Consider the following 55,940-nt stretch of genomic DNA (forward strand, 5'->3'; position numbering starts at 1 on the left):
CTTTCAAACAAGCGAATAGATTTGGATCAAGCTATTCGATATGCTGATAGCACCATGGCTGCTCCGCTTGACCTCAACCTCCTGAAAACCTTCGTCGCCGTCGTCGAGAGCGGCAGCCTGTCCAATGCGGCGCCCCGGGTCGGCCGCAGCCAGTCGGCGGTCAGCATGCAGATGCAGCGGCTGGAGGAGATGGTGGGCAACCAGCTTCTGGTGCGCGGACCGAGAACGGTTACCCCCAACGCCATCGGCGAGGATTTTCTCATCTATGCGCGCCGGCTGCTGAAGCTGTCGGATGAGGCCTGGGCGAGCGTCACGCGGCCGAAGGAGACGGGCAGCGTGCGTCTTGGCGTGCCGGACGATTACGCCGCCTTCCTTCTGCCACCTGTCCTATCGCGTTTTGCCGAGGATCACCCGCTGGTGACGGTGGAACTGATCTGCGAACAGTCGACCGCGCTGGTGAAAACCCTGGCGGAAGGACGGCTCGACCTGGCGATCGTCACTCGCTTGCCGGACCAGCCGCTCGACGTCATCCGGCTTGAGCGTTTCGTCTGGGTCGCCTCGCCGAACCATGTCGCTTGGCAGACCGATCCCTTGCCGGTCGCCCTGTTCGAGCCCGGCTGTGCCGCCAGGATGAATGTCCTGCAGGCGCTTGGCGAAGCTGACCGGTCTTACCGTTGCACCTATTCCAGCGCCTCCCTGCTTGGCCTGATCGCGGTCGTGCAGGCCGGGCTCGCCGTCGCCGGTCTGGCGCAGCGCAGCGTACCCCCATCGCTGCGCATCATCGGCGGCAATGAAGGGCTTCCTGTGCTGCCGGATCTCGAAATCGGCATCCTGCGCAACCCGCTGTCGAGCACGCCGGCGGTCGATCGGCTGCATGATTTCCTGCGCCGCGACCTGGCACAGCAAGCCTGAGATCGTCGTCTCCGCACGGGATTGGGTGCGACCGGCCAACTCGCCACGGTGCAGCGTTTGTTAAGGCCTCGGCCCTATAAGGCCGTCAGCCAGAGCTCTCCGGGGTCAGCCATGCTTCGAGCCGTTTCCTCAGCCAGCCTTCTTCTCATTGCCACCTCCATTGCCGCCCATGCCGGCGGCGACCCGGTGCAGGGCAAGCACGTCTTCAACCGCTGCATGGCCTGCCATGAGGCGGCCACCGACCGCGACAAGGTTGGCCCGCATCTCAAGGGTGTCGTCGGCCGCACCGCAGGCACCGCGGAAAGCTTCCTTGGCCATTATTCCGAAGCCATGAAGAGTGCGGGCGCTGCCGGTCTCGTCTGGGACGAGGCAAATCTCACCGAGTATCTCAAGGCCCCTAAGCTCAAAGTTCCCGGCAACAAAATGGCTTTTGGTGGTCTGACGAATGATGACGACATCGCCAATGTCATCGCCTATCTGAAGGCCGATCCGAAGCCCTGAGTGCGCGTCGGTGCGGTGCGGCCGCACTGATATGTTTGCCTGCAGCCGGTTCAATCCCCTGCCGAATTCAGCATTTCCGCGTCGGCCGGGGCTGACTGTCTTGCCGGCATGAAAGTTCAATGACAGCTGAACTAGTCCCGACTGACCGGCTAATCACGCCATGACCCCACCTGCATTGTCTTTCAAGGCCTTGGCGGATTCTTTTGTTTTCACACGACCCTTGTCTTCACGTCTTTCAATCCCCGGATGCCCCACATATATTCGCCGCTGTTCGCAATCAGCGACCGGAAGCCGAAGCGGGAGGCCCCTATGGCGACATTGCAGAATTTCGATGCCGAAATTGCCAAGACCAAGCAGGTCGTCCAGGACATGCGCACCAAGATCGAGCAGTCCGGCACCGTGCTCGACACGCTTGCCACCGCTGACAAGAAGATCGGCGACGCCAATTTCGACATCGAGAACGCCCGCATCGAGGACGTGCTGAAGCAGCAGAAGGTGATGGAAGGCAACATTGCCGACCTGATCATCGGCCTCGAGGACGCCACCAACGTATTCGGCGCCGAGTTCGAGAGCATGAAGAACTACACCGGCTGGGAAAACTTCGTCGGTGTCTTCTCCAGCCAGCGCAAGCAGCGTATGCGCACCGACCGCGTCCGCAACATGTCGCTGGCCGGCAATCTGCAGGAACTTCTGGCCAAGTCCGACACCATCGTCGGCATCCTGAAGGCGCAGAAGGAGGTCCTCGACCAGCGCTACAAGACCTCCGAGACCAGCCTGTCGCAGGTGATCGAGCGCCGCAAGACCACCATGTCGAACCTCGAAGCCGTGCAGAAACGCATCGAGGAACTCAACCCGATGCTGCTCGACATCGAAAACAAGATCGCCGCCTCGACCAGCCAGAAGGACCGCACCCAACTTGAGGGCGAACGCTCCAAGCTCGCCACCGAATACAACGAGAAGCAGGCCAAGGAGCAGGAACTGCTGGCCGAAAGCCAGACGCTCGAGCGCTACACCTCGATGTTCCAGACCTTCGTCGATTCGCTCAACAACCAGATCGCCGCGCAGTCGACGCTGATCAACAAGCTGACCATCGATACCGAGCAGCGCATCGTGCTCTACAAGGCGCTGGAAGATTCGCTGAAGACCGCCGCGCAGCAGGACGTCGCCCACAAGATCAACACGCTGGGCAGCCAGGTCGACAACACGGCGGAAGAAACCATGGCCGGCATCGGCGCCGCTTCGCAGAAGCACATTGGCGACCTGCTCGAAATGCACGAGAAGAACATGGTCGCCAGCGCCGATATCCAGCGCCGCAAGAAGCTCGCCGACGATGCCTTTGCCCGGCGCTTCGACGAGGTGCTGAAGAAGCACAATTCGGCCAACTACGTGCAGTCATAATTGCCGCGCGCACCGGTGCGACAATCCCAGGGCTGACAGAATGACCCCCGAAAACGACGCGGCGGCGCGGTATTTCTCGGCAATCACGGCCGCGCTCAGCGGCCTTGAAGTGTTCATGCGCGACGACCGCTCGCCGCTTTACCGGCACGGCATCGTCGCCAAGATCGTTGCCGAATACATCGCCCGGCTCGACAAGTCCTTTGGCTGCTGGCGCAACCGGCTGGGCTTCATGGACACGTTCCGCATTTCGCGCGCCGAAAGCGGTTTTCCGGTGTTCCAGAACCTGCTCGAACTGGAAAACGACCGCCGCCAGGCCGACAGCCGGCTCGCCAACATCCCGCTGGCCGGAGAGCTGCGCGAGGAGATGGCCGACTTCATCCTGCGCCACAAGGAGTTCCCCGAGGCGCTGCAGAAGTCGATGGCCGAGCGTCTCTATCTCGAGGACGTCAAGAGCGAGCAGACTTTCGGGCCGTTCACGCTGGCGCAGACGGCCAAGGTGTCGGTCAATCCGAAGACGGCGTTGCCCTACTATCTCGTCCATTGGGCGACCTTCGACGGCAGCGCCAACTTGCCGCTGGTCTACATGGTGACGGTGGAGGATTCCTCCGAGAACATGGTCCGCCAGCTCGTCGACCGGAACGGCAAGCTCAACGACAAGGTCGACATCCCGCTGCCGGTCGACGGCCTGCTCAATCCCGAGCTCGCCCACCGTTTCGACGATTTCACCGAGAAGAACTCCGCCTACACGCTTTCGCCGGCGACGATTGCCGTAAACCTAGACAAGGATTTCGAGCCGCTGCACCCCAAGCAGTTGCGCCGCGTCGTGCTTGGCCCGTTCTATTCCGCGGGCATTACCGACAACAATTCGACGGTGACCGAAGTGCTGGCCAAGGTGCGCAAGCCGGAAAACGCCTGGCTGCTGACCTGGACCATCCAGGAGGTCTATTCCAAGGGCGAGAAGCCCGGCCGCAAGGGGCTGTTTTCCAGCGAGAAGACGACGCAGGAATTCTTCATCAACACAGACGACCTGGAAGCCGCGCGCCAGGGCGTGTCGAGCTACGAAAACCATGCACTGATCCCGCACGAGGCCTACCAGGCGCTCTACGCCGCCGGCGAAGCACAGAAGATCTTTGGCGGCTACAAGGTCCACATCCTGTCCAACGGGCAGGTCATTTCAGACGTCTGACCGTAACACCACGGAGCATCCTTCATGGACACCGGCCTGACCACCATCCCGGAAGCGGCGATCGAGAAGCACCGCGCCACCGCGCAGAGCTTCATCACCCGCATCGTCGTGCTGGAAGACCCGTCGCGCGAATCCGGCACGGCGCTGGCCGGCACCAACCGCCGCTTCGTCTCCACCGTCTCGGTCGGCTCGGTGCGCCGCACGCGCGAGGTAGAGCTGTCGAAGACCGTCGGCGCCGTCCATCCCGACGACCAGCTGCTGACCATCCCGCAGCACACGCTTCTGTTTCGCGCCCGCCGTGGCACGGCGATTGCGCTCGCCATATCGGATGTCTTCGCCGAAGGCTCCGACCTCGAAAGCCTGCAGGCGAAGAACGCCCGCGCCCCGCTCGAGGGCGACGAGGCGGCGACCTTCAAGAAGCTGCTCTCCGCCTCGGCCTATATCTCGGCCTTCAGCCTGGCATCCTACCTGTTCCAGCTGATCGACAGCGACGGCGAGGCGCCCAACGACATCCCCGAACCCGACTTCCTTTTCGACACGCCGCAGGATGCGGTGAAGTCGATCCTCGCCGGCCTCGACAAGGCGATCGCGGGCTCGAAGGACGATGCCGACCTGGCGACCAGGGCCCGCGCCTTCGCCCGCGTCGCCATCGATGGGCTGCTGGCCAGAAAAGGCCGCTTCGACGGTATCGGCCCGTTCGAGAACGCCCATATCCGCATCGATGCCGACGACTTCACCCTCGACGGCTTCGACGTCGCGCCCGGCAAGCGGTCGAAGCCGCTGGTGATGACCTTCAAGAAGCCGGAAGAGGTCGTCGGCAACCACATCGCCAAGTACCAGTCGGTCAAGCTCGCCAAGATGCTGATGGCCTATGATTTCGAGCGCGAGCTGAACCCCTTCGTCGAGCTCGGCGGCTTCCTGTTCACCTTCATCGGCGACGGTGCGCCTGGTACCGGCAAGACGACTTTGATCCAGATGATCGCCGGCCTGGTCAATGGTTACTGCCAGGTCGCCGGCTATCCCTTCGCCTACGAGAATTTCGGCGTCGACCAGATCTCGTCCTATCAGGGCAAATCGGGTCAGAACTGCCGCCAGTTCATCAACAATGTGCTCAACCCGCGCGTGATCGGCTTCGGCACCATCGACGATATCGACCAGGTGGCGGCGCGCCGCTCCGACGACCGCGCCTCTGCCGGCCAACAGGAAATCACCGGCGTCCTGATGGATGCCTTCGCCGGCGCGGCCACCGTGGTGCGCGGCAACTGCTCGTTCGGAATGTTCTCCAACTATCCCGAGAATGTCGACGACGCGCTGCGCCAGCGCGCCGGCGCCCGCTGGCTGGTCGACGGCCCGCAGACCCGCGACGACTATATCGACATCTTCGTGCTGCTCGCCGGCAAGAACCACGAAATCCCTCTGGGCAAGCACGAGCTCTACGCCGCGCAGGAAATCCAGCGCGCCGTGACCGAAGCCTATGAGGAGCATGAGAAGCCGCAGGAGGACGGCCTGATGAAGGTCTACGAGCGCTACATGAAGGAGAATGGCGCGCCCAAGACCATGGCCGACATCGGCACCTACCTGCACCTGATCAAGGACGCCGAGCCGCGCTTCACCGGCCGCGCCATCAAGAACGTCACCGACGCCATCAAGATGCGCGCCATGGACATCGAGCTTCCCGACGACTGGTTCGAGAAGCCGGAAGCCTTCATGCACAAGAGCTATGACGAGAAGAAAGCCATGATCGAGGAACTGCGCGGTCCGTTCTCGATGGACATGGTCATGCAGGAGATCAACCGCTACGCCGATTCCGAGTTCCGCTATTCCGACAAGTCCGACGACGCCGCCGTGGAAAAGCTGCTGCGCGACGCGCGGCTGCGCGAGCGGGCGGCGCGCGAGATGGAGGAGATGAAGAAGAAGGGGCTTTGGAATGCGTGAGCCACACCGGCCTTTCCTTCTCCCCGCGAACGGGGAGAAGGCAAGATGAGCCACCCCGCCAAAAAACCCGACCTCTTGCGCGACAACGAGCTCATCTACGGCCGGCTGCTCACCGTCGACGAGCCGCATCTCATCCAGCGTTACAACAAGGCGCTGGCCGCCTTCGGCCTGCCTCCCACCAAGCTGAAGAGCTTCCAGATCGACCGCACCGGCTTCTCGCCCGAGATCGCCGACGAATGCGGCGACCCCGACTATCTCGACCCCAACGAGGTCAATCGCCGTTTCATCATCCTGACGCCGTCGCAGATCGACCTGCCGGTGGTGCACACGGCCTTCTCCAACACCTCGCAGCTGATGTTCGAGTTCATGTCCAAGAACCAGCGCGCCATCGACGCGCTGACGATCAAGGATGTCATCTACGGCGAGATCGAGGATTCCGTTCCCAAGGTCAACGACATCGAAGACCTGCTGTCGATCAACCAGGTTGAGTTCAAGGTGCTGTCAGCCGAGGACGTGCTGGGTAAGGCCGCTGAACTCGGCAAGCTTGTCGACCGGCTGAGGCAGGAGCCCGACGCCTGGCGCGACAACGCCATGCTGACCCGCATGGTGGAGCTGGCGAAAATCTGCGGCGACATCCGCGAGAACGCGCTGGTGCCCGACCAGGTGATCTTCCGCCACAATGCCTACTGGACCAGCCATTTCGGCGGGCTCTACGTGTTCGTCGATCCCGACATGACGACGGTGATCAGCGATCCGGCGGCCCCGGGCTTTCGCCGCTCGCGGCCGTGGCAGGTGAGCTATCTCTCGATCAACGACGCCGACAAGGTCTTCAAGTTCCTGGCCAGCACCGGCCGCATCGAACTGCCGCGCGCCTCCTGGATCGAAGCGTCCGGCTATCTCGAGCACCGCGCCGAGATGGTGGTGCGCGCGCTGATCCGCGACGCCGAGCCAAACCGCAACCTGACCGATGTCGACAAGGTCTGGCTACAGACTTGGATCCAGAGCCATGCCGACCTGATCACCAAGGACGGCAATTTCCCTTTCCTCAACGCCGCCAAGCGCGAAATCGCCCAGCTTGGCCATCTCAAGATCGAGGATGTGTTCCCGCAGCAGCGCTTCCTTGTGGTCCGCGCCAAGCCGGACCATCCCGACGCCTGGCTGACCAACCGGCTGATCTCGGATTTCGTGCCGAGCGACTTTGTCTCGCGCTACATCTTCAACAAGCAGGGCTTCTACAAGGACTATGACGGCTTCAGCGACGCCTGGAGATCGCATGTTGTGGACGTTCTGAAAACCACATATTTGAAGGACAAGGTGGCGTTTCGCACACGCCTCTACGGCCTGACTGACTAGAACGAAATGAGCTGTCATTTCGTTCTAACTTGTTGTTTTGGCGCATGATGTTATCCAAAAAGTCTGCAACTTTTTGGCATCATGCTTTGAGGGGGTGACACAGCCATGCTCGATCCGATCGTCAATTTCTTCACCCGGATTTTCCAGTGGATCGGCCGCGGCATTGGCCTTCTGATTGGCGCCATCCTGTGGCCGTTCCTATGGGCCGGCCGCTGGTACACGCAGCGTGGCTGGATCCTCAAGGCCGTGCTCGGCCTGGCCCTGTTGGTGCTGATCGGCCTCTACGCCAACTTCTTCTATGCCACCCAGTGGTGGAACAATTTCAACCCGAACTATCCGGACACCTACACGTTCGAGAAGCGCAATGTTTCCGCCGGCGAGCAGGTGGCCGCCGGCACCGGCACCGACACGGCCAAGACCTGCGGCAACTCCGGCATTGCCCAGATCGCGGCCGATCTGACCGACTTCAACGTCAACCAGAATGCCTGGATCTCGTCGATGATCCTCTACAAGCTCGGCCTGTTCGGCATCGACTGGGACAACACGCCGTGGATGGACAACAAGGCGTCGTTCCAGCGCGGCATCAACCAGGCGGTGCGGCGCACGGCGACCGAACTCGCCGACAATCTCGGCCGCGTGCGCACGACCTCGCAGATCGATGCCGATCTGCAGGATGCGCGCGGCAATCTGCAGTTCGACGAATACACCTGGTATTTCGGCGTAAGCCCGTTCGGCCCGAAGACGCCGACCCCGAGCTACTATCGCGACGCCGTGCGCAAGCTGCGCTCGTTCAATGCCCGCCTCGCCACCTGCCAGGCCACTTTCGATGCCCGCGCCGACAATCTGAAGCAATATATCGACCGCATCGCATCGGACATTGGCTCGACCTCCGCCATCCTCAAGGAGCGTGCCGAGAACCACAACAATGGCTGGTTCGATACGCGCGCCGACGACCGCTACTGGTTCGCCTATGGCCAGCTCTATGCCTATTATGGCCTGATGAAGGGCGCGCAGGCCGACTTCGAGGACGTCATCAAGGAAAAGCACCTGCAGAGCCTGTGGGACACGATGGACGCGCAATTTGACTCGGCCCTGCGCATACAGCCGTTCATCATCGCCAATGGCCGCGAGGATGGCTGGCTGCTGCCGACGCATCTGACGACGATGGGCTTCTACATACTGCGCGTGCGCTCCAACATGGTCGAAATCAGCAACGTCCTGACGCAGTAGCGTTCGGTTGTCGCGGTTCCAGCGATGGCGAATTTGCGCCGTCGCCTCTGTCGCATTCCGTGCATTGTGCGGCTGTTTTGAGACGGCGGAAACGCCGCCGCTCTGGCTTCTATACGGCGCGGCAAGCGGAGCCAGAAAGAACCGAGGACAGGTCGGCCGGCCGCACAAGAATTTTCTCTATAGGAAACATAGTTGCATGGAAGTTGACGCCACGGCAGCGACAGGGTTAGAACATGCCCGCGCGCCCGGTTTTAACCTGCATGCGATAGAGATCAACCCCGTCCCCTCCACCGTTCAATCCAGAGGAAAGCCGTCATGGCCGAAGTGAAGTCCGACATCGAGATCGCGCGCGCCGCCAAGAAAAAGCAGATCCAGGAGATCGGCCAGAAGATCGGCATCCCGACCGAACATCTGCTGCCCTATGGCCACGACAAGGCCAAGATCTCGGCCGAGTTCATCAAATCGGTGAAGGGCAACAAGGACGGCAAGCTGATCCTGGTCACCGCCATCAACCCGACGCCTGCCGGTGAAGGCAAGACCACCACCACCGTCGGCCTCGGCGATGGCCTCAACCGCATCGGCAAGAAGGCGATCGTCTGCATCCGCGAGGCCTCGCTCGGCCCGAATTTCGGCGTCAAGGGCGGTGCTGCCGGCGGCGGCTACGCACAGGTCGTGCCGATGGAGGACATGAACCTCCACTTCACCGGCGACTTCCACGCCATCACCACCGCCCACAATCTGCTTTCGGCCCTGATCGACAACCACATCTACTGGGGCAATGAGCTCGGCATCGACACACGCCGCGTGGTGTGGCGCCGCGTCATGGACATGAACGACCGGGCGCTGCGCGAAATCATCTGCTCGCTCGGCGGCGTCGCCAACGGCTTCCCGCGCGAGGCCGGCTTCGACATCACCGTCGCCTCGGAAGTCATGGCCATCCTGTGCCTTGCCACCGACCTGAAGGATCTGGAAAAGCGCCTCGGCGACATCATCGTCGCCTACCGCCGCGACAAGTCGCCGGTCTATGCCCGTGACCTCAAGGCCGACGGCGCCATGGCCGTGCTGCTGAAGGACGCCATGCAGCCCAACCTGGTGCAGACGCTGGAGAACAACCCGGCCTTCGTCCATGGCGGCCCGTTCGCCAACATCGCGCATGGCTGCAACTCGGTCGTTGCCACCACCACGGCGCTGAAGCTCGCCGACTATGTCGTCACCGAAGCCGGTTTCGGCGCCGACCTCGGTGCCGAGAAATTCTTCGACATCAAGTGCCGCAAGGCGGGCCTCAAGCCGGCGGCCGCCGTCATCGTCGCCACCGTGCGCGCCATGAAGATGAATGGCGGCGTCAAGAAGGAAGACCTCGGCAAGGAAAACGTCGAGGCGGTGAAGAAGGGCTGCGCCAATCTCGGCCGCCACATCGAAAACATCAGGCAGTTCGGCGTGCCGGCGGTGGTTGCCATCAACCACTTCTATTCCGACACCGACGCCGAAATCCAGGCGATGAAGGACTATGTCGCCTCGATGGGCGAAGAGGCTGTCCTGTGCAAGCACTGGGCCAAGGGCTCGGCCGGCATCGAGGAGCTCGCCAACAAGGTGGTGGCGCTGGCCGAATCCGGCGCCTCGCAATTCGCGCCGCTCTATCCCGACGCCATGCCGCTGTTCGAGAAGATCAACACCATCGTCCAGCGCATCTATCGCGGCTCGGAAGCGATTGCCGACAAGTCGGTGCGCGACCAGTTGCACGCCTGGGAGCAGGCCGGCTACGGCAACCTCCCGGTCTGCATGGCCAAGACCCAGTACTCCTTCTCGACCGACCCGAACCTGCGCGGCGCGCCGACCGGCCACACCGTGCCGGTGCGCGAGGTCAGGCTTTCGGCGGGCGCCGGCTTCGTCGTCATCATCTGCGGCGAGGTCATGACCATGCCCGGCCTGCCCAAGGCGCCGTCCTCGGAAAAGATCTTCCTCAACGAGATGGGCCAGATCGAAGGCCTGTTCTAGAACCCTTCAAGATCCCAAATGCCAAAGGGCGCCGCAGCGATGCGGCGCCCTTTCTGTTTGCAGAACGGCCTAAGCCGCGTTGCGCGCCAGCGCCCGCTGGTTGGAGGCGTAGATCGTGTCGCGCTCCGGCAAGGCGCCGGTCTTCAGGCATTCCGTCCATTCGGCGGTCTTCAGCACCGCGGCGAAGCGCGACTGCAGGATGATCGTGACCACGCGGTGGATCTCCTCGGCCGAGGCATAGCCGGCGCTGTTGGCATAGGGCACCGAGCCGGTCGCGTCGGACAGGAACTCGACGGCAAAGCCCATATGCACGGCATGGATAATGGTCGACAGGTCGCAATTATGCGTCATGTAGCCGACCACCGTGAGCGTATCGATGGCGTTGGCGCGCAGCCACGCCTCGAGGTCGGTGCCGGTGAAGGCCGAGGGCAGCATCTTCTCTACATAGTGGTCGCGGCCGCGCCTGGCGATTTCGGGATGCAATTCACCGCCGTGACTGCCCTTGGCGAAGATCGGCGAGGTCTCGGGCGCCATCTGCTTGACGACCACGACCTTGATGCCGGCGGCCGTCGCCGCATCCATGGCACGTACCACATTGACGACGCTGTCGCGGAACGGCGGATGCTGGATGGCCAGATTGCCGCCATCATAGTCGTTCTGGACGTCGATGACGATGAGCGCGCGGCGCGGTGTGGTGTTGGGGGGGGCAGACATGGTGTTTTCCTTCCGGCTTGAATGCGATGGGCCGAAAATAAGCCGTTCGATGAGCAGCCAAAAGTGGCCCGATTGACATCATTCGAAAGAATTGGGACAATCCAGCTTTCGAACCGGAAACGCCCATGACCGCCCCGATCATTGCCGCCCTCGCCTTCGATGGCATCAGCCCGTTTCATCTCTCCGTGCCTTGCCTGGTGTTCGGCGCCGATCGCACGAGGCTCGGACTGCCGCGCTTCGACTTCCGTGTCTGCGGGGTCGAGCAAGGCATGATCCGGACCGACGCCGGGCTGAGCATCCTTGTCCCGCATGGGCTGTCCGCGCTCGACGATGCCGACATCGTCATCATCCCGAGTTGGAAGGATCTCGAAGCCCCGCTGGCCAGGCCGCTCAACGAAGCGCTCGGCCGCGCGCACCGGCGCGGGGCGCTGATTGTCGGCCTGTGCCTCGGCACCTTTGCCATTGCCGCCGCCGGCCTGCTTTCGGGACGGAAGGCGACCACGCATTGGGCCTATTCGGACCAGCTGCGTGTCCTGCATCCCGACATTTCGGTCGATGCCGACGTGCTTTATGTCGATGATGGCGACATCGTCACCTCCGCCGGCGTCGCCGCCGGGCTGGACTGCTGCCTGCATATCGTGCGCGCCCGTTATGGCGCCGAAGCGGCACTGCGGCTCGCGCGGCACGTCGTGCTCTCACCGCACAGGCAGGGCGGGCAGGCGCAGTTCATCGAACGCCCCGTGGCAAAGAGCGCGGATGCCGACCGCTTCACCCAGGCGCTGGACGCGGTCCGGACGACACTCAGCGAGGCGCACAGCCTGGACAGCGTCGCCGAGGCCGCCGGCCTGACACGGCGCACCTTTACACGCCGCTTCCAGAAATCGATCGGCACCAGTTTTGGCGACTGGCTGACCAGCCAGCGCATCGAACTGGCGCAACGCCTGCTGGAAGCGACGGAAAAATCGATGGACATCGTCGCCTTCGAGGCCGGCTTCGGCAGTGCCACCTCGCTGCGCCAGCATTTCGCCGCGCGGCTCCGGACATCGCCGGCGCAATATCGGCGCGAATTCTCCCGGCGGGTAGATTGGGACGAACGGGTGGCGCAGGCCTGACCGCTTTGCGCCAGATCGTCAACCGCGCTTGACCGGTCGCGCCGGATTGCCGACCACCGTCTCGTTTGCAGGCACATCGCGCGTCACCACAGCGCCGGCGCCGACTATGGCGCCCTCGCCGATGCTGACGCCGCCAAGGATGATGGCGCTGCCGCCGATCCAGGCACGGGCGCCGATCTCGACCGGCCTGGCGATCTCCAGCCCCGCCTGCCGGCCCGCGGCCTCCTTGTGATGCTCGGCGCAATAGATCTGCACATTGGGGCCAAGCAGCGTTCCCTTGCCGATGCGCACGGCTGCCGTGTCGAGGATGGTGCAGCCGGCGTTGAGGAAGACGCCATCGCCGAGAAGAATGTTGAAGCCGTAGGCGCAGTGGAACGGCGCCTCGATGCGGGCGCCCTCGCCCACGCCGCCGAGCAATGCCTTGAGGCCCGGCCCGAGATTTCCGCGCTGCCTTGGCGGCAGGCAATTGTGCTCGAACACCGCGTCGCGCGCGAGGGCACGCAGCGCCTCCAGCTCGTCATCGAGGCAAGTGTACCATTCGCCGGCCGCCATCTTCGCGCGCTCGCTTCCAGCCATGGCGGGTCTCCGATTGACGTTCTTGCAAAGCATAGTTGCGGCCAGCAGAAAAGCGCCAAGCCAAGTACTGGTCAAATATTGGACCTATGGTAGCCTGCCGTCTCGAGGCCGTCCTGGCCTGGTGATCGAGGGGATCAACATGCTCTATCTTCTTGCACTTCTGATCGGCGTCATCGCCGGCCTGCGCGCCATGACCGCGCCTGCCGCGGTCGCCTGGGGCGCCTATCTCGGCTGGCTGCCGGTTGCCGGCACCTGGGCAAGCTTCATGAGCCATTGGGCCGCCGTCGGCATCTTCACGATCCTGGCCATCGTCGAGCTCGTCACCGACCAGTTGCCTTCGACGCCGAGCCGTAAAGTGCCGCAGCAGTTCGGCGCCCGCATCATCATGGGCGCCTTCACCGGCGCCGTGATCGGCGCGACCGGTGGCGCCACCATCGTCTGCCTGATCGCCGGCGCAATCGGCGCGGTCATCGGCACGTTGGGCGGCGCCGAAGGGCGCGGCCGGCTGGCGGCCGCCTTCGGCAAGGATCCGCCCGCTGCCTTCATCGAGGACGCGGTGGCGATCATTGGCGGCCTGCTGATCGTGGCGGCGGTGGCATGACGGCAAAAACTTTCGACGCCATCATCATCGGCGCCGGCCAGGCCGGCACACCGCTCGCCGGCAGGCTGAACGCAGCCGGCATGAGCGTGGCGCTGATCGAGCGCAAGCTGGTCGGCGGCACCTGCGTCAATACCGGCTGCATCCCGACCAAGACGATGGTGGCGAGCGCCTATGCCGCGCATCTGGCGCGGCGTGCCGCCGACTATGGCGTGACGCTCAGTGGCCCTGTCGGGGTCGACTATGCCAAGATCAAGGCGCGCAAGGACAAGGTTTCGGGCGCCTCCCGCACGGGGCTGGAAAGCTGGATCGCCGGCATGGACAAATGCACGCTCTATCGCGGCCATGCGCGCTTCGAATCCGCCAATACGGTGCGCGTCGGCGACGACCTCCTGACCGCCGGAAAGATCTTCCTCAACACCGGCGGCCGCGCTTCCGTGCCCGATTTGCCCGGCATCCACGACATCGACTATCTGACCAATTCCTCGATGATGGATCTCGAGGTCCTGCCGCGCCATCTGATCGTCGTCGGCGGCAGCTACATCTCGCTCGAGTTCGCGCAGATGTTCCGCCGTTTCGGCTCGGACGTCACCGTCATCGAGAAGAGTCCGCGCCTGACCGGCCGCGAGGACGAGGACGTCTCGGCCACCATCCTGTCCATCCTCGAAAATGAAGGCATCACAGTCCATGTCGGCGCCGACGACATCGGCTTCGCCAAACAGGGCGACGATATCGCCGTGACCTTCTCGGCCGGCAAGCCGCCCGCCGTCGGTTCTCATGTGTTGCTGGCGCTCGGCCGAACGCTCAACACCGACGATCTCGGCCTCGACAGAGCCGGCGTCGCCCTCGACAAGCGTGGCGCCGTTATCGTGGACGACCAGCTGCGCACCAGCGTGCCCGGCATCTGGGCGATGGGCGACTGCAACGGCAAGGGCGCTTTCACCCACACCTCCTACAATGACTACGAGATCGTCGCCGCCAATCTGCTCGACAACGACCCACGCAAGGTCAGCGACCGCATCGAGGCCTATGCGCTCTACATCGACCCGCCACTCGGCCGCTGCGGCATGACCGAGGCGGCGGTGAAGAAATCCGGACGCCGCGCGCTGGTCGGCCAGCGGCCGATGACACGTGTCGGCCGCGCCGTCGAAAAGGGCGAGACGCAAGGCTTCATGAAGATCCTGGTCGATGCCGACACCAGGGAAATCCTTGGCTGTTCGGTGCTCGGTCCCGGCGGCGACGAAGCGGTGCATTGTGTGCTCGATCTGATGTACGCCAAGGCACCGGTAGACACGCTGGCGCGCGCGACGCACATCCACCCCACGGTCTCGGAACTGCTGCCGACGATTGCCCAGGAACTGAAGCCGCTGGCGTGAAACGCTTCGAGCTGGGGACTTTCTGCATCGGTGCATTGCAGCAATGTGCATTGCGCATAGCTCGTGTCCTCGTTCAATCTCCTGATTGAACCGATTCAGTCTGGACGCCCCATGCCTCTGCCGATCCTTGCGCTTGCCATTGCGTCCTTCTGCATCGGCACCACCGAATTCGTCATCATGGGCCTGCTGCCGGAGGTCGCCGCCGACCTTCGCGTGTCGATCCCTTCGGCCGGCCTGCTTGTCACCGGCTATGCGCTGGGCGTCGTCTTCGGCGCCCCGATCGTCGCCATGGCCACCGCGCATCTGCCGCGCAAGCCGGTGCTGGTGGGGCTGGCCGCGTCGTTCGTCGTCGGCAATCTGTTCTGCGCCATCGCGCCTGACTATTGGACACTGATGGCGGCGCGTGTCTTCACCGCTTTTGGCCACGGCGCTTTCTTCGGCATCGGCTCGGTCGTTGCCGCAAGCCTGGTGCCGCGCAACAAACGCGCCAGCGCCATGGCGCTGATGTTTGCCGGCCTGACGCTTTCCAACATTCTGGGCGTTCCCGCCGGTACTGCACTTGGCGAAGCTTTCGGCTGGCGCTCCACATTCATCGCCGTGGTCGGCATCGGCTTGATCTCGGTCGCTGCCATCGCCTGGCTGGTGCCGTCGGATGTCGCCAAACCAAGCGGCGGCGGCCTGCGCGGCGAGTTGCGGGTGCTGGGCAGGCTACAGGTCTGGCTGGCGATGCTCATCGCATCGCTGGCCTCGGCCAGCCTGTTTGCCGTTTTCACCTATATAAAACCCTACCTCACTGAAGTGTCCGGCCTGTCGACGTCTGCAGTCACCTGGGTGCTCCTGTTGTTCGGCGCCGGCATGACCATCGGCAACATCATCGGCGGGCGGCTGGCGGACTGGAAGCTGATGCCGACCGTCATCGGCACGCTGTTGTTGATGGCAGTGCTGTTCGTCGGCTTCATGCAGTTCGGCGCGATTGCCAGCGTCGCCATCGGCATTGTCTTCCTCTGGGGACTGCTCATCTTCGTCGTCGTGCCGCCGCTGCAGATCCGCGTCGTCGAGGCCGCTTCCGAAGGACCGAACCTTGCCGCCACGCTGAACCAGGGCGCCTTCAATGTCGGCAATGCCGGAGGCGCCTGGATCGGCGGCGTGGCGCTTTCGGCGGGCGTCTCCTACGCCCAACTGCCGCTGGTCGGCGCGATGCTCGCCTTGCTGGCGGTCACCGTCGCGGTGCTGTCGCAAGCGCTGGACCGGCGCGCGCCTGTCCCGCTCCAGGCTGCCGCCGAATAGACGTCGATTCGCCAAGCGACGGAAATCTTGCGCCCATAGCGCGGCCGACTGGACCAATCGACAGCGATCCCTCAAATGGGCATGTCTTCTCGCTCTAACTGGAGAAAGTCATGCAGAAATCGATCGAACGCATCGCCGGCGACAGCGAGGGCGTTTCCTACGAATTCCCGGTGTTTCGCTTCGCCGGCGCCGACAAGGCGGCGCTATCGGCCTATCTGCAGGCCGCCCTCCATGCCGGCGAGTTGCCGGGGGTCGTCGCCATCGACGCGCTGATGCCGGCGCTGAACAAGGCCGCTGCCGAAGGCCGCATCAAGGGCGACATCACCATCGTGCCCTGGGCCAACCCGATCGGCCGCGCGCAATATCATTTCGGCGAGCATCAGGGCCGCTTTCATTTGGGCACCCGCACCAATTTCAACCGTGCTTTTCCGCTGCTCGCCGCGCCCGACGCCAAGCTCTTGCCCGACACCAGCTTTGGCGGCGCCGACCAGCGGCTGAAGTCCCGCCTGGTGCAGCTGTCGCTCGGCCACGACATCGTGCTCGACCTGCATTGCGACGATGAGGGCCTTGCCTATCTCTACATCCACACCAGCCTGTGGCCGGCCATGGCCGATTGCGCCGCCGCCATGGGCGTCGATGCGGTGGTGCTGTGGAGCGAGGACACCGACGGCACCTTCGAGGGCGCCTCGATCATGCCCTACCAGAACGTTCCTGCCGACGTGGCGAAGTTCGACCGCCGTGTCGCCACCACGGTCGAATATCGCGGCATCCTCGATGTCGATGGCGCCCTGGCCAAAGCCGACGCCGAAGGGCTCTACCGGCTGCTGGTGGCACGCGGCGTGGTCGTCGACGGCGCGCTGCCTGCGCCCGGCCCATTCAAGGGCGTCGTCGCGCCGTTGGAAAACATCGACATGATGCCCGCCCCCCGAGCTGGCGCTGTGCTCTATGACGTGAAGCCCGGCGACCGTGTCGTCAGGGGCGATCGGCTCGCCACCATCGTCCACGCGCCGGGCGAAACCGATGGCCGCGCGGAAGTGTTCGCGCCGCAGGACGGCATCATCCTGACCCGCCGCTCGCGTCGCATCATCCGCGCCGGCGAGGATCTGCTGAAGCTGGTCGGCGACAGGAAAAGCGCCGATGCCAGGTCGGGTACGCTCGAGGACTGACCTAGCCCGAAATCGCCAACCGCGCCTTGGCCTCCAGCCATTCCGCCATTTGCCGATACGGCACCGGACCGTGGCTGATGCGGGCAACGCCGAGTTCGGCCAGCCGCTGGCGCGGCGGCACATGCGCCAATGCGATGATGTTGACCGGCAGTCCTGTTGCCCTGCACAGCGCCTCGATGAGACCCTCGTCGCCAAGGCCCGGCGCAAAGAAACCACTCGCTCCGGCCTTTTCATAGGCATGCGCCCGCTCGATCGCCTGCTCGAGCAGCGTCTTGTCATGCGCATCGGGCTTCGCCTTGAGGAAGATGTCGGTGCGGGCGTTGAGGAAGGCCGGTATACCCGAGGCCTTGACGGCGGCCGCGGCCGCTTCGACCCGCTTCACCTGGACGGTGATGTCGTGCAGGCCGGTGCCGCCGACGATCTGGTCCTCGAAATTGAAGCCGATAGCGCCGGCCTGCAAGGCGCGCGTCACCGTCTGGGCGACGACTTCCGGCTCGACGCCGTAGCCGCCCTCGAGGTCCATGGTCACCGGCAGGTCGACCGCCTGCACGATGCGCCTGATGTTGTCGAGCGCCAGTTCCAGCGGGATTTTCTCGCCATCGGCATAGCCGAAGGCGGCCGCGACCGGCCAGCTTCCGGTGGCGATGGCCTTGGCGCCGGCCTTCTCGACGATCTTGGCCGAGCCCGGATCCCAGGCATTGTAAAGAACGATCGGGTTGCCCTTGATGTGAAGGGAATGGAACGTCCGCGCGCGCTCGGCCTGGTCGGTCATGGGTGTTTCCCGTCTTGGTATTGTCGGAAGTCCAGCCTAGCCGGGACCGCCGGCCCTGGCGATGTGCCATGAGCCCCTGAAGCGGCGGCCACCGGACAGACGTTTCAAACCTGTTGCGCATCCGGTTTTTCGCCGCTATGGATTTCGCCATGAACATGCGTTCGACCAAGACCATTTGGTGGTGGGCCTGCTGACAGCGGCCTGTTCGAACGCGCGTGCGTGAAAAGAGAGGGTGGCCGCAACGGAAAGTCCGGGCGGCCATTTGTTTTTCCAAGCCAGTCCCGGGTCCGTTGCCCCAACAAGCTGATGGAGACGGCAATGACGATGAAGGTTCTGGAAAACGGCGCTGAAAGCTTCGTGACCGCGGGTGGCATCACCATCACGCGTGAGCGCCACGACCGGCCGTATGCGGGAGCGATCGACGCCTATGTCGATGGCCTGAACTCGCGCCGGGGCGCGGTGTTTTCCTCGAATTACGAATATCCCGGCCGTTACACGCGCTGGGACACCGCCATCATCGATCCGCCGCTGGTCATTTCCGCCCGGGGCCGCGCCATGCGCATCGAGGCGCTGAACCGCCGCGGCGAGGCTCTGTTGCCGGTCATCGGCAAGACGCTGGGCGGCCTTGCCGACATCACCATCGCCGAGACGACGAAGACGCTGATCCGCCTCGACGTCGCCAAACCCGGCCGCGTCTTCACCGAGGAAGAGCGCAGCCGCGTGCCCTCGGTCTTCACCGTGCTGCGCGCCATCACCGCTTTGTTCAAAACCGACGAAGACGCCAATCTCGGCCTCTATGGCGCCTTCGGCTACGACCTCTCCTTCCAGTTCGACCCGGTCGACTACAAGCTCGAGCGCAAGCCCAGCCAGCGCGACCTCGTGCTGTTCCTGCCCGACGAGATCCTGGTCGTCGACCATTATTCCGCCAAGGCCTGGACCGACCGCTACGACTATTCGGGCGAAGGATTTTCGACGGAAGGCTTAGCCCGCGACGCAATCGCCGAGCCGTTCAAGACCGCAGACCGCATCCCGCCGCGCGGCGACCATGAGCCGGGCGAATATGCCAATCTGGTGCGGCGCGCCATGGACTCGTTCAAGCGCGGCGACCTGTTCGAGGTCGTGCCCGGCCAGATGTTCTACGAGCGCTGCGAGACGCAGCCCTCCGACATTTCGCGCAAGCTGAAATCGATCAACCCCTCGCCCTATTCCTTCTTCATCAATCTCGGCGAAAACGAATATCTGATCGGCGCTTCGCCCGAAATGTTCGTGCGCGTCAACGGCCGCCGCGTCGAAACCTGCCCGATTTCGGGCACCATCAAGCGCGGCGACGACGCGATCTCGGATAGCGAGCAGATCCTGAAACTGCTCAATTCGAAGAAGGACGAGTCCGAGCTCACTATGTGCTCGGATGTCGACCGCAACGACAAGTCGCGGGTCTGTGAGCCCGGTTCGGTGCGCGTCATCGGTCGCCGCCAGATCGAGATGTATTCGCGCCTGATCCACACCGTCGACCACATCGAAGGCCGGCTGCGCGAAGGCATGGACGCCTTCGACGCCTTCCTGTCCCATGCCTGGGCGGTCACCGTCACCGGCGCGCCGAAACTGTGGGCCATGCGCTTCATCGAGCAGAACGAAAAGAGCCCGCGCGCCTGGTATGGCGGGGCGATCGGCATGGTCAATTTCAACGGCGACATGAACACCGGCCTGACGCTGCGCACCATCCGCATCAAGGACGGCATCGCCGAGGTGCGCGCCGGCGCCACATTGCTGTTCGACAGCATCCCCGAGGAAGAAGAAGCCGAAACCGAACTGAAGGCATCCGCCATGCTCTCCGCCATCCGCGACGCCAAGACCGGCAACTCCGCCAGCACCGAGCGCACCACCGCGCGGGTCGGCGACGGTGTCAACATCCTGCTCGTTGACCACGAGGACTCTTTCGTCCACACGCTGGCCAACTACTTCCGCCAGACCGGTGCCAATGTCTCGACCGTGCGCACGCCGGTGCCGGAGGAAGTGTTCGAGCGGCTGAAGCCGGACCTGGTCGTGCTCTCGCCCGGACCGGGCACGCCGAAGGATTTCGATTGCGCCGCGACCATCAGGCGAGCGCGCGCCCGCGACCTGCCGATCTTCGGCGTCTGCCTGGGCCTGCAGGCGCTGGCCGAGGCCTATGGCGGCGAACTCAGGCAACTGCATATTCCCATGCACGGCAAGCCCTCGCGCATCCGCGTCTCCAAGCCGGGCATCATCTTCTCCGGCCTGCCCAAGGAAGTCACTGTCGGCCGCTATCACTCGATCTTCGCCGATCCGGTGCGCTTGCCCGATGATTTCATCGTCACGGCAGAGACGGAGGACGGCATTATCATGGCTTTCGAGCACCGCAAGGAGCCGATCGCGGCGGTGCAGTTCCATCCGGAATCGATCATGACGCTCGGCCACAATGCCGGCATGCGCATCATCGAGAACATCGTCGCCCATTTGCCGCGCAAGGCGAAGGAAAAGGCAGCCTGACCTAGATGGCCGAAGCCGAGAACACGATGGCGATCGCAGCCAAGGCGGCCGCGAAGCGCAGGGTCGCCAACCTTGCCTTCTGGTCGATCGTGGTCGCCTTTGTCGTGCTCGCGTTGAAGTTGGCCGCCTGGTACATTACCGGCTCCGTCGCACTTTATTCGGACGCTCTGGAATCGATCGTCAACGTCATTGCCTCGGTCGCCGCCTTGTGGGCGATCCAGGTCAGTTACAAGCCGGCCGACCAGGATCATCCATTCGGCCATCACAAGGCGGAATATTTCTCCGCGGTGCTCGAAGGCGTGCTGATCGTCGTTGCCGCGCTGTTGATCCTCAACGAGGTCTGGCGGAGTTGGCAGACGCCAGCACCACTCGAACAGCCCTGGAAAGGTCTTGCCGTCAACGGCGTCGCCACGGTGATCAATGCCTTCTGGGCCTGGATGCTGATCCGCGTCGGCCGGGCGGAGAAATCGCCGGCGCTCGTCGCCGACGGCAACCACATCATGACCGACGTCGTCACCTCGGTGGGCGTCTTCGGCGGTCTGGTCGGGGCAATCCTGACCGGCTGGCATATCCTCGATCCGGCGCTTGCCGTCATCGTCGCGCTCAACATCCTGTGGCAGGGCTGGCACGTCATCGGCTCGTCGATGAACGGCCTGATGGACCGTGCCGTCGACACGCAGGAACACATGCGCATCCGCGACGTCATCTCGGCCAATTGCAAGGGCGCGCTGGAGGTGCACGACCTGAAAACCCGCATCGCCGGTCGCGCCACCTTCATCGAGTTCCATCTGGTCGTCGACGCCGACATGTCGGTCGGCGCCAGCCACGTCATCTGCGACCGCATCGAAGACGCGCTGAAAGCCGAAATCCCCTCGGTGCGCGTCACCATCCATGTCGAGCCCGACGACGAGGCCAAGCTGCCGAAAGGCACGACGGCCGTACCGTTTGCGTGAGGCGGTTCGCCGGCGCGACCTTGGAAAAATTAGTCGAAGCCTCTCGACTTCGTCATCCACGGGCGGAGCAGGAGCGAAGCTCCGTCGCGGAGACCCGAGGATCCATGCCGCGACCTAGGATGAAGCACACGGCGGAAGACAATTCTGCACCGCAGCAGCGCTCAGGAGTCCCGGCATGGATCCTATAGTCTACGCCGCGTCGCTTCGCTCCTTGCTACGCCATAGGATGACCACGCGCTGGTATTCAAGGCGCACAGGCCGATTGCGGCATTGGCACCAGCCGATAGACCTTGTCGTCCGACTTCGTCTTGCCGTCCGCTGCCTTCGAGCAGAGATCGACGATCGCCAGGCTGCTGTTGGGATTGGCCAGCATCATCGTGCCGTTAGCGCCGCGCTTGAGGAAGATTTCCTTCTGCGCGATATCGCAGGAGAAATCGCTCATCTTCGAGCTTGCCGCGCAGCGCCACTGGTCGGCCTCGCCCTGGCAGGAATAGGTCTGCGTGACCTTGCCGGACTTCTGCCGCGTCGTGACCGAGACGGCAATGTCGGCGCCATCAGGCCAGTTGGCGATGTCACCGCCCGAAGCATAGGATGCCAGTTCCACCGGCCCGCGGAAAACCCGGATCGACTGCGTCAGCTGGTCGGGATGCGAGGCCAGATGCGCCGCGTCGTAGTCGCGGCCGTAGCAGAAGGCCTGGTCGGGCTTCAGCCGCTCCCGCAGCGGCGGGCCAAGCGCCGGATCGATCGGGTCGATGCGCGCGAACTCCGCCTTGCAGGTCGCGGCCGGCATCGGGTCGAGGCGGAAATTGTCGTCCTCCGAGCCCAGCGCCTGCCTGTCATATTCCGCCTTGCCGAGTTCCTCTTCCGATCCGGCATCGAGATAAAGGTCGGCCGAGATGTCGGTGACAATCAGACGGCCTTTGTCATCGACTTTCAGCGAGGCCATGGTGCGGTCGCAGTCCATGCCGCAACGGATCGGGCCTGATGTTCCATCCTCGGATTCATGGTTGCACCAGCCGCCGGCCCATTGCGGCGCCTTGGCGCCACGCACCGTCGTGGTGAGAAAGCCATTATAGGACGTGTCGGCGTTTGCCGTGGGCTCTTCGTTCGGCCGGCTGACCGGGTCATGACCATAGTAGAAGAAGATCCGCGCCACCTTCTGCTTCGGATGCGCCTTGAGATGGGCCGCGTCATAGACCCGGCCGAAACAGACGTCCGCCCCGCTCGGGCTGAGTTCCCTGAGCTTGAGCGCGTCGTCAGCGACGGCTGTGCCTGTCAGCAAACCAAGCAGCGCGGCACCAAATCCGGCGCCCGCGATTGTCTTCCATTCCCCTGCCCTGAACGTCATGTGACCTCTCCTCGCATCGACAGGACGTAGCGTCAACTTATGCTAGTATTGCGGCCGCAGCCACGCAAATAGCGGTGAAATCTGAGGAGGATGCCATGCGCCGACGCGACATGTTCCGCGCGGTTCTTGCCGGAACCGGGACGTTTCTTGGCCTGCGGGCCGCGCAGGCCGCGGCGACGGAAACCCCACGGCTGAAGGTTGCCTATCATCTGAGCGATGTGGACAAGGTCAACTTCGTGCTCGGCAACATCAAGAACCACTATGAGGGCACCGCCGGCAATGCCGACATCGTGCTGGTCGTGCATGGCCCGGCCCTGGCGAGCTTCAAGTCGAAGGGCATATCGGCCGCTATCTCCGGCCGCTTCGCCGGCCTGTTGCACCAAGGGCTCGAGCCGCAAGCCTGCGGCAACACCATGCGGGGCATGGATATTTCGCTCGCCGACCTGCTCGACGGCTTCCATGCCGCCGACAAGGGTGGCGTCGTGAAGCTCGCGGAACTGCAAAGCCAGGGCTATGTCTATCTGCGCCCCTGAGGCTTGAACACCGGGGTGGCAAAGGCCTACGAAGGGCGGCAGACATCCCGGAGGAACAACAGTGCCAGCCACCAATACACTCAGCATTCCCGATCTCGCCGGCAAGGCGGTGCTGGTCACCGGTGCCTCGACCGGTATCGGCGCGGCCCTCGCGCTGGCCTATGCCGCGCAGAAATCCAGGGTGGCGCTGCATTACAATTCGAGCCAGGAGGCCGCCGAGAAACTCGCCAAGACCATTCGTGACAGCGGCGGCGAGGTGTTCCTCGTCCAGGGCGACTTTTCCGTTCCCGCCGACGTCGAGCGCGTCGTCGAGGACAGCGCGCAGCATTTCGGACGCCTCGACGGGCTGGTGAACAATGCCGGCGGCATGCTCGGCCGCATACCCTATGCCGACCAGACCGAAGCGCATTACGACGCGGTTATGGACCTCAATGCGCGTTCGGTGCTGACAGCCTCGCGCAAGGCGATGCCATGGCTGAAGAAGCAGGGCGGCTTCATCGTCAACACCTCGTCAATTGCCGCACGCAATGGTGCCGGCGGCGGCGCCGGCCTCTACGGCTCGGCCAAGGCCTTCGTCTCCAATGTCACACGCGGCATGGCCAAGGAACTGATCGGCTTCGGCATCCGCGTCAACGCCGTGGCCCCCGGCACGATTCTCACCCCTTTCCATGAGCGCTATTCGACCGAGGAGCAGATCAAGGGCATGGTCGCCACCATTCCGCAGGGCCGCGCCGGCACGGCGGAAGACTGCGTCGGCGCTTACCTGTTCCTCTCGTCGGACCTGCTGAGCGGCTACATCACCGGCCAGGTGATCGAGGTGAATGGCGGCCAGTTGATGCCGTGACCGGCTATCTGCATACTGACGGTCCGCATACTCTTGTCGAAGACTTTGAAGGGGAGACAGCTGAATGTACGGACTGATCGGCAAGATGCGGGCGGCGCGCGGCCAGCGCGACTCGGTCATGGACGTGCTGCGCGCCAGCACCGGCGCCCTGCCGGGCTGCCTGAGCTATATCGTCGCCACCGACCCGGCCGACGCCGATGCGATCTGGGTGACCGAAGTGTGGACGGACCAGGCAAGCCACAAGGCCTCGCTGCAACTTCCGGAAGTTCAGGCGGCCATCGCCAAGGCGCGCCCCTTCATCGCCGGCTTCGAGTTCCAGGTGGAGACCCATCCGGTCGGCGGCTTCGGGTTGCCTGACGGCAAGACGGGCTGAGGCCTTCGGGCAGTTTTTTCAGCACGGCGGGGTTCGCATCGCCGTACTTGGCGTCTAAGACCGAAACATGGATTCCTCGGCGCAGCCTCCCGACCAGCTTGCCACCGAGCGCATAGCGCGTATGGGCAAGCCCTGGCAATGGCTGGTCCTGCTCACCATCTCGGCCCTGTTCGCCAGCGCGCTCGAACTGGCCGCTCTGCCGGCGGCGCTGCTGATCGGACCGATGCTGGCGGCGATCGTCGCCGGCACCAATGGCGCCACGGTGCGGGTGCCGCGCCTGCTGTTCGGCTCCGCCCAGGCCATTGTCGGCTGTCTCGTCGCCGCGTCGATCTCGGCCGACATCTTTCCCGTCTTCTATGCCGAGTGGCCGCTGTTCCTGGGCGTGGTGATTGCGACAGTCGCGGCCTCCAGCCTGCTTGGCTGGCTGATCAGCCGCTGGCGCATCCTGCCCGGCACCACCGCCGTCTGGGGCTCTTCGCCTGGCGCCGCCACCGCCATGGTGCTGATGGCCGGCGCTTTCGGCGCCGACCAACGCCTCGTCGCCTTCATGCAGTATCTGCGGGTCATCTTCGTTTCGATGACGGCGGCGATCGTCGCCAAGATGTGGATCGACACATCGGGCATCGAAGTCCCGCCCATCATCTGGTTTCCGCCTATCGATGCCCAAGCCTTCGCCGCCACGTCAGGTATCGCGCTGGTCGGCGGCCTTGCGGGGAAGCTGTGCCGGCTGCCCTCGCCCTTCTTTCTCGGCACCTTCATCTTCGGCACCGTCGTCCATCTCGGCCTTGGCGTCGAGATGCAGCTGCCGCCCTGGCTGCTGGCAATCAGCTACGCCATGGTCGGCTGGTCGATCGGGCTGAACTTCACCAGGCCGATCCTGCGCCATGCGACGCGTGCTCTGCCGCAGATCATCGCCTCGATCGTGGCGCTGATCGCCTTTTGCGGCGGGCTCGCCTTCCTGATCAGCCATCTCCTGGGCATCGATCCGCTGACTGCCTATCTGGCGACCAGTCCCGGCGGCATGGACAGCGTCGTCATCATCGCCGCCGCGGCGCAGAACGTCGACATCTCCTTCGTCATGGCGCTGCAATCGGCCCGGTTCCTGGTCGTGCTGCTCGTCGGCCCGAGCGTCGCCCGGCTGGTTGCCAGAAGCATCCGGGACTGACAGGCTGCAGCGCTTTCGGTGCCCACTCTTCACCCCCACCGGCCGGCAGCCGCCGCAAGCCGCTCGGGAAGGAAATCGACAAAGACCCGCACCTTTGGCGACAGATGGCGATTGGAGGGCCACAGCATCCGGAACTGGCCACGGCCGTCGATATAATCGTCCAGCACGGTCCGCAGCCTTCCGTCCAGCAACGCCTCGCGGACCAGGAAATCGGGCATGCAGGCGATGCCGAGCCCGGCGACCGTGGCACCCTTCAAGGCCTCCATATTGTTGCAGGTCAGCTTCGAGCGGGTCTGCGGTTCGGCGCTTCCGGTCGTGAATGGCCACTCCAGCAGCCTGCCGCTGTTGAGAAAGCGAAAGTTTATGCCGAAATGCCTGGTGAGATCCGCCGGTTTGTCGGGCGTGCCATGGCGCTCGAGATAGGAAGGCGCCGCGCACAAAAGCATACGAAAGGGTCCAACGGGTCTCGACACCAGTCGTGAATCGGGCAGCTCGCCGCTGCGGATCGCGACGTCGATACCTTCCTCGATGACGTCGACCACGCGGTCGTTGAAATCGATGTCGAGTTCGATCTCGGGATAGCGGGACATGAACTCCGACAGCACCGGCAAAAGCAGATGATAGGTGACAATCGGGGTCGAGACGCGCAGCCGTCCGTGCGGCGTTTCCCGCGTCCGCGACAGCATCGCCTCGGCATCGTCGATGTCGTCGAGGATGCGGCGCACCCGCTCATTGAACAGCCTGCCCTCTTCCGTCAGGCCGACGCGCCGCGTGCTGCGCTGCAGGAGCCGCACGCCGAGCTCCTGTTCGAGCCTTGCGACGCTCTTGCCGACGGCGGAGGCCGAAATGCCGAGCGCCCGGCCAGCAGCGATGAAACTGCCAAACTCGGCGGTGCGGGCGAAGGCCAACAGGCCACTGAGACGATCCATCGTAATCTTCCATTCGAGCGTTTCAGTCCGGTATATCAGGAGATATAATACCATTTTTCCGGAAAGGCTGCTGACCTATCTTGTCGTTGCGACGGCGCCGCGACCCACGCGCATGCCGACGGATGCTGCTTCAGATAGGAAAATTCATGACCTCGAAGACCACAACCGGCCCAGCCGAGCGATGGCTCGTGCTCTTGTCGGTATGCCTTGCCGCGATGACCATGCCCTTGACCTTCACCGGCCCGGCCGTCGCACTCTCACGCATCGCGGCCGATCTCGGCGGCAGCCCGATCGCGCTCAACTGGGTGACGAACGCCTTCATGCTGACCTTCGGCGCCAGCCTGATGGCGGCTGGAGCGCTGGCCGACAACCACGGCCGCAAGCGCATCTTCCTCGCCGGCCTCTGCCTCTATGTCCTGGCGTCGCTCGGCGCGATGCTGGCGCCCGGCATCGTCTGGTTCGACATGTTCAGGGCCGCGCAAGGCATCGGCGGTGCCTTGGCCTTCGCCGGCGGCGCCTCCGCACTTGCCCAGGAATTCGAAGGGCCCCTGCGGCTGCGCGCCTTCTCCTTCCTCGGCACAAGTTTCGGCATCGGCCTCGCCTTCGGTCCGATCGCCTCGGGCTTGCTCATCTCCGCATTCGGCTGGCGGTCGATCTTTGTTCTGGTGGCAGTGCTGGCGATTGCCTCGGCGGTGCTTGGCATGCGCACTATCCGGGAATCGCGCGACCCGGATGCGACCGGCCTCGACTGGGCGGGAGCCGGCACTTTCACGACAGCACTGGCCTTGCTGACCTATGGTGTACTGCAGGCGCCGCAGAGCGGCTGGACCGATCCCCTGGTCGTCACGCTGCTCGCCGCGGCAGCCCTCTTCTTCGCCGCTTTCATTATCGTCGAGCGACGCGTGCGCCGGCCAATGCTCGACCTCACGCTGTTTCGCTTCCCCCGCTTCGTCGGCGTCCAGTTCCTGGCGGCGGCGCCCGCCTATGGCTTCGTCGTCCTGCTGGTGCTTCTGCCGATCCGCTTCATCGGCATTGAAGGGATGAGCGAGATCGAGGCCGGGCAATTGATGATCTGCCTTTCGGGGCCGTTGCTGATCCTGCCCTTGCTTGCCGGCCAGCTGGCGCGCTGGATCGCTCCGGCCACGATCTGCGGCGCTGGCCTGCTCATCGCCGCCGCCGGCCTCGTCTGGCTGAGCCTGACGCCGCCGGTCGCCGTCGCGCTTGTGGCGCCGCTTGTGCTGATCGGTATCGGCATCGCTTTGCCCTGGGGACTGATGGACGGGCTCGCCGTCAGCGTCGTGCCGCGCGAGCGCGCAGGCATGGCGGTCGGCATCTTCAACACCACGCGTGTCGCTTGCGAGGGCGTGGCGGTGGCCATTGTCATGGCGACCCTGTCAGGCTTCACCGCGGCGCAACTCGCTACTCAAGGAGCATCTTCCAGGGATGCGGCCGCCGCGGCGCAGCTGTTGGTGACCGGCAATGTCGGTGAAACGGCGCAGCATCTGCCAACGGCCAACGCCGCAACCCTGGTCCAGGCCTATGAGACGGCTTTCGACAGGCTGCTGATCGTGCTGGCGGCAATCACCATCGTCACCGCCCTCGTCGTCTTCCTCGGCCTGCGTCGCGGATCGGCGGCGCAGCACGAGCCTGTTTCTGTGCCGGTTTGCCAGGAAGGATAGCTGGCTCAGCCTTTGTCAGGTGATGACAAGGCTCGCTATACGGTCGCCATCCAGCGTGAAGGTCATGTCGCCCTCGCCGTTGAAGCCCTTGCCCTCGACGGCGATGCGAACGCGATAGACGCCTTCCGTCGGCGTGATGCCGACGACGCTCAGGTTCGACTTCACGCCGATATTGTCGGACTGGTTCCGCGGGCGATCTGCTCGCGCCCCTGGAACGATCGTCCCCAGTCGCTCAAGAATGCGTCGTCGGCAAAGGTGTTGAGAAAGGCTTCGGTATCACCTTCATTGGTGGCCTCGACAAAGCGACGGATGGGGTCGGGGGTCGTCATCAATCGAGCCTGTACATCAGATCATCATCCAGCCAGCGGCCGAAGAAATAGACCAGCTGCTTGTGCCACCATGGCCAGTCATGGCTGACGTCGCCGCCCCAATAGTCGACCCAGGCGGGAATGGATTTGTCGCGCAGGATCTGTTCCAGCTGGCGCGTCTCGACCAGCATGCGCTCTTCCCAGGCGCCCTGCCCGCAGCAGAAGATCAGCCGCAGCGCCTTCAGCCGCGCCAAAAGCTTCGGATCGACGATGCCGGGCAGGTAATCGAGCGGCGAGTTGTAGAAGATGTCGCCCTCCAGCGCCTTGCCGAAGAAGTCGCGAGCCGAATAGACCCCCGACAGCGAGATGACGCCACTGGCGAGTTCGGGAAAGCGGAAGACGAAATTCGACGAATGGTAGCCGCCCATCGAACAGCCTGAAAACAACGGCTTCAGTCTGCGCCCGCCATTGGCAGCCGATGCGGCGGACAGGATTTCCGGCAGCGCCTCCTCGCGCATATAGCGGAAATAGGCCTCGTGGCGGCCGATGCGATGCGCGGCGTCGGCATGCTTGTCGAAGAAGGATTCCGAATCGATGCCGTCGACCGTGAACAGCTGGATGCGGCCGGTATCGATGAACTCGGCCAAAGCGCCCACCCCGCCGGAATCCTCGAACTGGTAGAACCGCCCCTGCGAGGTCGGGAACACCACCACGGGCCGGCCGGCATGACCGTAGCGCTTGTATTCCATGTCGCGGCCGAGCTTGCCGGAGAAATGCTTGTGATAGGAGATGTCCATCGCCTCAGGCCTTTTCCGCATGGATATAGGCGACCGCCTCGCGCAGCGCCGCCTGATCCTTCGAGCGCATCTGATAGGCGTAATTTCCCATGGCGCGGCTGAAAACCTCTTCGATGGCCTGATGGTGGACGATCTTGTCGCGGTGCGCCGCTAGCACGTCCTCATGGCTGTGCAAATAGTGGAGGTGCCGCTTGCGACTGGCATAGGCGGTGAAATACTTGCCCTCATATGGCCCGCCGGCGGCGTCCTTGACCACCATGTCGGCCCATGCCGCGTAGACGTCGATGTCGAACGTGTAGTTGATGGCGTCGGTCATCCAGGCGCCGGGCGGCCGCATGTTGACCTCCAGCGCGATGATCCGGTCGTCCCTGGTCTCGAACAGCTCGATGTGGAAGAAGCGCTCGCGCACGTCGAACGCCTTCAGGATCTTGCGGCCGGCCTCCTCGACCGCTGGCCTGATATGGGGAAAGCAGGTGTAGCTCATATGGCGGTCCTTGTTGACCACCTCCATGACGCTCTGGTCGTAGCGGTGGCTGGCCGCCAGCACCACCTCGCCGTCGCGGTTGACCAGCCCGTCATAGGTCACCACCAGCCCCTCGATGAATTGCTCCATGACGAAGGTCACGTCCTCGGGCTTGTCCCGGAAGAACTGGTCGAGCTCCCCTGTGTTGGAGATCTTAAAAGTGTTGGAAGCGCCAGAGCCGCTGTCGGGCTTCACCACCACGGGATAGCCGACGCGGCGGATGAAAGTCATGGCGCCGGCGCGGTCGGAGCATTTGCGCTGCGCGATGGTCTCGACGCCGCTCTTGCGGAAAAAGGCGCGCATGCGGCTCTTGCGCTTCAGGTTCTTCACGAAATCGAGCTTGGTGCCGTAGATGTTGAAGTCGGTGCGGATGTTGGCTTCCAGCTCTAGCCAGTGTTCGTTGAGCGATTCGAACCGGTCGACGCGGCCCCATTTGTGGATGAAATGCCCCATCGCCCGGAACACCGGATCGTAGTCCTCCATGTCGGCGACGCGGTAATATTCCGAAAGCGCTGCCTTCAGCCTGCCGTCAAGCGCGTCATAGGGCGCATCGCCAATGCCGAGCACGGTGGCTCCGGCCTTCTTCAGCCGGTCGCAGAAATCGGCGCCGTTGGTCGGAAAATGCGGCGAAAAGAACACGAAATTCATCGACAACCACCTCCCGGTGACAGGGCACCGCAGCCCCGTCGGCATCCAAGTCTGGCGCATTTGCGGCGCCTGGGGAAGAGCACCGGCATTTGGGATAATGTTCAACGGATTCAGCCCCCGCTTGCCTCTGCCGGGGCGCTCCTGTATGAGAACCGGCATGAACACGCGCGCCACCATCGCTTCCCGTCAGACCGGCTTTGCCGGCGAGACCGTGCGCGCGCTTGCCTCGACCCTGCTTCTTCTCGGCCTTATCGGCGATCGCCGGGTTCGCTGAAGGAGCGCCCGGCGGTCGAACCGCCGCGCAAGCGCATGCTCCTTAGCCAGTCTCAAAATTGGCAGTCACATCAAGCGAACGAAAAAATCTGGTAAAGGCGCCACTCGCCAGCCATCCGTCCGAGACGGATCCGAGGGCCGCCGGGAGAACAAGACGATGAACGCACGAGAACAGATCCGCCCTGATGCCGCTGTAGCAGGCAAGCATGTCGAACCAGCCCGCGGCATGCCCGACGCGGCCCGCAAATACCAACCCTATCCGACCGTTGGCCTCACCGACCGGACCTGGCCCTCGAAGGTCATCGACAAGGCGCCGATCTGGTGTTCGGTCGACCTGCGCGACGGCAACCAGGCACTGATCGACCCGATGGGCCATGAGCGCAAGGCGCGCATGTTCGGCCTGCTGCTCGACATGGGATTCAAGGAGATCGAGATCGGCTTCCCCTCGGCCTCGCAGACCGATTTCGACTTCGCCCGCTGGTGCATCGAGGAAGGCAACGTGCCCGCCGATGTGTCGCTGCAGGTGCTGGTGCAGTGCCGGCCCGAGCTGATCACGCGCACCTTCGAGGCGCTGAAGGGCGCCACCAACCCGATCGTGCATTTCTACAATTCGACCAGCGAATTGCAGCGCCGCGTCGTCTTCGAAAAGGATGTCGGCGGCATCAAGCGCATCGCCACCGACGCGGCCAAGATGATCACCGACATGGCGGCCAAGGCCGGCGGCGGCTATCGCTTCGAATACTCGCCGGAAAGCTTTACCGGCACCGAGCTCGAAGTCGCGCTGGAGATCTGCAACGCCGTCACCGAGATCGTCAGGCCGACGCCGGACAACAAGCTGATCATCAACCTGCCGTCGACGGTCGAGATGTCGACGCCCAACATCTATGCCGACCGCATCGAATGGATGTGCCGCAATCTGGACGCCAGAGAGAACCTGATCATCTCGCTGCATCCGCACAATGACCGCGGCACCGGCATCGCCACCACCGAACTCGGCTTGATGGCGGGCGCGGACCGCGTCGAAGGCACGCTGTTCGGCAATGGCGAGCGCACCGGCAATGTCGACATCGTCACGCTGGCGCTCAACATGTACACACAAGGCGTCGATCCGGGCATCGACTGCTCCGACATCAACCGGATGAAGGACGTCTATGAATATTCGAACCAGTTGAAGATCCCCGAGCGTCACCCCTATGTCGGCGAACTCGTCTACACCGCCTTTTCCGGCTCGCACCAGGACGCCATCAACAAGGGCATGAAGGCGCTGAAAAAGGCCAACACCAGCCTCTGGGAAGTGCCGTATCTGCCGATCGACCCGGCCGATGTCGGCCGCAGCTACGAGGCGATCATCCGCATCAACTCGCAGTCCGGCAAGGGCGGCATCGCCTATGTGCTGCAGGCCGATTACGGCCTCAATCTGCCGCGCAACCTGCAGATCGAATTCAGCCAGGCGATCCAGGCGATCACCGATGCCGAGGGCAAGGAAGTGCCGGCCAAGCGCATCTATGAGCGCTTTCTCGAAACCTATGTCGACCAGCCGGGCGCGCGCCTGAAATTCCTCGACCACCACACCTATCCCGATACAGTGGTCAAGGGCCGGCGCGTGGTCGAGGCAGTGATCCTCGACAAGGGCAAGGAAGTGACCATATCAGGCACCGGCACAGGCCCGATCGACGGCTTCGTCGATGCACTGTCACGCCATGTCGGCGTCGAGATGTCGGTGCTCGATTATTCCGAACACTCGATGCAGCGTGGCTCCAATGCATCCGCCATTTCCTATGTCGAAATGGAATATCCCGGCGGCAAGCTGTTCGGCGCCGGCATCAACACCAACATCGTCGCCGCCTCGCTGGAAGCGGTGACGTCGGCAGCCAACCGCATCGTCGGCCGCAAGCCGCGGTAGCATCTACCGACGATTGGCGCGAGAGATCACAGCCACTCTCGCGCCAGCCATTTTTTCAAGCCGAACAAGGCCTTGGCCTCAAACGGCTGACACCGGCGGCACACCAATCCTGTAGCCGGCATCGGCAGCGTCATTAACCACCGGAAAATTATCCGGTGAGGTATGCGATCGCATAACGGGTGTATACTTGTGTGGTGGTGCGAGCCCTATATGATCGCGCCTCAACCTGTGCCGACTTCGAGAGGATCGACACTTGCAGCATGCCACGCCTGCCGCCCCCGCAGTGCGCGAGACACTGGAGCGACTGCTTGCCAGCGAAACGTTCGGACGGTCCGAGCGCGCGCGCAAGCTGATCCGTTATCTCGTCGAACGCGAGCAGGCCGGCGAAGCCGACAGGCTCAAGGGCTTTTCCATCGCCATGGACGTCTTCGGCAAGGACGGCGATTTCGATCCGTCGACCGATGCCGTGGTGCGGGTGCAGGCAGGCCGGCTGCGCGAATTGCTGCAGCAGTATTTCGCCAATGAAGGCATCGCCGAGCCCGTCCGCATCGCCATCCCACGCGGCGGCTACGTGCCGGCCTATGAGCTCAACGCGATCCGTCTGCCGGAAGTGGCCAAACCCGCCGAGCAGGCGCCAGCGGCAGCAGCTCCAGCCGAGCACCCCAATACTGCCGACGAGGCCGTTGCGCCCGCCGCGTTGCTGGCGCCGGCGGCGGCACCCGCGCCCTCTGTGGCGCGCCATCTCACGTTCTTCTGGATGGCGATCGTTGTGGTCATCGCCATGCTCGGCGTCCTGATCCTGCGCCAGGGCGGCGGCGCGCTGCTCGCCGGCGGCGATCTGCCGGCGACGTTCGAGAGCGCCGGCCTGACCAGCAGCATCGCGCCGTCCCCGGCCAGCGAGGCCCTGCCGCTCGTCTACATCGCCGTCAAGGCCAGCGGCGCGGACGCCAGCCGCGTCGCCGCGTCGTTGCGTGCCGGCCTGAGCGGCTTCGATACCATCGACTTTATCGGCCGCGACACGGTCGACAAGACCGACCCGGTCGCCAGTGCAACGAGCTTCATGTTCGATGTCCTGCCTGGACCGGGCGCGGGCGAGATCACCATCGAGCTGCAGAGCGTGGCGACCGGACGTGTGCTTTTGTCGCGCAACCTGACAGCCGCCGACAGCGCGCCATCGGCCGTCGAGGACCGTATCGCCGGCATCCTGAGTTCGGCACTGCCCGCGTCCGGCACGATCTACAACTATATCGAGCAGAGCGGCATTCAGAACGGCCTGACGCAGTGCCTGCTGCTCAACGGCAAATACTATCTCGATCAGAACGCCAGAACCCACGAGGCCGCCTATCGCTGCCTCGAAACCCTTGCCGAGAACGGCGCAAAATCGTCGCTTGTTTACTCCGAGCTCGCCTCGCTGCACCTCGAGGCCGTGAACGACCATTACGCCTATCCGCCGGATGCGACGATCGAGAAGGCGATGACATTCGCCCATCGCGCCGTGCAGATGGGCCCGACCAGTCCCTATGCGCATCGTTCCTACGGCTACATCAATTCGCGTCTTGGCAATGCCGACGAGGCGCTGCGTTGGATGCGCAAGGCCCATGATCTCAACCCCTATGACGTCTCCATGGCGGCCGCCTATGGTTATGGGTTGGTCTTCGCCGGCCGCTACGCCGAGGGAACACCCCTTCTGGCTCATGCGGTGGATGCCTCCAGCGGCCATCCGACATGGTGGGATTTCGGGCTTTTCGCCGGCGAGTTGATGCTCGGCGACACGAGCAAGGCCGCGATCGCCAGCTCCGCACTGAGAACCACGGCAACGAAATCGCACTATCTTGCCGCCCGGCTGATCGGCGCCAGGATCTCCGGTCAGGACAGCCTGGCACGCAAGCTGCTCGATGAACTCACCGCCAAATTCCCCAAATTCGCCGCCAATCCGCGCGCGACCTTCATCGACCGAAAATATCCGGCCGACCTGACCGAGCGGCTGGTCGGCGCCTTGCGCGCCGCCGGGCTCGGCGACGCCAGCTGAAGTTGAACAAACACCGGCCGTTGGACCAATGGAATTGCCGGGCGGTCGCGCACGGAGAACAAGGGCCCCCAATCGGGCTGATTTGCCGGCTTCCGCTGGACAAACCCCATTGAATTACAGGCTCGCCTTCGCGAACAATCGCGAAAATTTTACTGGCTATGACGCAGGGTGAAGCGCAATCCAGCCGCATTTGGTGTCAGGTCCGCGCTTTTCACAATCCGCAACAAGCTCCCACCTTCATGATTTCATCGCTCTATGCCGCCGAACAAGGATCTGGTTCGAAGACCATCGTCCTGCTGCACGGTTTTGGCGGTAGCCACAACGTCTGGCGCGACGTGATCGCCTCGCTCGCCCCTTCCGCGTGCACGCTTGCCTATGACCTGCCGGGACATGGCCTGTCGTTCGACTTTGCCGGTGCCGGGCCCGCAAAGGTGGCAGCAAGGGCCGTTCTTGCCGACCTTGCGGCCCGCAAGGTCAAACGCATCCATCTCGTTGGTCATTCGATGGGCGGAGCGGTGGCGACCTTGATGGCTCTGGCCGAGCCGGAGAAGGTGGCCTCGCTGACGCTTCTGGCGCCTGGCGGCTTCGGCCCGGAGATCAACGGGCCGCTGTTGCGCCGCTATGCCGCCGCACGGAGCCCGTCCGAGATCCTCGCCTGTCTTGCCGCCATGTCGGGTCCACTGGCGCGCCCCTTTGATCACATCGCCGATATGCTCTGCGAGATGCGCAAGCGGCCCGGACAATCGGAAAAACTCGTCGAGATCGCCGCCGCCATGACCAGGGACGACCGCCAAGGCGTCATCCCGCGTGAACGGTTGGACAGGCTGACCATGCCGGTGATGGTGGTATGGGGCAGTGATGACGCGGTGCTGCCCTACACCCAGGCCGACGACCTGCCGGCGCGCTTTCATGTGCATCACGTGCTGCAGGCCGGCCACATGCTGATCGAGGAAGCGCCCGATCTGATCGCCAGCATCATCCGGCGCAATATGAACCGTCGCGCCAGGCCCGTTCGCCCCAAACTCGCCGCGGCGGCCAGTTGAGTTGCTTAATGCATGTCGCCCGAAAGTGACCTCGGTTTTGGGAGAACGACGTGCATGAAACAAAGATCTGAAGCGCGTCGCGCAACGCGACGCGCTTCAGCGCAGCATCCCAGACCGCCTCTGTCCGCTTCATCTCGCCAGTGCATTTTGCCGGCGTCTGTGTTAACCCCGTGTTAACCAAACCCGCGAGGCAGACGCCGATGAAGGACGCAGGCGAAAAGATCGATCCGTCAAGAAAACTGTCCGATGCCATCCGTGATGTGAAGAACGCCTTCGCTGACCGCGACGATGTCGTCGTCGACATGCGCGAGGCGCATCGCATGCGCCTCGATCTCCTGGCCGCCGAACTCGCACCCGTCTTTGCCGATGTGCCCGCCGACATGGACAATTTCGACTTCGTCGTTTCGTCAGGGCTGCAGCCGCGCCTGTGGATCGATGCCGTCAGCCATGTCGCTATGGGGCGCGACCGCCGCACCTACCGCTTCCTCAAGGACACCCGCATCGGCCGTGTGGTGCTTGCCGAATCGACCGAGATGAAGCCAGTTGCCGATTCCGTGACCCGCTATGTCGCCGAGCGCATCGTCGAGCGCCAGAGGATGATGGAGGGCGGGGTCGAGCCGGCCGTCGCCGCCATGAGGCGCGCCGAGGTGGCTGAGGCCGAGCCGCCGCTGCGGTCGCCGCAACGCGGCAAGGGCTGGTCGGCCTTCCTGTCAGGCCTTGGCCTGGTCGCCGCCGGCGCGCTGGTCGGCCTGGCGGTGTCGGTCGCCTTGTTCTGGGACCGCCTCGTGGCGATGGTTTTCAGCCTGCGGCCATAGAAGCGCTGGCCTCCACACCCAGTTCCAAGGTCTGCAGATCGGCGGGCGGTATCGCCGGCCCGGTCAGGCCGCGCCGCGTCAGGCGGATGCGCCAATTGCCCTTTTCGCCATCGATATCGAACAGATTGTACTGTGCGGCCGGATGCTTGCCACCCGGCGCCTGGCCAGCGGCGGCGACACCGACCACTGGAACCTTGGTGCCGCGCAGCCCGATCTGGAACAACGACGGCAGATGCGAATGACCGTGCAGGACGAGCTCCGCACCGTTCTTGCGAATGACCTTGTGGAAGCGGGCGATGCCGAACAGCCGCTTGTGCTGCGAAACGGCGCCGCGCACCGGCGGATGGTGGATCATGATCGCGCGAAACAGGCCTTGCCCGGCCGTATCGCGCAGGATCTTGCCGAGCCGGTCCGCCTGCCCTTCCATGAAGAAGCCATTGGCCATGAAGGGGGCCGTGGCGCGCGCCGTCGAGACGCCGATCAGCGCGACATTGCCGCGCACGCGCAGATAGGGGAACGCGTTGCGGTCGACCGGCGTGTTGACGCCGTCGCCGCTCATCCAGGCCGCCCATGAGCGGCAGACCTTGTCGAAGGCGCCGGGCACATAGGCGTCGTGGTTTCCCGGAACCACGGAAACGTCGTTCGGCGATCCCAGCGTCTCCAGCCAGTGCTTGGCCATCTCGATCTCGCCGTCGAGCGCCAAATTGACGAGGTCGCCGGTGACGGCGAGGTGGTCGGGGTTCTGCGCCTTGATGTCGGCGGTGATGGCGTCGATGACGGCGTCATGCATATGGCGCCGGCGATTGCGTTGCCAGTTGACGTAGCCGAGCACGCGCTTGGAGGCGAGATCGCGATAGGATACATCGGGGAGCGGCCCCAGATGGACATCTGAAATATGCGCGAGCCTGAACATCCATCCCTCATAGGCGACCAGCGCCCCGCTTTCCACTCAAGGTTTCCTTATCACCCACGGTTTCGCACCTGATGGCAAATCCGGACGACATCTTCCGCCAGACCGGCTGGTCGGGTTTGCGGGCCAGGTTGTTCCATCTCTATTTCGTACTGCGGCGGCCAATGACACTCGGCGTGCGCGGCCTCGTCCATGATACCGCGACGAATTCCGTTTTCCTGATCCGCCATACCTATGTGCCCGGCTGGCAGCTTCCCGGTGGGGGCGTCGAGGTCGGAGAAACGCTGGCCGAGGCGCTGGTGCGCGAACTCGCCGAGGAAGGCAACATCGCGCTGAACGCGCCGGCAGTGCTGAAGTCGATGCACTTCAACCGCCGCTCCAGCCGCCGCGACCATGTCGGCTTTTACGTCATCGAGCACTTCAGTCAGACGATACCGAAGCTGCCGGACCACGAGATCGCCGAGGCCGGCTTCTTCCCGCTCGATGGTTTGCCGGAGGGAACGACGCCGGCAACGCTGCGACGTATCGCCGAGGTTTTTGAGGAGGAACCCGCGTCGCCCTATTGGTAAGCATGCCTTTCCTGAAGGCCGAGCTTGACAGACAGGCTCGCATCAACACGGAAACCTTCCGATAGCGACCACCCCCGCCGCGGGGACTGCAGATCTCAGGTCGCGAACCTTGCCCGGTCATGCGGCGCACCATAGTCCAGTTCCGGCCCCACCGGCACGATCCGTGTCGGATTGATCGTTTCGTGGCTGCCGTAATAATGCGCCTTGATATGATGGAGGTTCACGGTCGCGGCGACACCTGGCACCTGGTAGAGATCGCGCAAATAGTTCGACAGGTTCGGATAGTCGGCGATGCGCCGCAAATTGCATTTGAAATGGCCGACATAGACCGGATCGAAGCGCACCAGCGTGGTGAACAGCCGCCAGTCGGCCTCGGTGATGCGGTCGCCGACGAGATAGCGCTGTTTTGACAGCCGTTCCTCCAACGTATCCAGCGCCGCGAACAATTCGCCGAACGCCTCCTCATAGGCACGCTGCGTGGTGGCGAAGCCGGCGCGGTAGACGCCGTTGTTGACCGCGGGATAGACCAGCGCGTTGACGCGGTCGATCTCATTGCGCAGATCCTCGGGATAGAAATCAAGGCTTGCATCGCCCCATGCGTCGAACGCCGAATTGAGCATGCGGATGATCTCTGAAGACTCGTTGGAGACGATGGTCTGCTCCTTCTTGTCCCAAAGCACCGGCACGGTCACCCGGCCGGAATAGGCGGGATCGGCCTTGGCATAGATCTGGTGCAGGAAATCCAAGCCGTAAAGCGTGTCGCCCGTGGCGCCGTCCTCGGCCAGGAATGTCCAGCCGTTGGCGCCCATGAAATGATGCACGACCGAGACGGAGATGATGCCTTCGAGCCTCTTCAGCGCGCGAAAAATCAGCGTCCGATGCGCCCACGGGCAAGCGAGCGAGACATAGAGATGGTAGCGGCCCGGCTCGGCCTTGAAGCCGCGCCTCCGGCCTTCGGCCGGCACCCCGTCGACGGTGATCCAGTCACGCCATTGCGACTGCGTCCGCACGAACCTGCCGCCATGGTCAGCCGTATCGTACCAGCGATCCTGCCACCTGCCCTCGACCAGCAATCCCATGCGAATCTCCTTGCGTCCTTTCCCATCATTTAGGTGCAAGCTTGCCCCGCCGAAGACATCAGGCGCTGAACAGACCGTCACTTGACGGAGACGGCGAACACATCAGGCCAATTGCGGCGGCCGAAAATTGATGCTAGCGGACACACCGCATGTTCGACTTTGCTTTGATCCGGTTTGACCGACGACGAAAGGGCGCCCGCGCTTGATGAAGCGCTGACTGGCGAACGCTGCCGTTTGCAGCAACCTTTCCTCCTCTACCGGAACGCAAAGACCATGAGCCTTGCCGACGTGAAATACCTGCCGGAAACTCCGGCGCACGGCCCCGAAATCGAAGCCATCAATGACGAGGCCTTCGGGCCCGGCCGCTTCGTGCTGGCCGCCTACAAGATCCGCGAAGCCGGCGGCCACGAGCGTGCGCTGTCCTTTGTGGCGGTCGATGGCGATCTCGTCGTCGCCTCGGTGCGCATGACCCGCATCGCCGCCGGCGCCGGCCGCGCGCTGATGCTCGGGCCGCTCGCGGTGCGGCCAGCCTTCAAGAATCTCGGCATCGGCCGTCGGCTGGTAGCGATCACACTCGAAGCGGCTGCAAAGGTCGGCGCGCCGGCCGTCATACTGGTCGGCGACGAGCCCTATTATGGGCCGCTCGGCTTCAAGCGCATCCCGCGCGGCCAGATCTCGATGCCGCGCCCTGTCGATCTCGACCGCCTTTTGTCGCACGAGATCACGCCGGGCGCGGTGGCCAGGCTCACGGGCGAGGTCGGTCATGCCAGCCAGGCCAGGGTCGCCGAGCACGTCTAGGCGATGGCTTGACCTTGACCGTCGATCCGGGCCTGATCCATCCCTGTTTTCTTGGAGCAATTCCAGGAAGATGTGAAACGGTTCGGCGCTTTCGTGAAATAATGAAATGCTCCGGGAGAGGATGACGCCATGAACCCGAACGGCCAGATCGCAATCGTCACCGGCGGCGGCTCCGGGCTTGGCGAGGCAACGGCGCGTGCCCTTGCCGCCAAGGGTGCCCGCGTCGCCATCTTCGATGTCGGCATCGACCGCGCCGCCAAGGTCGCGGCCGAAATCGGCGGCATTGCCGTGCAATGCGACGTCAGCAGCGCCGACAGTGGCGCCGCCGCCGTCGCCGAGACGGCGAGCAAGCTTGGCGAGCCGCGCCTCCTGGTCAATTGCGCCGGCATCGCCATTGGTATGAAGACCATCGGCAAGGACGGGCCGCACCCGCTCGATCAATACCGCAAGGTGATCGAGGTCAATCTGATCGGCACATTCAACATGGTCCGCCTGGTCGCCGACCGCGCCGCCAGGCTCGAGCCGCTGCAGGGCGGCGAACGTGGCGTCATCGTCAACACCGCTTCGGTCGCCGCCTATGACGGCCAGATCGGCCAGGCCGCCTATTCCGCTTCGAAGGGCGGCGTGGTCGGCATGACCCTGCCGGTGGCGCGCGACCTCGCCCGTTCCGGCATCCGCGTCTGCACCATCGCACCCGGCATCTTCAAGACACCGATGATGGCCGGCATGCCGCAGGAGGTGCAGGATTCGCTCGGCGCCGCCGTGCCCTTCCCGTCCCGCCTCGGCGAACCGTCCGAATATGCCGCACTTGCCCTGCACGTCATCGAAAACCAGATGCTGAACGGCGAAACCATCCGCCTCGACGGCGCCATCCGCATGGCGCCGAAGTAGTATAAGTCCAGAAGTGCGATGCGGTTTTGGGCGGCTTGCATAGAACGCTTGCCAAAACCGGCATCATCGTCTGATAAGTGGAATATGAAAATCAACTTAGCAGGACGAGACCCTTGGACGATCAAAAGAAGGACGTGATCCGCGAGACCGACGCCGAGGCGATCCGCTTGGCGAAGACGCTCCTGCGCAGCGCCCGCTTCGGCGCCCTCGCGGTGCTGGAGCCGCAGACCGGGTCGCCGCTGGCGAGCCGGGTTGGTGTTGCCACCGATATCGACGGCGCGCCGCTGATCCTGGTCTCGATGCTCTCGGCGCACACGCCCGCCATGCTTGCCGATCCACGCTGTTCCCTGCTGCTCGGCGAGCCCGGCAAGGGCGACCCGCTGGCATATCCGCGGCTGACGCTGATCTGCCAGGCGTCGCGGCTCGAGCGTGGCTCTGACACGCACGCCCGCGCCGAGCGCCGCTATCTCAACCGCAATCCCAAGGCGAGCCTCTATGCCGGGCTCGGCGACTTCTCGATCTTTCGCCTCGAGCCCCAGCGCGCCAGCCTCAATGGCGGTTTCGGCAAGGCCTATCTGCTCGATCGCTCCGATCTCGTCACCGTCGGACCCATCGTCCAAGAGCTTGCGGCGGGCGAACAATCCGCCGTCGAGCACATGAACGCGGACCATCTGGACGCGGTCGCCGTTTACGCGCATCATTACGCCGGGGCATCTGGCGACGGCTGGAGCATTGCCGGTTTGGACGTTGATGGCATGGATCTGGTGTCGGGAGACAATGTTTGCCGTGTATTCTTCCCACAACCGCTGGTATCAGCGCGGGAATTGCGACCCGTTCTGGTCGAAATGGCCAGGGGCGGCCGGGCGGCCGGGCAGGCAAATAATGAAACTTAATTGCATTTGATCAAAAGCAACACTTGAGATTTGAAAGAAATGTTCTACCCTCCAGAGAGGGCGCTGACTCGTCGGTGGCCTTTCGCAAGTGAATTTATGGATTCAGGCACCATTGCCCCCATGGCGCCTCGATGAGCAAACAGCATGGGGCATTCATGGTCTCGACAAAGCTAATCGCAAACGCCGAATCTGCTGCCGAATTTTTGATGCTCATGGGCAACGAAAAGCGGCTGTTGATTATGAGCTATCTGATCGACGGTGAAATGTCGGTCGGCGCCATCGCCGACAAGGTGATGCTCAGCCAATCCGCGCTCTCGCAGCATCTGGCCAAGCTGCGGGCGCTTGACCTCGTGGAAACCCGCCGCGACCGTCAGATGATCTACTACTCCTGCAAATCCGACGCGGTGCGCGAACTGCTTGTCGTGCTGGATGGTATTTTCGGCACCGGCAAGGAGGACCTGTCCCAGATGGCGCAGAGATTGCGCCGCGCCGGGACTTGACCGGACGCTCCTGCGCCCGCTTACCTCGCTGACGATTTCCGGAGCGTGGCTTGTGCGTCTCTCCCGACGCGCGGACCACGCTCTCGATATTTGAGCGCAGGACATGGACCCAATCCGCATCGACGACCCACGGGATTCGCGCGTCGCCGCCTATCTCGATATCCGCGAGCGCGATCTTGCCGGCCGGCAAGGCCGTTTCGTCGCCGAAGGCAAAGTGGTCCTCGACCTGCTTCTGTCGTCCGGCCGCTTCGGCGCCGAATCCATTCTTGTCCTGGAAAACCGGCTCGACGGCCTGGAGGACATCCTGCACAAGGCGCCGGCGGACCTGCCGGTCTACATCGTCACCAGCGCGGTGATGGATGCGATCGCCGGCTTCCACATGCATCGCGGCATCCTGGCCATCGGCCGCAAGGAGACGCCGCAAGCGGTCGGACCGTTGCTGGATGCCCTGTCCGGCCAGGCCCTGGTGGTGGTGCTCGTCGGCATCGCCAACCACGACAATATGGGCTCGATCTTCCGCAACGCCGCCGCCTTCGGCGCCGATGCGGTGCTGATGGATGCGACATGCTGCGATCCGCTTTACCGCAAGGCGATCCGTGTTTCCGTCGGCGCCGCGCTCAAGATCCCGTTTGCATCCTTCACCGACACGTCAGGCTTTACGGCGACGCTCGCCGAACGGGGTTTTGAACAATTCGCCCTATCGCCGCGCGGAAATACCGACATACGCGACGCAAGGCCGGCCCAGCGCCTGGCGCTCTATCTCGGCACCGAGGGCGAAGGCCTGCCAGAAAGCCTGCTGGCGCGCCTGCAAACCGTGCGGATCACCATGTCGAAAGGCTTCGACAGCCTGAATGTCGCCGCTGCGTCAGCCATTGCCCTGCATCACTTCTCGCATCGTTGAGCAAGGGCGGCGGCGGGGCACCGCCGTTTCAGTTCGCGTCCGCCTTCTGCAAGGCCCGCACGCGGTCGGCGAGGCTGCGATCGCCGCCGTTGGATCGGCTGTCCTGTGGTGCCGCCAGCGCCTTGGCGATCGGGGAATCAGGCCCCTCGAGCTTGGCCGTCAGGTGGACGACTTCAGCCGCCAGCTCGTTCATCTGCTCGCGCAGCGCGGCACTGGCATTCGCCGTGCCGGACGATGCCGCGGCGCCGAGATCCGCCTTGAGCCGCTTGTTCTCGCGCGCCAGTGCCGTCAGCCTGGCCTCCAGCCGCTCGCGGTCGCTATCGAGCTTGGCGATCGCCTGGTCCAGATCATCGCGCTGTTTGGCATCGTCATGCCTGCCCGCTTCATCCGGCTTGCCGACCAGCCGCAAGGCCGGTGCGCCATCCTCCGCCTTCGCCTTTTCGCGCAGCCGCGCCAGCTCCTTTTCGCGGCGGTCGAGCTTGTCCTCGCGATCGGCGAGCGTCGCCAGCAGCCGTTCGACCTTCTTGTCGAGTTCGGCCACCCTTTTCTTCTCCGCCTTCAGCGCGTCGCGCGCGGCCTTGCTTTCGGCCGCGATCTCCTGCTGACGCCGGTCCGCTTCCTTGCGCTGGCCGCGCAGCAGCGCGATATCGCTGGCCAGCTTCTGCAATTCGGACTCCCGCGCCACGAGCTCGATCTGGCGGCTGGAGGAGGAAAAACTGGCATCGTCATACATGTGCTCCAGCTTTTCGAGCTCAAGCGCCCGCTTCTCCAGCTTGCGTTCGGTTTCCTTGAGCAGCTCCGAAAGCCGGTGCAGTTCCTCTTCGCGCTGCCGCAGCGCCTCGTTCTTGGCGCCGAGTTCGGCAAGTGCGTGGTTCTTGTCCGTGCGCTCGATCGCCAACCCCTTCAACGCCTCGTGGCCACGACTGATCTCGACGAGCTGTTCGGCCGCTTTCTCGCGCAGCGCCTTGACGTTCATTTCGAGGCGGCGGTTTGCCATGGCGTATTCCGCCCGGATGCGGTCCTTGTCTGCCTGGATTTCGGTCTGCGTGAGCGGGATAGAGGCCTCGATGCGCCTGCGGGTCAACGCGACGGCACGGCGCCAGACGGCCGGAGCCACCATCAGCGCCAGGAAGCCGGCGCAGAGAAAGCCGAGGGCAAAGAACAGGACCGACTGAACCAAAGGACTACCCGCTATCGGCGGCAACCGCCGGAACTGGACCGCATCACACTGGCATGGCGGAAATCCGGCGCTGCGGCAAGAGCTTGCCACAGCGTGTGGAGGGTCAAAGGCCTACAATTCCCATCGAAAACTTGGCATTGCGGTCATGACGGGTGGACTTTAGAACGGATTCCAGGTTGCCCGCTCGGTCAGTTTTAGATAGCCGAGATTGACGCCGAGCCGGGCGCCGACGCCGGTGCGGATCGGCACCAGGAGCACGTTGTTGTTCTTCAGCACATTGAAGCCGACGCCCGCCACCACATAGGCCGAACCGGCGACGCCGCCATAGCGGTTGTAGAGGTTGCTGACATCGTCGAGATTGTAGACCAGCATCATCACCCGGGACCCCTCGCCGCCGAAATCCCAACCCAGCGACGGGCCTTGCCAGAACACTTTGTGGTCGCCGGCATTCTTGGTGTAGAGTGTGCCTTCGCCGTAGGTCAGGCCGCCGATCAGCGCGCCCGACCCCTCCTCACCGAGCAGATAGCCATTGGGCAGGCCGTAGGAGGCGAAGATCTTCTCGACGACGGTGGCGAGCCCACCCGATGTCGCGCCGAAGAACTTGTGACCGGAATCGACAATCTCCTGAGCGGTGTACTCCTGGGCCCGCAGGGCTGAAGTCGAGAAGACGAGAACGCCCATGAGCGTGATCGCCATTGAGCAGACACGGAGAAACTTCCGGCCTGAGATGACACGGAGGAAACTCCGGTCGTAGAATCGGGAAAACATGCTTCCAATCTCCGTCATGGAGCACTTTCGCCGACGCCTCGCATCCGGTCCGGCTCTTTAGGCGGCCGTTAAGGATGACTGTTAGGGGCAAACTATGCCGTAATCCTTTTTCAACCATTAACTCCCACAGGAAGATGGCGGTTCGAAGGCTAGCTTTTGGGGTCGCGCGGCGCTGAAAGCCTGCGCAAATGCGCCATTTGCCGACGACAATTTTGGATTTGTTGCTGTACGTACGGGTGCTGTGTATTCAGAAAGCCTCGGGTTGAGGCGTGATTCGTGTGGGCAGGCGCGACGATCAATCGCTCGGCCAGGAATTGTGGAATTTTGCAGGGATTTTCACCGATGGCCGATCTGTTCACCCTTTCCGCGCCTGACCTCGCGGCGCTTCTGTGCAGCCGCGTCTGTCACGACATTATCTCGCCGGTCGGCGCGATCAACAATGGGCTTGAACTGCTTGACGAGGGCGGCGCCGACGAAGACGCCATGCGGCTCATCCGCCAGAGCGCCAAGAACGCCTCGGCCCGGTTGCAGTTCGCCCGCATCGCCTTCGGCGCGGCAGGCTCCGCTGGCATGCTTATAGACACCGGCGACGCCGAAGCGGTGGCGATCGCCTTCCTCAAGAACGAAAAGCCGGAACTGACCTGGAACGGGGCGCGCGCGCTGCTGCCCAAGAACAAGGTCAAGTTGCTGCTCAACCTGATCCTCGTCGCCAACGCCGCCATTCCGCGTGGCGGCAAGCTGGTCGTCACCCTCGAGAATCTCGAAACCGAGCCGCGCATTTCCCTTTCGGCAAGCGGTCCGATGCTGCGCGTGCCGCCGAAATTCCTCGAACTGCATTCCGGTCACAAGCCGGAAGAGCCGATCGATGCGCATTCGGTGCAGCCCTACTACACGCTGCTGCTGGCCCGCGAGGCCGGGATGACGATATCGATCCATGCGACGGCGGAAGAAATCGTGCTTTCGGCAGCCTGAGCGTCCGGCCGGTTTGCCGGGAGAACAAAGTATTTCAACGACGTAATATTGCCGTGACGGCTCAATCCGCAGCGGCAGCGAAGCATTCGCGAAGAAAAGCCTCTCGGGCGGCATCTTTCCAAAAATTTTACCTAAAGACTTTTCGGGTTCTTTACCAGATCGGCCTAGGGTGCTCGTCAGATGCCCCGCACGACCGGATTGCCCCAAGGCAAAGAGGACCCGGAAATGAAACGCTGCATGTTCGTCGACGATTCAAGCGTCATCAGGAAGGTTGCAAAACGCATCCTGGGTGGCTCCGACATGGTGGTCATCGAAGCAGCCAGCGGGCTTGATGCACTGGAGATGTGCGCCGCCGACATGCCCGACATCATCGTCGTCGACGGTGCCCTGCCGGACGTGCAGGCGGTTGACCTCATCCGCCGCGTGCGCGCCATGGAAAGCCCGATAAGGCCGCAGATTCTGATCTCGCTGGTCGAGCTCGACATCGCCTCGATCATGCGGGCCAAGCGCGCCGGCGCCCAGGGCTATCTCCTGAAGCCGTTCAATCGCCCGCAATTGCTCGAGCGCTTTCGCAACCTGAAAATCGCAGCTTGAGGCAGCAGAGGCCGCTCATCGCTGATCCATGACGCAAAAAACCCGGCCGAAGCCGGGTTTTCTGTTGAAGATGAAAAATGATTCGGGCGGCGCTCGCCCGCTCAGGCGCTGACGCGGATGTCTTCGGGTTCGCGCAGCACGTAGCCGCGGCCCCAGACCGTCTCGATGTAGTTCTGGCCACCGGATGCCGCGTCGAGCTTCTTGCGCAGCTTGCAGATGAAGACGTCGATGATCTTCAATTCCGGCTCGTCCATGCCGCCATAGAGGTGGTTGAGGAACATTTCCTTGGTCAGCGTGGTGCCCTTGCGCAGCGAGAGCAGCTCCAGCATCTGGTATTCCTTGCCGGTGAGGTGCACGCGCTGGCCGCCGACCTCGACGGTCTTGGCGTCGAGGTTGACCACCAGGTCACCGGTGGTGATGACCGACTGGGCGTGGCCCTTGGAGCGCCGCACGATGGCATGGATGCGCGCCACCAGCTCGTCCTTGTGGAACGGCTTGGTCATGTAGTCGTCAGCGCCGAAACCGAGGCCGCGCACCTTGTCCTCGATACCGGCCATGCCGGACAGGATCAGGATCGGCGTCTTTACCTTGGAGAGGCGAAGCGTTCTCAAGACCTCGTAGCCGGACATGTCGGGCAGGTTGAGATCGAGAAGGATGATATCGTAGTCGTAGAGTTTGCCCAGATCGACACCCTCTTCGCCGAGGTCCGTCGTATAGACATTGAAACTTTCCGATTTCAGCATCAGTTCGATGCTTTGTGCGGTTGCACTGTCATCTTCTATCAGCAGAACACGCATTTCATTCCCCTTTTCTGCTGCCGGACCATTTCACGACCCGTCCTGCCCCGGAGCAGTGGTTGCCTTGTGCAGAGGCTGCCATTGAATGGTTAACAAAACCTAATTTCCCGTCCATGACGGTATCAGATTTTTTAACCCCTATCTACACCCTCTTGAATCTAATAACGAATCTCATACCCAAATTCCTAATGCAACACATTAACAACCTGGACTAAGCGACTCCAGGGACTCATCGACGCGCCTTCGCTTCGGCGACCGGAATTTTTACCCGGCCTTAAGTCCTGACCCGTATGATTAACAATGCCCGTAAACGAATGGTTACCGCCGGCAAAAAACTTTAGGGTTTTGTTTCCCATAGTTCGGGAGATGCCGGTGGACACGGGCAATGCCTGGGCCTTTCCAGGTGGTTTGGACGATATGTGCGGGTGTGCGTTTCCGGGAGTACCGAATCATGAAGTCACGTGAAAACCTCGTTCGGCTGAAACAGTTTCAGGTGAATGAGAAGCGGCGGCAGCTGCTGCAGCTCGACATGATGATCGCCGAGTTCGAACGCATGGCCGTCGAACTGGAGCTTCAGATCACCGCCGAGGAAAAGAAAGCCGGCATCACCGACATCAATCATTTCGCCTATCCGACCTTCGCCAAGGCGGCGCGCTTGCGCCGCGACAACCTCAGAAATTCGCAAAGCGACCTCGCCCAACAGCGAAGCACTGCCGAATCATTACTCGGCGAAGCTGAAGCGGAGCTTTCCAAAGCTGAAATGCTGGAATCGCGCGACACCAAAGTCCGCGAAGCCGAAACCGGCGGCCGCAGCGCCATGATCGGCTGACCCGGCGAGATCGGCACCGGCGCGGGCGGGGAGCTCATCGGGCCATCGGCCCGAGCCACCCACTTGCCGCGAGATCCCCGCTCTAGGCGGCCCAATCCCCTTCATTGACGGCGATCGCCCTGGCACGGGCATCCTTGATGTCAGGCGCGTGCTGCTCCGCCCATGCCCTGATCTGGGTAAGCAGCTCCCCTAGATTCTGGCCGAGCTCGGTCAATTCATATTCGACGCGCGGCGGAATGACCGGAAAGATCTCACGCCGCACCAGGCCATCGCGCTCGAGCACGCGCAATGTCTGCGCCAGCATCTTGGGCGTGATGCCTTCGAGCTTGCGGGCAAGCTCTCCATTGCGCAGCCGGCCTTTGCGCAGCGCGCAAACCACCAGATAGACCCATTTGCTGGCCAGCATCTCGAGCACGGTGTGGGAAGGACACGTCCGCCGGAACGCATCATAGCCGAAGGGGGAGTCGTCATTACTATCCATGAGGTGCGTATATATCAAAAAGGTACATACTGGACAAGGGAATATTACTATCCAAATGATAGCGACACCAACCAAGCAGGAGAGATACCATGCGTGCCGTTATCCAGAATTCCTTCGGCGGACCCGAAGTCCTTGTCATAGCCAACCAGATCGGTCCCTCTCCCAAGGCCGGCGAAGTGCTGGTCCGCGTCAAGGCAGCCGGCATCAACCCGGTCGACGGCGCCGTCCGCTCTGGTCACTATAAGCTTCTCGGAGAGCCGCCATTCATCCTCGGCTGGGATATTTCGGGAACCGTCGAGGCGCTCGGCGCCGGCGTCATCGGCCTCAAGGTCGGCGATGAGGTGTTCGGCATGCCACGCTTCCCCAAGCAGGCGGCGGCTTACGCCGAGCTTACAGCAGTGCCGGCCGACGAGATCGCGCCGAAGCCGAAGGCGGCGGACTATGTCCAGGCAGGCGCGCTGCCGCTGGCCGGCCTGACCGCCTGGCAGGGCCTTGTCCGCCATGGCGCCTTGAAATCGGGCCAGCGCGTGCTGGTGCATGCGGCGGCCGGCGGCGTCGGCCACCTGGCGGTGCAGATCGCCAAGGCGCGCGGCGCTTACGTCATCGCCACCGCCAGCGCCAACAAGCTCGATTTCGTCCGCGAGCTCGGCGCCGACGACGTCATCGACTATACCCAAGGCGATTTTACCGGCCGGGTCAGCGACATCGATCTGGTGCTGGACCCAATCGGCGGCGATCATGCCGAACGCTCGCTGAAGGTCATCAGGAACGGCGGCGTGCTGGTGTCCTTGCTGAACCTGAACGACACCACCAGGGCGCTGGCCAGCGCGCGCGACATCCGCGTCGAGCGCATGTCTGTCGTGCCTGACCGCGATGGCCTGGTGGAACTTGGCCGGTTGATCGACGCGAACAAGCTCTCCGTCCATGTGGCCAAGAGCTTCCCGCTCGAAGAGGCCGGGGCCGCCCACGCCTTTCTCGCCACCAAGCCGATTGGCAAGGTGGTGCTGACGGTTTGAACAACGAAAGACACGACCTAAAAGCAAAAGGGCGCGGAATGCCGCGCCCTTTTGTCTCTTCAGCCCGACCCTAGTGCCGGTATTGCTGGATGCGCGTGGTGCGCAGCCCGGCAAGGCCATATTCGTCGATCGACGCCTGCCAGGACAGGAATTCCTCGGTGGTCAGCTTGTAGCGCTGGCATGCCTCTTCGAGGCTCAAAAGCCCGCCGCGCACCGCCGCGACCACTTCCGCCTTGCGCCGGATAACCCAGCGACGCGTGTTGGTCGGCGGCAGATCGGCAATCGTGAGAGGGCTGCCGTCAGGCCCGATAACATACTTAACTCTAGGTCTAACCAGATCGGTCATCGTACTCTCTACAAAAAACTCAAAGACCCAATCCCCGCCACGTTACCGCCACAGCTTTAAAAATTGCCTAAGCAGACCCTAATGACTAGGTAAGGATCGTGAACGCCGCGTTAGTCTTTTCGCAGGCATTTGAAACATCCGGCTGGAAGCCTTGAATTGGTTGGAAAAAATCCGGCCGATCGCGGATCGCCCGCAAACCGTCGATCGCCTTGCAAGCTGGCGCCGGCGGAAAGCTTGACCTATATTCTCGACATTGGCATTCAGACGCCGCTCAGAATGAAAGCATCATGAACAGTCTCGACCTTCCCGGACGTCCCGAAAACACCCGCATCGTCGTCGCCATGTCGGGCGGCGTGGATTCGTCCGTGGTCGCCGGCCTGTTGAAGCGCGAAGGTTATGATGTCGTCGGCGTCACCCTGCAGCTTTACGATCACGGCGCGGCCACGCACCGGGCCGGTTCATGCTGCGCCGGACAGGACATTGACGATGCCCGCCGCGTTTCCGAGACGCTTGGCATTCCCCACTACGTGCTCGATTACGAGGAGCGCTTCCGCAAGGCGGTTATCGACCCCTTCGCCGAGAGCTATGTCGCCGGCGAGACCCCCATTCCTTGCGTCTCCTGCAACCAGACTGTGAAGTTCGCCGATCTGCTGGCCACCGCCAAGGAACTGGGCGCCGATGCGCTCGCCACCGGCCACTACATTCGCTCCGGTGCCAATGGCACCCACCGCGCGCTCTACCGGCCGGTCGATGCCGATCGCGACCAGAGCTATTTCCTGTTCGCCACCACGCAGGCGCAGATCGACTATCTGCGCTTTCCCCTGGGCGGCCTGTCGAAGCCGCAGGTTCGCGCCATGGCCGAGGAGATGGGGCTGACCGTGGCGGCCAAGCAGGACAGCCAGGACATCTGCTTCGTGCCGCAGGGCAAATATTCCGACATCATCGCCAAGCTGAAGCCGGCCGCCGCCAATCCGGGCGACATCGTCCATATCGACGGCCGCGTGCTCGGCCGCCACGAGGGCATATTGCGCTACACGATCGGCCAGCGCCGCGGCATCGGCATCGCGTCGGGCGAGCCGCTCTATGTCGTCCATCTCGATGCCGAACGGGCCCGCGTCATCGTCGGCCCGCGCGAGGCGCTGGAGACGCACAAGATCTATCTGCGCAACATGAACTGGCTTGGCGACGGACCGCTCGACGATATTCCCGAAGGCGGCCTCGAACTGTTCGCCAAGGTGCGCTCGACCAGGCCGCCGCGTCCGGCGGTGCTGCGCCACGTCGCGGGCGTGACGTCCGTCGAACTGGCCGACGGCGAGTCCGGCATCGCGCCCGGCCAGGCCTGCGTGCTCTATTCCGACGACGGTAACGAAGCGCGCGTCTTCGGCGGCGGCTTCATCGAGCGCTCCGAGCGCGGCGCCGAGGCCGAAGCCATGCTGACGAAGCTTGCAGCAAGGCCGGCGCAAATTCCCGCCGAATAAACACTACCCTCTCAGAGACCGTTTCGAAATTCGCTCTGGCGAGTCATATGGTGGTGGTTTCGAGAACCGGAGCGCAGCGGACATTCGGGTCCGTGAGCTCAGGTCTACTGCACGCAGTAGAACGGGGAAGCGCAGAAAACGCCATCAGATGGCCGCCAGAGTAGAATCTCCAAACGGTCTCAGGACTTGGTGTGGGTGACCGTCCCCGCCGTCAGGATGCGCAGCACCCTGATTGCTTCCTCGCCGCTGGTGCGCGGCTCGGCCCGTGTCTCGATGCAGTGGATGAAATGCTCAAGCTCGCGCGTCAGCGGCATGCCTTGCGCAACCGCGACATAGGACGGCTCGTTGGTGGTGAAGGCCCATTGGCCGCTGTCCTGCCAGACCGCATGTCGGTAGACGGCAAGCTTGCGCTCCCACGGCTCGACATCGTCGAACACCGCCATCGCCTTGGTGCCGACCACGGTCAGCCGCCTTTCGCGATAGGGGTTGAGCCGCGACGTGAAAAGATGGCTGCGCAGGCCGTTGGGAAAGCGCATGTGCAGATGCGCGAAGTCGCTGAGATTGTCGAGGAGTGCCGCACCCTCGCCGCGCACCTCGATCGGCTCGGTACCGGTGATGGCCAGGATCATCGACAGATCGTGCGGCGCCAGGTCCCACAGCGCATCATTCTCGGTATGGAACTTGCCAAGGCCAAGCCGGTGCGAGTGGATGTAGCGGACCTCGCCAAGCTCGCCATTGTCGATCAGCCCCTTCAGCGTCTCGAAGGCGGGATGAAAACGCAGGACATGGCCGACCATGAAGACGCGGCCATTGTCCTTGGCCGCCTGCACCGAGCGCTCGGCATCCGGCACGGTCAGTGCGATCGGCTTTTCCACCAGCACGTCCTTGCCGCTCTCGACGGCGCGCACGGAGAGGTCGGCATGATATTGTGGCGGCAAGGCCATGACGATGGCGTCGATGTCGTCCCGGCCGAACAGCTGGTCCGGCTCGATCGCCAGGCAATCCTGTTCGCTGGCAAAGCCTTCGGCACGCGCCCGGTTGGCGTCGGAAACCGCGTGCAGCGCGCCAAGCGCCTTGAGGGTGCGGATATGGTTGCTGCCCCAGTATCCGCAACCGAGGACTGCAATGCGCGGCTTCATCTGTTTCAAACTCTAAAAACTCGTGGCCGAGACATAGCGACGTGCCCCTTCGAACTCAACCCCGGCGGTTGCAACCAAATGTCCATGCGGCAAAGCTTTTTTCGGCAATGAGAATATGCGGCGATATGGAATGCTTCGAAGCTTGACAGGCTCGCCCTCCCAACCTTATATCCGCGCGACCTTGGCGAACGCCTCGAAATGCCTTTCGATTTAACGAGGATTTCGGGCCTTTCGCCGCCCTGGCGGGGTAGCTCAGTTGGTTAGAGCACGGGAATCATAATCCTGGGGTCGGGGGTTCAAGTCCCTCTCCCGCTACCACCATTCCCCCCACTCCTTTGACGCCGTGGGGGAAGGCACCCTCGCCCAACAGTGCCGTTAGCCGCCCAGCGATTTCGACTTCGACGCCGCCAATCCTCGATGGATGTCGAAACACCGTGACGGTTTCGACCAGATCACGCATTGCATCTGCACATTCGGAATCGCCGGAAGCAATGCCCTTGGCAAGCCCGGTCTGAAGTTGGTTTAGTTGTTCCTCGTAGCGGGCGAGCACCGCAGGGTGCAGCGCGATCACTCCGGTCGCAGCGGGTACTCGATCCAACTCTGCCAAAATGCACTTGCGCTCTTCATTCAATGTTGTTGATTGCGGTCCCAGTACAGCTGGGTCGCCGTGGCCTTTGGCAATGGCGTTGACCAGCCGCTCGATCTCCCGGGTTACCTCTTCAAGCCGTCGCTCCAAACGGGTGCGCCTGGCATCGGTATCGGCTGCCAAGCGCTTCCGTTCTTCATGGTAGGTCTGGACGTACTGGGCAATCACTTCAGGATGGCGCAACTCGGCGGTAAGGCCGTTCAGAACTGCAGTTTCGACCGTATCCAAATAAAAGGTCTTGGGATCGGCGCATGTTCCGCTTTCTGTGGCGGCGGAACAGCGGATGCGTATGCGCTTGGACTTGTCCACTCCTTTTGAAGACATTCCCGCACCACAGGCACCGCACCTCAGGAGCCCAGTCAGCATATGCCGTGGTCGGCGTTGATGGCTTGGATGGGTGGTTGCGCGGGCCTTTTTGCGTGCTTGTGCTGCGTCGAAGAGGTCGGACGAGACAATGGCGAGGTCCGGTACTGCGACTACTCGCCATTGACCCTTGGGATTTGGACGCGAGACACGTTTCCCGGTATCAGGATCCTTGATCATTCTGACCCTGTTCCAGATCAGGCGGCCAGCATAAAGCTCATTATGAAGCAGCCCCGTCCCTCTGTGCACATTTCCATTGATGGTGGAGGCATTCCAGGCTCGACCGCGAGGCGGGGGTACGCGGTCTCTGTTTAGATTGTGAGCGATATCACGCGGGGTCTGGCCTTCGACATACTCTCGAAAGACACGGCGCACGATGTCCGCTTCATCCTCTGCGATCATCCGCTTGCCCGGGTCGCCCAGCACGTACGAATAGCCATAGGTCAATCCGCCGGCATGAAGCCCCTTGTTGACTCGGCCGGCCTGACCTCTCCGGACTTTGTGAGCAATGTCCTCTCGGTAGAGTTGGCCAACGAGACCGCGCAGGCCGACCAACACCGTGTTCACCACGCCTTCGTGAACAGCACGAATCTCGATGCCGAGAAATGAAAGGCGCTTGTGAATACCCGCTAGGTCCTCCATGTCGCGCGAGAGCCGATCAAGTGCCTCTACGACGAGCACATCGAATTCGTGCTCACGCGCTTTGTCCATGAGGTGAAGTAAACCGTCACGGCCCAGCACGGAGCCACCGGAGCGTGCTCGGTCGTCAAACGTTGCGACAACGTTCAACCCCTCACGTTCTGCGTATGCTCGGCACAAAGCGAGCTGATCGTCGATTGATCGCTCATTCTGGAGGTCGGTTGAGAAGCGTGCGTAGATCGCGGCTCGGCTCATGTTGAATTTTCTCGGCCTGTTCACGCGCATGGTCTTCGCGGGCCGCTTGGCGAGCGAGAGCGCTTGCAAGGCGCAGAATCGCCCGGTCGGGTGCCTCACGCAAGACCCGCTTACGGGACTTCACCACCATTGCAGGAACAGCTTGCGACGGGGCAAAAATGGCGGGGAGCAAAATACCCCGAACGATAGCAGTCGGCAGGTTGGCTGCCGGCCGTCAAGTACGCAAAGAAAACGTAGCTCCTCCATGTCTCGCAAAATGTGCTCATGCGCGAGACGAGGGAATTCTCCACGATGGCCGCTCGCAGAAAGGGATAGCAGGGCGTGCTATTCGGACATACTTCGCCCTGATCCGCCACTCTGGCTCAAACCTGCCGGAACGAAAGACGCGGGTTAGAACTAAGTCGCGTCGGTTGAACAACCACCGTAGACCGAAGGGCCTATCCTGAACAAATGCCCACGACAGGCGCCTCCCTCAAGCGCAGATTAGAAGCCTGCTTTTGCAGACCGATCAGATCGGTCGCTATCTCCTGATAAAGCCTACAGTCCGCCTGGACCACGGTTCGCTCAGGCCGTTCAAGCGGCACACTCCCGGCGATTTCCTTCAAGTCGGCAAGGACCGAAGCAATATGCGGCCAGGGGAAATCTGTTGGATCGTCAATTTCGCGATCTGCGCCTGCGATGATTTCGAGCTTGGCGACGACACCGAGAAGCGACCGCGCCCGTATTTGGGGTAGCTTGTCCTGAAGCTTCAAAGCCACAGTGGAGGACTCAACCTCCGCTTGGCAGGCGATCGAGTAGGCGACCTGCTTGTCCATCGCTTCCGAGCCTCTAGCGTCGAGATAACGCCTCTCTAGACGCTGTTGAAGACGGCAAAGGACCCGAGAAACATGCTGCGCCCGCAACCAATCTCGGAGCAATAGAATCGGGGGATCTGCATCCGGCAACCGGTTCGACGCCGTGTCCTTGCCATTCGTGACGAAAGGCATAGTCGTGCTATGGTCGGAATCAGCCATGATCCGAGCTCCGCAAAGCGTGGGCGTGGTTAGACTGTGGAAGCGGGGGAACCACTTCCAACGGCCGTTTCCTAAAACAAGCATATTTGCGCTTTTTGCGC

Annotated in this window: 54 protein-coding genes and 1 tRNA gene; 36 read left to right on the forward strand and 19 right to left on the reverse strand. The window is 63.1% G+C overall.

Annotated elements, in window-relative coordinates:
- Positions 1 to 54 precede the first annotated feature (54 nt).
- The 8 genes from D3242_RS15230 to D3242_RS15265 all read left to right on the forward strand — a co-directional run bounded on the left by D3242_RS15230 (position 55) and on the right by D3242_RS15265 (position 10,510).
- On the forward strand, positions 55 to 912 hold the full coding sequence (locus D3242_RS15230; protein WP_010911153.1) for a LysR substrate-binding domain-containing protein: 858 nt from the start codon (positions 55 to 57) through the stop codon (positions 910 to 912).
- A gap of 111 nt (positions 913 to 1,023) precedes the next feature.
- Positions 1,024 to 1,413 (forward strand): c-type cytochrome, encoded by a 390-nt coding sequence (locus tag D3242_RS15235; protein ID WP_064980616.1) that lies wholly within the window; start codon positions 1,024 to 1,026, stop codon positions 1,411 to 1,413.
- A gap of 309 nt (positions 1,414 to 1,722) precedes the next feature.
- Positions 1,723 to 2,811, forward strand: a complete 1,089-nt coding sequence (locus D3242_RS15240; RefSeq protein ID WP_027047308.1) for a hypothetical protein — start codon at positions 1,723 to 1,725, stop codon at positions 2,809 to 2,811.
- A gap of 40 nt (positions 2,812 to 2,851) precedes the next feature.
- The gene (locus D3242_RS15245; protein ID WP_038649149.1) at positions 2,852 to 3,997 is read left to right on the forward strand and encodes a hypothetical protein; all 1,146 of its coding nucleotides are present in this window, start codon (positions 2,852 to 2,854) and stop codon (positions 3,995 to 3,997) included.
- 24 nt (positions 3,998 to 4,021) lie between these two features.
- Positions 4,022 to 5,932: an AAA family ATPase gene (locus D3242_RS15250; protein ID WP_064980617.1), complete on the forward strand. Its 1,911-nt coding sequence runs from the start codon at positions 4,022 to 4,024 to the stop codon at positions 5,930 to 5,932.
- A 45-nt stretch (positions 5,933 to 5,977) separates the two neighbouring features.
- Positions 5,978 to 7,285, forward strand: a complete 1,308-nt coding sequence (locus D3242_RS15255) for a DUF6638 family protein (protein ID WP_038649155.1) — start codon at positions 5,978 to 5,980, stop codon at positions 7,283 to 7,285.
- A 105-nt stretch (positions 7,286 to 7,390) separates the two neighbouring features.
- Complete coding sequence (locus tag D3242_RS15260) at positions 7,391 to 8,515, forward strand: DUF2333 family protein (RefSeq protein WP_064980618.1); 1,125 nt, start codon at positions 7,391 to 7,393, stop codon at positions 8,513 to 8,515.
- Between the two features lie 315 nt (positions 8,516 to 8,830).
- Complete coding sequence (locus tag D3242_RS15265) at positions 8,831 to 10,510, forward strand: formate--tetrahydrofolate ligase (RefSeq protein WP_064980621.1); 1,680 nt, start codon at positions 8,831 to 8,833, stop codon at positions 10,508 to 10,510.
- Between the two features lie 69 nt (positions 10,511 to 10,579).
- On the opposite strand, the gene D3242_RS15270 is transcribed toward D3242_RS15265, so the two are convergent.
- Positions 10,580 to 11,224 carry a cysteine hydrolase family protein gene (locus D3242_RS15270; RefSeq protein WP_064980624.1) on the reverse strand — a complete coding sequence of 215 codons (645 nt, stop codon included), beginning with the start codon at positions 11,222 to 11,224 and terminating at the stop codon, positions 10,580 to 10,582.
- Between the two features lie 125 nt (positions 11,225 to 11,349).
- Here D3242_RS15270 and D3242_RS15275 point away from each other — a divergent pair, with 125 nt between their 5' ends.
- Positions 11,350 to 12,336, forward strand: coding sequence for a helix-turn-helix domain-containing protein (locus D3242_RS15275; protein WP_064980626.1), 987 nt, complete (start codon positions 11,350 to 11,352; stop codon positions 12,334 to 12,336).
- Positions 12,337 to 12,354: 18 nt separating this feature from the next.
- Here D3242_RS15275 and D3242_RS15280 read toward each other — a convergent pair whose 3' ends face one another.
- The gene (locus tag D3242_RS15280) at positions 12,355 to 12,912 is read right to left on the reverse strand and encodes a sugar O-acetyltransferase (protein ID WP_038653272.1); all 558 of its coding nucleotides are present in this window, start codon (positions 12,910 to 12,912) and stop codon (positions 12,355 to 12,357) included.
- 139 nt (positions 12,913 to 13,051) lie between these two features.
- On the opposite strand from D3242_RS15280, the gene D3242_RS15285 reads away from it, so the two are divergent.
- The 4 genes from D3242_RS15285 (at position 13,052) to D3242_RS15300 (ending at position 17,339) form a co-directional block, all read left to right on the forward strand.
- Positions 13,052 to 13,513: a membrane protein gene (locus D3242_RS15285; protein WP_038653275.1), complete on the forward strand. Its 462-nt coding sequence runs from the start codon at positions 13,052 to 13,054 to the stop codon at positions 13,511 to 13,513.
- Positions 13,510 to 14,886, forward strand: coding sequence for an FAD-containing oxidoreductase (locus D3242_RS15290; RefSeq protein WP_064980628.1), 1,377 nt, complete (start codon positions 13,510 to 13,512; stop codon positions 14,884 to 14,886). The genes D3242_RS15285 and D3242_RS15290 overlap by 4 nt, the downstream gene beginning before the upstream one ends.
- 111 nt (positions 14,887 to 14,997) lie before the next feature.
- On the forward strand, positions 14,998 to 16,173 hold the full coding sequence (locus D3242_RS15295) for an MFS transporter (RefSeq protein WP_064980630.1): 1,176 nt from the start codon (positions 14,998 to 15,000) through the stop codon (positions 16,171 to 16,173).
- A gap of 110 nt (positions 16,174 to 16,283) precedes the next feature.
- Positions 16,284 to 17,339 (forward strand): M14 family metallopeptidase, encoded by a 1,056-nt coding sequence (locus D3242_RS15300; protein ID WP_064980631.1) that lies wholly within the window; start codon positions 16,284 to 16,286, stop codon positions 17,337 to 17,339.
- Position 17,340: 1 nt separating this feature from the next.
- On the opposite strand, the gene D3242_RS15305 is transcribed toward D3242_RS15300, so the two are convergent.
- On the reverse strand, positions 17,341 to 18,111 hold the full coding sequence (locus D3242_RS15305; protein WP_064980633.1) for an isocitrate lyase/PEP mutase family protein: 771 nt from the start codon (positions 18,109 to 18,111) through the stop codon (positions 17,341 to 17,343).
- Between the two features lie 318 nt (positions 18,112 to 18,429).
- On the opposite strand from D3242_RS15305, the gene D3242_RS15310 reads away from it, so the two are divergent.
- Positions 18,430 to 20,619 (forward strand): anthranilate synthase, encoded by a 2,190-nt coding sequence (locus D3242_RS15310; protein ID WP_064981644.1) that lies wholly within the window; start codon positions 18,430 to 18,432, stop codon positions 20,617 to 20,619.
- Between the two features lie 5 nt (positions 20,620 to 20,624).
- Entirely contained in the window at positions 20,625 to 21,572 is a 948-nt protein-coding gene (locus D3242_RS15315) for a cation diffusion facilitator family transporter (RefSeq protein WP_019860730.1), read from the forward strand.
- A 244-nt stretch (positions 21,573 to 21,816) separates the two neighbouring features.
- On the opposite strand, the gene D3242_RS15320 is transcribed toward D3242_RS15315, so the two are convergent.
- Positions 21,817 to 22,920 (reverse strand): hypothetical protein, encoded by a 1,104-nt coding sequence (locus D3242_RS15320; RefSeq protein WP_064980634.1) that lies wholly within the window; start codon positions 22,918 to 22,920, stop codon positions 21,817 to 21,819.
- A gap of 95 nt (positions 22,921 to 23,015) precedes the next feature.
- Here D3242_RS15320 and D3242_RS15325 point away from each other — a divergent pair, with 95 nt between their 5' ends.
- From D3242_RS15325 to D3242_RS15340, 4 genes are all read left to right on the forward strand, one after another.
- Positions 23,016 to 23,453 carry a DsrE family protein gene (locus D3242_RS15325; RefSeq protein ID WP_064980635.1) on the forward strand — a complete coding sequence of 146 codons (438 nt, stop codon included), beginning with the start codon at positions 23,016 to 23,018 and terminating at the stop codon, positions 23,451 to 23,453.
- Between the two features lie 61 nt (positions 23,454 to 23,514).
- A complete protein-coding gene (locus D3242_RS15330) occupies positions 23,515 to 24,297 on the forward strand; it encodes an SDR family NAD(P)-dependent oxidoreductase (protein WP_019860733.1) in 783 nt (260 codons plus the stop codon).
- 64 nt (positions 24,298 to 24,361) lie between these two features.
- A complete protein-coding gene (locus D3242_RS15335; protein ID WP_019860734.1) occupies positions 24,362 to 24,670 on the forward strand; it encodes a putative quinol monooxygenase in 309 nt (102 codons plus the stop codon).
- A 67-nt stretch (positions 24,671 to 24,737) separates the two neighbouring features.
- The gene (locus D3242_RS15340; protein WP_064980636.1) at positions 24,738 to 25,835 is read left to right on the forward strand and encodes an AbrB family transcriptional regulator; all 1,098 of its coding nucleotides are present in this window, start codon (positions 24,738 to 24,740) and stop codon (positions 25,833 to 25,835) included.
- 29 nt (positions 25,836 to 25,864) lie between these two features.
- Here the strand turns inward: D3242_RS15340 and D3242_RS15345 are convergent, their stop codons facing one another.
- Positions 25,865 to 26,764, reverse strand: coding sequence for a LysR family transcriptional regulator (locus tag D3242_RS15345; RefSeq protein ID WP_064980637.1), 900 nt, complete (start codon positions 26,762 to 26,764; stop codon positions 25,865 to 25,867).
- A gap of 146 nt (positions 26,765 to 26,910) precedes the next feature.
- Between D3242_RS15345 and D3242_RS15350 the strand changes: the two genes are divergently transcribed.
- The gene (locus D3242_RS15350; RefSeq protein WP_064981645.1) at positions 26,911 to 28,443 is read left to right on the forward strand and encodes an MFS transporter; all 1,533 of its coding nucleotides are present in this window, start codon (positions 26,911 to 26,913) and stop codon (positions 28,441 to 28,443) included.
- 15 nt (positions 28,444 to 28,458) lie between these two features.
- On the opposite strand, the gene D3242_RS33935 is transcribed toward D3242_RS15350, so the two are convergent.
- From D3242_RS33935 to D3242_RS15365, 4 genes are read right to left on the reverse strand one after another with little or no spacing between them, the layout of a single operon-like run.
- A complete protein-coding gene (locus tag D3242_RS33935; protein WP_223217864.1) occupies positions 28,459 to 28,608 on the reverse strand; it encodes a hypothetical protein in 150 nt (49 codons plus the stop codon).
- On the reverse strand, positions 28,605 to 28,772 hold the full coding sequence (locus D3242_RS33940; RefSeq protein WP_223217863.1) for a nuclear transport factor 2 family protein: 168 nt from the start codon (positions 28,770 to 28,772) through the stop codon (positions 28,605 to 28,607). The genes D3242_RS33935 and D3242_RS33940 overlap by 4 nt, the downstream gene beginning before the upstream one ends.
- Entirely contained in the window at positions 28,772 to 29,548 is a 777-nt protein-coding gene (locus D3242_RS15360; protein ID WP_064980638.1) for an esterase family protein, read from the reverse strand. The genes D3242_RS33940 and D3242_RS15360 overlap by 1 nt, the downstream gene beginning before the upstream one ends.
- Positions 29,549 to 29,552: 4 nt before the next feature.
- Positions 29,553 to 30,719, reverse strand: coding sequence for an ATP-grasp domain-containing protein (locus D3242_RS15365; RefSeq protein WP_027047314.1), 1,167 nt, complete (start codon positions 30,717 to 30,719; stop codon positions 29,553 to 29,555).
- A 430-nt stretch (positions 30,720 to 31,149) separates the two neighbouring features.
- On the opposite strand from D3242_RS15365, the gene leuA reads away from it, so the two are divergent.
- The 4 genes from leuA (at position 31,150) to D3242_RS15390 (ending at position 36,782) form a co-directional block, all read left to right on the forward strand.
- Positions 31,150 to 32,895: a 2-isopropylmalate synthase gene (leuA, locus tag D3242_RS15375; RefSeq protein WP_081295866.1), complete on the forward strand. Its 1,746-nt coding sequence runs from the start codon at positions 31,150 to 31,152 to the stop codon at positions 32,893 to 32,895.
- Positions 32,896 to 33,148: 253 nt separating this feature from the next.
- The gene (locus D3242_RS15380; protein WP_019860741.1) at positions 33,149 to 34,924 is read left to right on the forward strand and encodes a tetratricopeptide repeat protein; all 1,776 of its coding nucleotides are present in this window, start codon (positions 33,149 to 33,151) and stop codon (positions 34,922 to 34,924) included.
- A 239-nt stretch (positions 34,925 to 35,163) separates the two neighbouring features.
- Entirely contained in the window at positions 35,164 to 35,967 is an 804-nt protein-coding gene (locus tag D3242_RS15385; protein WP_064980639.1) for an alpha/beta fold hydrolase, read from the forward strand.
- Between the two features lie 200 nt (positions 35,968 to 36,167).
- Positions 36,168 to 36,782, forward strand: coding sequence for a hypothetical protein (locus tag D3242_RS15390; RefSeq protein ID WP_027047315.1), 615 nt, complete (start codon positions 36,168 to 36,170; stop codon positions 36,780 to 36,782).
- Here the strand turns inward: D3242_RS15390 and D3242_RS15395 are convergent.
- Positions 36,766 to 37,695 (reverse strand): metallophosphoesterase family protein, encoded by a 930-nt coding sequence (locus D3242_RS15395; RefSeq protein WP_081295907.1) that lies wholly within the window; start codon positions 37,693 to 37,695, stop codon positions 36,766 to 36,768. The two genes, D3242_RS15390 and D3242_RS15395, sit on opposite strands and share 17 nt — an antisense overlap.
- Before the next feature lie 71 nt (positions 37,696 to 37,766).
- Here D3242_RS15395 and D3242_RS15400 point away from each other — a divergent pair, with 71 nt between their 5' ends.
- Positions 37,767 to 38,261, forward strand: coding sequence for an NUDIX domain-containing protein (locus tag D3242_RS15400; protein WP_064980641.1), 495 nt, complete (start codon positions 37,767 to 37,769; stop codon positions 38,259 to 38,261).
- 95 nt (positions 38,262 to 38,356) lie between these two features.
- Here the strand turns inward: D3242_RS15400 and D3242_RS15405 are convergent, their stop codons facing one another.
- On the reverse strand, positions 38,357 to 39,340 hold the full coding sequence (locus tag D3242_RS15405; RefSeq protein WP_064980642.1) for a glutathione S-transferase family protein: 984 nt from the start codon (positions 39,338 to 39,340) through the stop codon (positions 38,357 to 38,359).
- Positions 39,341 to 39,613: 273 nt separating this feature from the next.
- Between D3242_RS15405 and D3242_RS15410 the strand changes: the two genes are divergently transcribed.
- From D3242_RS15410 to D3242_RS15430, 5 genes are all read left to right on the forward strand, one after another.
- Complete coding sequence (locus tag D3242_RS15410; protein ID WP_064981647.1) at positions 39,614 to 40,138, forward strand: GNAT family N-acetyltransferase; 525 nt, start codon at positions 39,614 to 39,616, stop codon at positions 40,136 to 40,138.
- 129 nt (positions 40,139 to 40,267) lie between these two features.
- A complete protein-coding gene (locus D3242_RS15415) occupies positions 40,268 to 41,029 on the forward strand; it encodes a 3-hydroxyacyl-CoA dehydrogenase (RefSeq protein WP_064980643.1) in 762 nt (253 codons plus the stop codon).
- A gap of 113 nt (positions 41,030 to 41,142) precedes the next feature.
- Positions 41,143 to 41,922, forward strand: a complete 780-nt coding sequence (locus D3242_RS15420) for a HugZ family pyridoxamine 5'-phosphate oxidase (protein ID WP_038649203.1) — start codon at positions 41,143 to 41,145, stop codon at positions 41,920 to 41,922.
- Between the two features lie 155 nt (positions 41,923 to 42,077).
- Positions 42,078 to 42,422, forward strand: coding sequence for an ArsR/SmtB family transcription factor (locus tag D3242_RS15425; RefSeq protein ID WP_027047319.1), 345 nt, complete (start codon positions 42,078 to 42,080; stop codon positions 42,420 to 42,422).
- Between the two features lie 103 nt (positions 42,423 to 42,525).
- Positions 42,526 to 43,323, forward strand: a complete 798-nt coding sequence (locus tag D3242_RS15430) for a TrmH family RNA methyltransferase (protein ID WP_064980644.1) — start codon at positions 42,526 to 42,528, stop codon at positions 43,321 to 43,323.
- A gap of 28 nt (positions 43,324 to 43,351) precedes the next feature.
- Here D3242_RS15430 and D3242_RS15435 read toward each other — a convergent pair whose 3' ends face one another.
- Positions 43,352 to 44,503 (reverse strand): coiled-coil domain-containing protein, encoded by a 1,152-nt coding sequence (locus tag D3242_RS15435; RefSeq protein ID WP_064980645.1) that lies wholly within the window; start codon positions 44,501 to 44,503, stop codon positions 43,352 to 43,354.
- 159 nt (positions 44,504 to 44,662) lie between these two features.
- Positions 44,663 to 45,199 (reverse strand): DUF1134 domain-containing protein, encoded by a 537-nt coding sequence (locus D3242_RS15440; RefSeq protein WP_223217862.1) that lies wholly within the window; start codon positions 45,197 to 45,199, stop codon positions 44,663 to 44,665.
- A 414-nt stretch (positions 45,200 to 45,613) separates the two neighbouring features.
- On the opposite strand from D3242_RS15440, the gene chpT reads away from it, so the two are divergent.
- Both chpT and D3242_RS15450 read left to right on the forward strand, forming a co-directional pair.
- Complete coding sequence (chpT, locus tag D3242_RS15445; RefSeq protein ID WP_019860754.1) at positions 45,614 to 46,243, forward strand: histidine phosphotransferase ChpT; 630 nt, start codon at positions 45,614 to 45,616, stop codon at positions 46,241 to 46,243.
- A 225-nt stretch (positions 46,244 to 46,468) separates the two neighbouring features.
- Positions 46,469 to 46,837 (forward strand): response regulator, encoded by a 369-nt coding sequence (locus D3242_RS15450; protein ID WP_019860755.1) that lies wholly within the window; start codon positions 46,469 to 46,471, stop codon positions 46,835 to 46,837.
- Between the two features lie 101 nt (positions 46,838 to 46,938).
- Here the strand turns inward: D3242_RS15450 and ctrA are convergent, their stop codons facing one another.
- Complete coding sequence (gene ctrA / locus D3242_RS15455; RefSeq protein WP_006203583.1) at positions 46,939 to 47,634, reverse strand: response regulator transcription factor CtrA; 696 nt, start codon at positions 47,632 to 47,634, stop codon at positions 46,939 to 46,941.
- A 451-nt stretch (positions 47,635 to 48,085) separates the two neighbouring features.
- On the opposite strand from ctrA, the gene D3242_RS15460 reads away from it, so the two are divergent.
- Positions 48,086 to 48,463, forward strand: coding sequence for a flagellar export protein FliJ (locus tag D3242_RS15460; RefSeq protein ID WP_027047321.1), 378 nt, complete (start codon positions 48,086 to 48,088; stop codon positions 48,461 to 48,463).
- An 82-nt stretch (positions 48,464 to 48,545) separates the two neighbouring features.
- On the opposite strand, the gene D3242_RS15465 is transcribed toward D3242_RS15460, so the two are convergent.
- Entirely contained in the window at positions 48,546 to 48,944 is a 399-nt protein-coding gene (locus D3242_RS15465; protein WP_019860757.1) for a winged helix-turn-helix transcriptional regulator, read from the reverse strand.
- Between the two features lie 89 nt (positions 48,945 to 49,033).
- Between D3242_RS15465 and D3242_RS15470 the strand changes: the two genes are divergently transcribed.
- The gene (locus D3242_RS15470) at positions 49,034 to 49,960 is read left to right on the forward strand and encodes an NADP-dependent oxidoreductase (RefSeq protein WP_064980646.1); all 927 of its coding nucleotides are present in this window, start codon (positions 49,034 to 49,036) and stop codon (positions 49,958 to 49,960) included.
- A gap of 70 nt (positions 49,961 to 50,030) precedes the next feature.
- Here the strand turns inward: D3242_RS15470 and sciP are convergent, their stop codons facing one another.
- The gene (gene sciP, locus D3242_RS15475) at positions 50,031 to 50,306 is read right to left on the reverse strand and encodes a CtrA inhibitor SciP (RefSeq protein WP_006203587.1); all 276 of its coding nucleotides are present in this window, start codon (positions 50,304 to 50,306) and stop codon (positions 50,031 to 50,033) included.
- A 287-nt stretch (positions 50,307 to 50,593) separates the two neighbouring features.
- Here sciP and mnmA point away from each other — a divergent pair, with 287 nt between their 5' ends.
- On the forward strand, positions 50,594 to 51,784 hold the full coding sequence (gene mnmA / locus D3242_RS15480) for a tRNA 2-thiouridine(34) synthase MnmA (RefSeq protein ID WP_019860759.1): 1,191 nt from the start codon (positions 50,594 to 50,596) through the stop codon (positions 51,782 to 51,784).
- 179 nt (positions 51,785 to 51,963) lie between these two features.
- On the opposite strand, the gene D3242_RS15490 is transcribed toward mnmA, so the two are convergent.
- Complete coding sequence (locus tag D3242_RS15490; protein WP_019860760.1) at positions 51,964 to 52,923, reverse strand: Gfo/Idh/MocA family protein; 960 nt, start codon at positions 52,921 to 52,923, stop codon at positions 51,964 to 51,966.
- Positions 52,924 to 53,164: 241 nt separating this feature from the next.
- On the opposite strand from D3242_RS15490, the gene D3242_RS15495 reads away from it, so the two are divergent.
- Positions 53,165 to 53,241: transfer RNA gene (locus D3242_RS15495), tRNA-Met, on the forward strand.
- On the opposite strand, the gene D3242_RS15500 is transcribed toward D3242_RS15495, so the two are convergent.
- Both D3242_RS15500 and D3242_RS15505 read right to left on the reverse strand, forming a co-directional pair.
- A complete protein-coding gene (locus D3242_RS15500) occupies positions 53,198 to 54,856 on the reverse strand; it encodes a recombinase family protein (protein WP_342634143.1) in 1,659 nt (552 codons plus the stop codon). The two genes, D3242_RS15495 and D3242_RS15500, sit on opposite strands and share 44 nt — an antisense overlap.
- 407 nt (positions 54,857 to 55,263) lie before the next feature.
- Positions 55,264 to 55,839, reverse strand: a complete 576-nt coding sequence (locus D3242_RS15505) for a hypothetical protein (protein ID WP_064980647.1) — start codon at positions 55,837 to 55,839, stop codon at positions 55,264 to 55,266.
- Positions 55,840 to 55,940: the final 101 nt, after the last annotated feature.

This window comes from Mesorhizobium jarvisii, from assembly GCF_003601985.1.
Lineage (GTDB): Bacteria > Pseudomonadota > Alphaproteobacteria > Rhizobiales > Rhizobiaceae > Mesorhizobium > Mesorhizobium jarvisii.

Bases quoted from the DNA above. Each gene is read 5' to 3' on its own strand.
- D3242_RS15230 (WP_010911153.1), top strand. From the start codon at position 55: ATGGCTGCTCCGCTTGACCTCAACCTCCTGAAAACCTTCGTCGCCGTC.
- D3242_RS15235 (WP_064980616.1), top strand. From the start codon at position 1,024: ATGCTTCGAGCCGTTTCCTCAGCCAGCCTTCTTCTCATTGCCACCTCC.
- D3242_RS15240 (WP_027047308.1), top strand. From the start codon at position 1,723: ATGGCGACATTGCAGAATTTCGATGCCGAAATTGCCAAGACCAAGCAG.
- D3242_RS15245 (WP_038649149.1), top strand. From the start codon at position 2,852: ATGACCCCCGAAAACGACGCGGCGGCGCGGTATTTCTCGGCAATCACG.
- D3242_RS15250 (WP_064980617.1), top strand. From the start codon at position 4,022: ATGGACACCGGCCTGACCACCATCCCGGAAGCGGCGATCGAGAAGCAC.
- D3242_RS15255 (WP_038649155.1), top strand. From the start codon at position 5,978: ATGAGCCACCCCGCCAAAAAACCCGACCTCTTGCGCGACAACGAGCTC.
- D3242_RS15260 (WP_064980618.1), top strand. From the start codon at position 7,391: ATGCTCGATCCGATCGTCAATTTCTTCACCCGGATTTTCCAGTGGATC.
- D3242_RS15265 (WP_064980621.1), top strand. From the start codon at position 8,831: ATGGCCGAAGTGAAGTCCGACATCGAGATCGCGCGCGCCGCCAAGAAA.
- D3242_RS15270 (WP_064980624.1), bottom strand. From the start codon at position 11,224: ATGTCTGCCCCCCCCAACACCACACCGCGCCGCGCGCTCATCGTCATC.
- D3242_RS15275 (WP_064980626.1), top strand. From the start codon at position 11,350: ATGACCGCCCCGATCATTGCCGCCCTCGCCTTCGATGGCATCAGCCCG.
- D3242_RS15280 (WP_038653272.1), bottom strand. From the start codon at position 12,912: ATGGCTGGAAGCGAGCGCGCGAAGATGGCGGCCGGCGAATGGTACACT.
- D3242_RS15285 (WP_038653275.1), top strand. From the start codon at position 13,052: ATGCTCTATCTTCTTGCACTTCTGATCGGCGTCATCGCCGGCCTGCGC.
- D3242_RS15290 (WP_064980628.1), top strand. From the start codon at position 13,510: ATGACGGCAAAAACTTTCGACGCCATCATCATCGGCGCCGGCCAGGCC.
- D3242_RS15295 (WP_064980630.1), top strand. From the start codon at position 14,998: ATGCCTCTGCCGATCCTTGCGCTTGCCATTGCGTCCTTCTGCATCGGC.
- D3242_RS15300 (WP_064980631.1), top strand. From the start codon at position 16,284: ATGCAGAAATCGATCGAACGCATCGCCGGCGACAGCGAGGGCGTTTCC.
- D3242_RS15305 (WP_064980633.1), bottom strand. From the start codon at position 18,111: ATGACCGACCAGGCCGAGCGCGCGCGGACGTTCCATTCCCTTCACATC.
- D3242_RS15310 (WP_064981644.1), top strand. From the start codon at position 18,430: ATGACGATGAAGGTTCTGGAAAACGGCGCTGAAAGCTTCGTGACCGCG.
- D3242_RS15315 (WP_019860730.1), top strand. From the start codon at position 20,625: ATGGCCGAAGCCGAGAACACGATGGCGATCGCAGCCAAGGCGGCCGCG.
- D3242_RS15320 (WP_064980634.1), bottom strand. From the start codon at position 22,920: ATGACGTTCAGGGCAGGGGAATGGAAGACAATCGCGGGCGCCGGATTT.
- D3242_RS15325 (WP_064980635.1), top strand. From the start codon at position 23,016: ATGCGCCGACGCGACATGTTCCGCGCGGTTCTTGCCGGAACCGGGACG.
- D3242_RS15335 (WP_019860734.1), top strand. From the start codon at position 24,362: ATGTACGGACTGATCGGCAAGATGCGGGCGGCGCGCGGCCAGCGCGAC.
- D3242_RS15340 (WP_064980636.1), top strand. From the start codon at position 24,738: ATGGATTCCTCGGCGCAGCCTCCCGACCAGCTTGCCACCGAGCGCATA.
- D3242_RS15345 (WP_064980637.1), bottom strand. From the start codon at position 26,764: ATGGATCGTCTCAGTGGCCTGTTGGCCTTCGCCCGCACCGCCGAGTTT.
- D3242_RS15350 (WP_064981645.1), top strand. From the start codon at position 26,911: ATGACCTCGAAGACCACAACCGGCCCAGCCGAGCGATGGCTCGTGCTC.
- D3242_RS33940 (WP_223217863.1), bottom strand. From the start codon at position 28,772: ATGACGACCCCCGACCCCATCCGTCGCTTTGTCGAGGCCACCAATGAA.
- D3242_RS15360 (WP_064980638.1), bottom strand. From the start codon at position 29,548: ATGGACATCTCCTATCACAAGCATTTCTCCGGCAAGCTCGGCCGCGAC.
- D3242_RS15365 (WP_027047314.1), bottom strand. From the start codon at position 30,719: ATGAATTTCGTGTTCTTTTCGCCGCATTTTCCGACCAACGGCGCCGAT.
- leuA (WP_081295866.1), top strand. From the start codon at position 31,150: ATGAACGCACGAGAACAGATCCGCCCTGATGCCGCTGTAGCAGGCAAG.
- D3242_RS15385 (WP_064980639.1), top strand. From the start codon at position 35,164: ATGATTTCATCGCTCTATGCCGCCGAACAAGGATCTGGTTCGAAGACC.
- D3242_RS15390 (WP_027047315.1), top strand. From the start codon at position 36,168: ATGAAGGACGCAGGCGAAAAGATCGATCCGTCAAGAAAACTGTCCGAT.
- D3242_RS15395 (WP_081295907.1), bottom strand. From the start codon at position 37,695: ATGTTCAGGCTCGCGCATATTTCAGATGTCCATCTGGGGCCGCTCCCC.
- D3242_RS15400 (WP_064980641.1), top strand. From the start codon at position 37,767: ATGGCAAATCCGGACGACATCTTCCGCCAGACCGGCTGGTCGGGTTTG.
- D3242_RS15405 (WP_064980642.1), bottom strand. From the start codon at position 39,340: ATGGGATTGCTGGTCGAGGGCAGGTGGCAGGATCGCTGGTACGATACG.
- D3242_RS15410 (WP_064981647.1), top strand. From the start codon at position 39,614: ATGAGCCTTGCCGACGTGAAATACCTGCCGGAAACTCCGGCGCACGGC.
- D3242_RS15415 (WP_064980643.1), top strand. From the start codon at position 40,268: ATGAACCCGAACGGCCAGATCGCAATCGTCACCGGCGGCGGCTCCGGG.
- D3242_RS15425 (WP_027047319.1), top strand. From the start codon at position 42,078: ATGGTCTCGACAAAGCTAATCGCAAACGCCGAATCTGCTGCCGAATTT.
- D3242_RS15430 (WP_064980644.1), top strand. From the start codon at position 42,526: ATGGACCCAATCCGCATCGACGACCCACGGGATTCGCGCGTCGCCGCC.
- D3242_RS15440 (WP_223217862.1), bottom strand. From the start codon at position 45,199: ATGGCGATCACGCTCATGGGCGTTCTCGTCTTCTCGACTTCAGCCCTG.
- chpT (WP_019860754.1), top strand. From the start codon at position 45,614: ATGGCCGATCTGTTCACCCTTTCCGCGCCTGACCTCGCGGCGCTTCTG.
- D3242_RS15450 (WP_019860755.1), top strand. From the start codon at position 46,469: ATGAAACGCTGCATGTTCGTCGACGATTCAAGCGTCATCAGGAAGGTT.
- ctrA (WP_006203583.1), bottom strand. From the start codon at position 47,634: ATGCGTGTTCTGCTGATAGAAGATGACAGTGCAACCGCACAAAGCATC.
- D3242_RS15460 (WP_027047321.1), top strand. From the start codon at position 48,086: ATGAAGTCACGTGAAAACCTCGTTCGGCTGAAACAGTTTCAGGTGAAT.
- D3242_RS15465 (WP_019860757.1), bottom strand. From the start codon at position 48,944: ATGGATAGTAATGACGACTCCCCCTTCGGCTATGATGCGTTCCGGCGG.
- D3242_RS15470 (WP_064980646.1), top strand. From the start codon at position 49,034: ATGCGTGCCGTTATCCAGAATTCCTTCGGCGGACCCGAAGTCCTTGTC.
- sciP (WP_006203587.1), bottom strand. From the start codon at position 50,306: ATGACCGATCTGGTTAGACCTAGAGTTAAGTATGTTATCGGGCCTGAC.
- mnmA (WP_019860759.1), top strand. From the start codon at position 50,594: ATGAACAGTCTCGACCTTCCCGGACGTCCCGAAAACACCCGCATCGTC.
- D3242_RS15490 (WP_019860760.1), bottom strand. From the start codon at position 52,923: ATGAAGCCGCGCATTGCAGTCCTCGGTTGCGGATACTGGGGCAGCAAC.
- D3242_RS15500 (WP_342634143.1), bottom strand. From the start codon at position 54,856: ATGCGCGTGAACAGGCCGAGAAAATTCAACATGAGCCGAGCCGCGATC.
- D3242_RS15505 (WP_064980647.1), bottom strand. From the start codon at position 55,839: ATGGCTGATTCCGACCATAGCACGACTATGCCTTTCGTCACGAATGGC.